The 57,671-nt window shown below is 37.1% G+C and carries 52 protein-coding genes and 3 tRNA genes (2 of these 55 running past the window's edge); 30 read left to right on the top strand and 25 right to left on the bottom strand.

Going from position 1 to position 57,671, the window contains the following annotated elements; translation table 11 throughout:
* Positions 1 to 27, top strand: partial view of a bifunctional metallophosphatase/5'-nucleotidase gene (locus P7V56_RS08235; protein WP_171223119.1) — the final stretch only. 888 nt of this gene lie to the left of the window's left edge; the window shows 27 of its 915 coding nt (coding positions 889-915); its start codon lies beyond the left edge, outside the window; the stop codon is at positions 25 to 27.
* On the opposite strand, the gene P7V56_RS08230 is transcribed toward P7V56_RS08235, so the two are convergent.
* From P7V56_RS08230 to rpsF, 6 genes are all read right to left on the bottom strand, one after another.
* Positions 13 to 696: a hypothetical protein gene (locus tag P7V56_RS08230; RefSeq protein WP_171223120.1), complete on the bottom strand. Its 684-nt coding sequence runs from the start codon at positions 694 to 696 to the stop codon at positions 13 to 15. The genes P7V56_RS08235 and P7V56_RS08230 overlap by 15 nt on opposite strands.
* Positions 697 to 775: 79 nt before the next feature.
* Entirely contained in the window at positions 776 to 2,773 is a 1,998-nt protein-coding gene (ligA, locus tag P7V56_RS08225) for an NAD-dependent DNA ligase LigA (protein WP_171223121.1), read from the bottom strand.
* Positions 2,774 to 2,848: 75 nt separating this feature from the next.
* A complete protein-coding gene (locus tag P7V56_RS08220) occupies positions 2,849 to 3,322 on the bottom strand; it encodes a DUF6495 family protein (protein ID WP_171223122.1) in 474 nt (157 codons plus the stop codon).
* Positions 3,323 to 3,388: 66 nt separating this feature from the next.
* Entirely contained in the window at positions 3,389 to 3,829 is a 441-nt protein-coding gene (gene rplI, locus P7V56_RS08215) for a 50S ribosomal protein L9 (RefSeq protein WP_171223123.1), read from the bottom strand.
* A gap of 64 nt (positions 3,830 to 3,893) precedes the next feature.
* Positions 3,894 to 4,190 carry a 30S ribosomal protein S18 gene (rpsR, locus tag P7V56_RS08210; RefSeq protein ID WP_131476582.1) on the bottom strand — a complete coding sequence of 99 codons (297 nt, stop codon included), beginning with the start codon at positions 4,188 to 4,190 and terminating at the stop codon, positions 3,894 to 3,896.
* 5 nt (positions 4,191 to 4,195) lie between these two features.
* On the bottom strand, positions 4,196 to 4,540 hold the full coding sequence (gene rpsF, locus P7V56_RS08205; RefSeq protein WP_171223124.1) for a 30S ribosomal protein S6: 345 nt from the start codon (positions 4,538 to 4,540) through the stop codon (positions 4,196 to 4,198).
* Between the two features lie 188 nt (positions 4,541 to 4,728).
* Between rpsF and P7V56_RS08200 the strand changes: the two genes are divergently transcribed.
* On the top strand, positions 4,729 to 5,424 hold the full coding sequence (locus tag P7V56_RS08200) for a LytR/AlgR family response regulator transcription factor (protein ID WP_171223125.1): 696 nt from the start codon (positions 4,729 to 4,731) through the stop codon (positions 5,422 to 5,424).
* A 6-nt stretch (positions 5,425 to 5,430) separates the two neighbouring features.
* On the opposite strand, the gene priA is transcribed toward P7V56_RS08200, so the two are convergent.
* From priA to nadC, 3 genes are all read right to left on the bottom strand, one after another.
* A complete protein-coding gene (gene priA, locus P7V56_RS08195) occupies positions 5,431 to 7,881 on the bottom strand; it encodes a replication restart helicase PriA (RefSeq protein WP_171223126.1) in 2,451 nt (816 codons plus the stop codon).
* 76 nt (positions 7,882 to 7,957) lie between these two features.
* Complete coding sequence (locus P7V56_RS08190; protein WP_171223127.1) at positions 7,958 to 8,905, bottom strand: YihY/virulence factor BrkB family protein; 948 nt, start codon at positions 8,903 to 8,905, stop codon at positions 7,958 to 7,960.
* A gap of 2 nt (positions 8,906 to 8,907) precedes the next feature.
* Positions 8,908 to 9,765, bottom strand: a complete 858-nt coding sequence (gene nadC, locus P7V56_RS08185) for a carboxylating nicotinate-nucleotide diphosphorylase (protein ID WP_171223128.1) — start codon at positions 9,763 to 9,765, stop codon at positions 8,908 to 8,910.
* 227 nt (positions 9,766 to 9,992) lie between these two features.
* On the opposite strand from nadC, the gene P7V56_RS08180 reads away from it, so the two are divergent.
* From P7V56_RS08180 to guaB, 3 genes are all read left to right on the top strand, one after another.
* Positions 9,993 to 11,015, top strand: a complete 1,023-nt coding sequence (locus tag P7V56_RS08180; protein WP_171223129.1) for a quinone-dependent dihydroorotate dehydrogenase — start codon at positions 9,993 to 9,995, stop codon at positions 11,013 to 11,015.
* A 24-nt stretch (positions 11,016 to 11,039) separates the two neighbouring features.
* Positions 11,040 to 11,903: a hydroxymethylglutaryl-CoA lyase gene (locus P7V56_RS08175; protein ID WP_171223130.1), complete on the top strand. Its 864-nt coding sequence runs from the start codon at positions 11,040 to 11,042 to the stop codon at positions 11,901 to 11,903.
* Between the two features lie 89 nt (positions 11,904 to 11,992).
* Entirely contained in the window at positions 11,993 to 13,465 is a 1,473-nt protein-coding gene (guaB, locus tag P7V56_RS08170; RefSeq protein WP_171223131.1) for an IMP dehydrogenase, read from the top strand.
* A 74-nt stretch (positions 13,466 to 13,539) separates the two neighbouring features.
* Here the strand turns inward: guaB and purB are convergent, their stop codons facing one another.
* Together purB and P7V56_RS08160 are read right to left on the bottom strand one after the other, a co-directional pair.
* On the bottom strand, positions 13,540 to 14,883 hold the full coding sequence (gene purB, locus P7V56_RS08165) for an adenylosuccinate lyase (protein WP_171223132.1): 1,344 nt from the start codon (positions 14,881 to 14,883) through the stop codon (positions 13,540 to 13,542).
* Between the two features lie 74 nt (positions 14,884 to 14,957).
* On the bottom strand, positions 14,958 to 15,650 hold the full coding sequence (locus P7V56_RS08160; RefSeq protein ID WP_171223133.1) for an SIR2 family NAD-dependent protein deacylase: 693 nt from the start codon (positions 15,648 to 15,650) through the stop codon (positions 14,958 to 14,960).
* Positions 15,651 to 15,830: 180 nt separating this feature from the next.
* Here P7V56_RS08160 and P7V56_RS08155 point away from each other — a divergent pair, with 180 nt between their 5' ends.
* Positions 15,831 to 17,102 carry a hypothetical protein gene (locus P7V56_RS08155; protein WP_171223134.1) on the top strand — a complete coding sequence of 424 codons (1,272 nt, stop codon included), beginning with the start codon at positions 15,831 to 15,833 and terminating at the stop codon, positions 17,100 to 17,102.
* Positions 17,103 to 17,148: 46 nt separating this feature from the next.
* Entirely contained in the window at positions 17,149 to 17,805 is a 657-nt protein-coding gene (locus P7V56_RS08150) for a TrmH family RNA methyltransferase (protein WP_171223135.1), read from the top strand.
* Here the strand turns inward: P7V56_RS08150 and P7V56_RS08145 are convergent, their stop codons facing one another.
* From P7V56_RS08145 to P7V56_RS08135, 3 genes are all read right to left on the bottom strand, one after another.
* Positions 17,806 to 18,594, bottom strand: a complete 789-nt coding sequence (locus P7V56_RS08145) for a carboxypeptidase-like regulatory domain-containing protein (protein WP_171223136.1) — start codon at positions 18,592 to 18,594, stop codon at positions 17,806 to 17,808.
* Positions 18,595 to 18,835: 241 nt separating this feature from the next.
* Positions 18,836 to 20,779, bottom strand: a complete 1,944-nt coding sequence (locus P7V56_RS08140) for a DEAD/DEAH box helicase (RefSeq protein WP_171223137.1) — start codon at positions 20,777 to 20,779, stop codon at positions 18,836 to 18,838.
* 302 nt (positions 20,780 to 21,081) lie between these two features.
* Entirely contained in the window at positions 21,082 to 21,654 is a 573-nt protein-coding gene (locus P7V56_RS08135) for a non-canonical purine NTP diphosphatase (protein WP_171223138.1), read from the bottom strand.
* 235 nt (positions 21,655 to 21,889) lie between these two features.
* Between P7V56_RS08135 and P7V56_RS08130 the strand changes: the two genes are divergently transcribed.
* On the top strand, positions 21,890 to 24,271 hold the full coding sequence (locus P7V56_RS08130; protein ID WP_171223139.1) for a hybrid sensor histidine kinase/response regulator: 2,382 nt from the start codon (positions 21,890 to 21,892) through the stop codon (positions 24,269 to 24,271).
* Positions 24,272 to 24,344: 73 nt separating this feature from the next.
* Positions 24,345 to 25,604 (top strand): cysteate-C-fatty acyltransferase, encoded by a 1,260-nt coding sequence (gene capB / locus P7V56_RS08125; RefSeq protein ID WP_171223140.1) that lies wholly within the window; start codon positions 24,345 to 24,347, stop codon positions 25,602 to 25,604.
* 48 nt (positions 25,605 to 25,652) lie between these two features.
* Here the strand turns inward: capB and sigZ are convergent, their stop codons facing one another.
* Positions 25,653 to 26,222 carry an RNA polymerase sigma factor SigZ gene (sigZ, locus tag P7V56_RS08120; protein ID WP_171223141.1) on the bottom strand — a complete coding sequence of 190 codons (570 nt, stop codon included), beginning with the start codon at positions 26,220 to 26,222 and terminating at the stop codon, positions 25,653 to 25,655.
* A 310-nt stretch (positions 26,223 to 26,532) separates the two neighbouring features.
* Positions 26,533 to 27,090, bottom strand: coding sequence for a hypothetical protein (locus P7V56_RS08115; RefSeq protein WP_240976697.1), 558 nt, complete (start codon positions 27,088 to 27,090; stop codon positions 26,533 to 26,535).
* Positions 27,091 to 27,177: 87 nt separating this feature from the next.
* Here P7V56_RS08115 and P7V56_RS08110 point away from each other — a divergent pair, with 87 nt between their 5' ends.
* On the top strand, positions 27,178 to 27,324 hold the full coding sequence (locus tag P7V56_RS08110) for a hypothetical protein (protein WP_171223142.1): 147 nt from the start codon (positions 27,178 to 27,180) through the stop codon (positions 27,322 to 27,324).
* A gap of 47 nt (positions 27,325 to 27,371) precedes the next feature.
* Here P7V56_RS08110 and P7V56_RS08105 read toward each other — a convergent pair whose 3' ends face one another.
* Positions 27,372 to 30,797 carry a methylmalonyl-CoA mutase family protein gene (locus P7V56_RS08105; RefSeq protein WP_171223143.1) on the bottom strand — a complete coding sequence of 1,142 codons (3,426 nt, stop codon included), beginning with the start codon at positions 30,795 to 30,797 and terminating at the stop codon, positions 27,372 to 27,374.
* A 175-nt stretch (positions 30,798 to 30,972) separates the two neighbouring features.
* On the opposite strand from P7V56_RS08105, the gene P7V56_RS08100 reads away from it, so the two are divergent.
* A complete protein-coding gene (locus P7V56_RS08100) occupies positions 30,973 to 31,707 on the top strand; it encodes a DUF4197 domain-containing protein (RefSeq protein ID WP_171223144.1) in 735 nt (244 codons plus the stop codon).
* Positions 31,708 to 31,874: 167 nt separating this feature from the next.
* On the opposite strand, the gene P7V56_RS08095 is transcribed toward P7V56_RS08100, so the two are convergent.
* Together P7V56_RS08095 and pyrF are read right to left on the bottom strand one after the other, a co-directional pair.
* Positions 31,875 to 32,684: an ABC transporter substrate-binding protein gene (locus tag P7V56_RS08095; protein WP_205959397.1), complete on the bottom strand. Its 810-nt coding sequence runs from the start codon at positions 32,682 to 32,684 to the stop codon at positions 31,875 to 31,877.
* A gap of 6 nt (positions 32,685 to 32,690) precedes the next feature.
* Entirely contained in the window at positions 32,691 to 33,506 is an 816-nt protein-coding gene (gene pyrF, locus P7V56_RS08090; RefSeq protein WP_171223145.1) for an orotidine-5'-phosphate decarboxylase, read from the bottom strand.
* A gap of 256 nt (positions 33,507 to 33,762) precedes the next feature.
* Between pyrF and P7V56_RS08085 the strand changes: the two genes are divergently transcribed.
* The 5 genes from P7V56_RS08085 (at position 33,763) to P7V56_RS08065 (ending at position 37,483) form a co-directional block, all read left to right on the top strand.
* Positions 33,763 to 34,320, top strand: coding sequence for a helix-turn-helix domain-containing protein (locus tag P7V56_RS08085; RefSeq protein WP_171223146.1), 558 nt, complete (start codon positions 33,763 to 33,765; stop codon positions 34,318 to 34,320).
* A 3-nt stretch (positions 34,321 to 34,323) separates the two neighbouring features.
* Positions 34,324 to 34,770 carry a response regulator gene (locus P7V56_RS08080; RefSeq protein ID WP_171223147.1) on the top strand — a complete coding sequence of 149 codons (447 nt, stop codon included), beginning with the start codon at positions 34,324 to 34,326 and terminating at the stop codon, positions 34,768 to 34,770.
* Between the two features lie 10 nt (positions 34,771 to 34,780).
* Positions 34,781 to 36,571 (top strand): sensor histidine kinase, encoded by a 1,791-nt coding sequence (locus P7V56_RS08075; RefSeq protein ID WP_171223148.1) that lies wholly within the window; start codon positions 34,781 to 34,783, stop codon positions 36,569 to 36,571.
* Positions 36,572 to 36,749: 178 nt separating this feature from the next.
* Positions 36,750 to 36,902 carry a lmo0937 family membrane protein gene (locus tag P7V56_RS08070; RefSeq protein WP_171223149.1) on the top strand — a complete coding sequence of 51 codons (153 nt, stop codon included), beginning with the start codon at positions 36,750 to 36,752 and terminating at the stop codon, positions 36,900 to 36,902.
* A gap of 38 nt (positions 36,903 to 36,940) precedes the next feature.
* Entirely contained in the window at positions 36,941 to 37,483 is a 543-nt protein-coding gene (locus tag P7V56_RS08065) for a hypothetical protein (RefSeq protein ID WP_240976699.1), read from the top strand.
* Positions 37,484 to 37,528: 45 nt separating this feature from the next.
* On the opposite strand, the gene prfA is transcribed toward P7V56_RS08065, so the two are convergent.
* Positions 37,529 to 38,602, bottom strand: coding sequence for a peptide chain release factor 1 (prfA, locus tag P7V56_RS08060; RefSeq protein ID WP_171223150.1), 1,074 nt, complete (start codon positions 38,600 to 38,602; stop codon positions 37,529 to 37,531).
* 148 nt (positions 38,603 to 38,750) lie between these two features.
* Between prfA and P7V56_RS08055 the strand changes: the two genes are divergently transcribed.
* The 6 genes from P7V56_RS08055 (at position 38,751) to P7V56_RS08030 (ending at position 47,094) form a co-directional block, all read left to right on the top strand.
* Positions 38,751 to 40,013 carry a chloride channel protein gene (locus P7V56_RS08055; protein WP_171223151.1) on the top strand — a complete coding sequence of 421 codons (1,263 nt, stop codon included), beginning with the start codon at positions 38,751 to 38,753 and terminating at the stop codon, positions 40,011 to 40,013.
* An 8-nt stretch (positions 40,014 to 40,021) separates the two neighbouring features.
* Entirely contained in the window at positions 40,022 to 40,630 is a 609-nt protein-coding gene (locus P7V56_RS08050) for an HPP family protein (protein ID WP_171223152.1), read from the top strand.
* 70 nt (positions 40,631 to 40,700) lie between these two features.
* Positions 40,701 to 41,186 carry a DUF6265 family protein gene (locus P7V56_RS08045; RefSeq protein ID WP_171223153.1) on the top strand — a complete coding sequence of 162 codons (486 nt, stop codon included), beginning with the start codon at positions 40,701 to 40,703 and terminating at the stop codon, positions 41,184 to 41,186.
* Positions 41,187 to 41,364: 178 nt separating this feature from the next.
* Complete coding sequence (locus P7V56_RS08040) at positions 41,365 to 43,515, top strand: TonB-dependent siderophore receptor (RefSeq protein WP_262887780.1); 2,151 nt, start codon at positions 41,365 to 41,367, stop codon at positions 43,513 to 43,515.
* Positions 43,516 to 43,587: 72 nt separating this feature from the next.
* Entirely contained in the window at positions 43,588 to 44,733 is a 1,146-nt protein-coding gene (locus tag P7V56_RS08035; RefSeq protein ID WP_171223154.1) for a PepSY-associated TM helix domain-containing protein, read from the top strand.
* Positions 44,734 to 44,883: 150 nt separating this feature from the next.
* Positions 44,884 to 47,094 (top strand): TonB-dependent receptor family protein, encoded by a 2,211-nt coding sequence (locus tag P7V56_RS08030; RefSeq protein WP_171223155.1) that lies wholly within the window; start codon positions 44,884 to 44,886, stop codon positions 47,092 to 47,094.
* A gap of 56 nt (positions 47,095 to 47,150) precedes the next feature.
* Here P7V56_RS08030 and P7V56_RS08025 read toward each other — a convergent pair whose 3' ends face one another.
* Positions 47,151 to 47,513, bottom strand: coding sequence for a DUF983 domain-containing protein (locus P7V56_RS08025; protein WP_171223156.1), 363 nt, complete (start codon positions 47,511 to 47,513; stop codon positions 47,151 to 47,153).
* Between the two features lie 83 nt (positions 47,514 to 47,596).
* On the opposite strand from P7V56_RS08025, the gene P7V56_RS08020 reads away from it, so the two are divergent.
* On the top strand, positions 47,597 to 48,460 hold the full coding sequence (locus P7V56_RS08020; RefSeq protein WP_171223157.1) for an AraC family transcriptional regulator: 864 nt from the start codon (positions 47,597 to 47,599) through the stop codon (positions 48,458 to 48,460).
* 49 nt (positions 48,461 to 48,509) lie between these two features.
* On the opposite strand, the gene P7V56_RS08015 is transcribed toward P7V56_RS08020, so the two are convergent.
* On the bottom strand, positions 48,510 to 49,973 hold the full coding sequence (locus tag P7V56_RS08015) for an aminoacyl-histidine dipeptidase (RefSeq protein WP_171223158.1): 1,464 nt from the start codon (positions 49,971 to 49,973) through the stop codon (positions 48,510 to 48,512).
* A 287-nt stretch (positions 49,974 to 50,260) separates the two neighbouring features.
* Here P7V56_RS08015 and P7V56_RS08010 point away from each other — a divergent pair, with 287 nt between their 5' ends.
* Positions 50,261 to 51,211, top strand: coding sequence for a DUF3810 domain-containing protein (locus tag P7V56_RS08010; protein WP_370529621.1), 951 nt, complete (start codon positions 50,261 to 50,263; stop codon positions 51,209 to 51,211).
* 329 nt (positions 51,212 to 51,540) lie between these two features.
* Here the strand turns inward: P7V56_RS08010 and P7V56_RS08005 are convergent.
* From P7V56_RS08005 to P7V56_RS07995, 3 genes are all read right to left on the bottom strand, one after another.
* Positions 51,541 to 51,614: transfer RNA gene (locus P7V56_RS08005), tRNA-Arg, on the bottom strand.
* Positions 51,615 to 51,640: 26 nt separating this feature from the next.
* Positions 51,641 to 51,715 (bottom strand) — tRNA-Pro (locus P7V56_RS08000).
* A gap of 4 nt (positions 51,716 to 51,719) precedes the next feature.
* A tRNA-Ser gene (locus P7V56_RS07995) sits at positions 51,720 to 51,803 on the bottom strand.
* A 239-nt stretch (positions 51,804 to 52,042) separates the two neighbouring features.
* Between P7V56_RS07995 and P7V56_RS07990 the strand changes: the two genes are divergently transcribed.
* From P7V56_RS07990 to P7V56_RS07965, 6 genes are all read left to right on the top strand, one after another.
* Positions 52,043 to 53,221: an acetyl-CoA C-acyltransferase gene (locus P7V56_RS07990; protein ID WP_171223160.1), complete on the top strand. Its 1,179-nt coding sequence runs from the start codon at positions 52,043 to 52,045 to the stop codon at positions 53,219 to 53,221.
* 78 nt (positions 53,222 to 53,299) lie between these two features.
* Entirely contained in the window at positions 53,300 to 54,061 is a 762-nt protein-coding gene (locus tag P7V56_RS07985; RefSeq protein ID WP_171223161.1) for a C40 family peptidase, read from the top strand.
* 54 nt (positions 54,062 to 54,115) lie between these two features.
* Positions 54,116 to 55,501, top strand: a complete 1,386-nt coding sequence (locus P7V56_RS07980) for an alpha-amylase family glycosyl hydrolase (RefSeq protein ID WP_171223162.1) — start codon at positions 54,116 to 54,118, stop codon at positions 55,499 to 55,501.
* A gap of 129 nt (positions 55,502 to 55,630) precedes the next feature.
* Positions 55,631 to 56,410 (top strand): MlaE family ABC transporter permease, encoded by a 780-nt coding sequence (locus P7V56_RS07975; protein ID WP_171223163.1) that lies wholly within the window; start codon positions 55,631 to 55,633, stop codon positions 56,408 to 56,410.
* Positions 56,411 to 56,413: 3 nt separating this feature from the next.
* A complete protein-coding gene (locus P7V56_RS07970) occupies positions 56,414 to 57,151 on the top strand; it encodes an ABC transporter ATP-binding protein (RefSeq protein WP_171223164.1) in 738 nt (245 codons plus the stop codon).
* An 8-nt stretch (positions 57,152 to 57,159) separates the two neighbouring features.
* Positions 57,160 to 57,671, top strand: partial view of an MlaD family protein gene (locus P7V56_RS07965; protein ID WP_171223165.1) — the 5' portion only. It continues 469 nt past the right edge of the window; the window shows 512 of its 981 coding nt (coding positions 1-512); it begins with the start codon at positions 57,160 to 57,162; the stop codon falls past the right edge of the window.

Here is a 57,671-nt window from a genome sequence, read left to right as displayed (position 1 = left end):
GTCAATGGAAAATCAATTGTGGTTTGATTTCTCGGCTATAATTACGTATTTGTAGAAAGAAAAGAAAGCCAGAGTATTAAAAGTCATGGCCAAAGGTCTGAATAACATTTGAAATTCATTGACTAAGAAATACTTCTCAATAAAGACCGTAAACTGCAACATCACAAAAAGCAATACTGATATCAATAACACTGAGTTTTGTTTGTTATCATTCATCACATAACTGGAAAGCGCAATACCGGCGAACAATGAGATCAGTATATTTTGTAAAATCAATAAGTAAAAACTATTGGACGGGATTTCATTGGTTTCAATAAATAAATAGAAGAAAATCAATAGAAAAGGCACCGTAGCAATAACAATCGGGATAAAGTCTTTTACTTTTTGCAGGGAAAAAATCAGGTATATAATTACAATTCGATGAATGGTAAAGATGATTAAAGCATAATAAAGACAAGCAGGCGTATTGGGAATAAACAATATATTGACCACCATAGAAAGCAATAAAACAATCACAAACACAGGATTCTTTTGGGTAGAGCTAGTAAGATATATCACTACTAAAAGTAGCGGAATCAAAGGTTTTAATGAACAAATAAATGGAGTATACGCTAAGTATTCTGAAACAATTTCAAAAAAAGCTACGATAAAAAAGCAAAAAGTTAATGCCTTTACGATACTGTCCTTTTTAAACATAAAAATCATTTTTGATAATTAAAATTAACACAAAAAATAATACCAAATGATTTAAAGTCAATAAAATACGTTTTAACAGCTAAGAAATCATAGTTAAAAAGTCGTCTTCTGAAATAATCGGGACTTTTAGTTGGTTGGCTTTTTCCAATTTGGCCGGACCCATATTATCACCCGCAACCACAAAATCAGTTTTAGCCGAAATAGAACTGCCGACTTTTCCGCCGTTATCTTCAATGGCTTTTTTCAAATCGTCACGTGAGAATTTTTCAAATACACCGGAAACAACAAAGATTTTACCAACTAATTTATCTGTAGCATTCGGATTGTGGACTTCAATCATTTCCATTTGAACGCCATATTGTTTTAAACGCTCAATGATGCGAACATTTTCTTCATTCTCAAAGAATTCAATGACACTTTGGGCAATCTTCTCTCCTATTTCATCCACTAAGATTAAATCCATCAAAGAAGCACTTCGGATGGCATCAATGGTCTTGTAATATTTGGCTAATTTCTTAGCTACGGTTTCTCCAACATAACGAATTCCTATCGCATACAACACTCTTTCAAACGGTACTTCTTTTGATTTCAGAACACCATTGACTAAATTCTCAGCCGATTTCTGCGCCATACGATCTAAAGGCAAAATTTGCTCCACCGTTAGTTCGTATAAATCAGCATAATCTTTTACTAAACCATTGTTGTAAAGTAAAGCGACAGTTTCTCCACCCAAACCTTCAATATCCATGGCTTTACGAGAAATAAAATGCTGAATTCTACCTATAATTTGTGGTGGACAACCATAAAAGTTGGGGCAATAATGATTGGCTTCGCCTTCCAATCTGACCAGTTCCGAATTACATTCCGGACAATGAGAAATGTATTGCGTTCTTTCTGATGCCGGATTTCTTTTGGATAAATCAACGGCAATAATCTTCGGAATGATTTCGCCTCCTTTTTCAACAAATACGGTATCGCCTAATCTGATGTCGAGTTTTTCAATTTGATCAGCATTGTGCAAAGAAGCCCTTTTGACAATAGTTCCGGCCAATTGAACCGGCTCTAAATTAGCCACAGGAGTAATCGAACCGGTTCGGCCGACTTGATACGAAATCGAATTGAGTTTGGTAGAAACTTGTTCGGCTTTGAATTTATAAGCCATGGCCCAACGCGGTGATTTAGCCGTATAACCCAATTCATCCTGATGTTGGAAACTATTCACCTTAATTACAACACCATCGGTTTCGTAAGGCAAGTGGTGTCGGTGTTCGTCCCAATAATTGATGTATTCGAAAACTTCGGCCAAACTATTGGCTAATTTGGCTTCTTTCGGGACTTTGAAACCCCAACTTCTGGCGGCTTCTAAACCTTCAAATTGGGTTTTGATGTTGAGATTATTCCCTACAATAAAGTACAGCAAACATTCTAAAGGTCTTTTAGCTACTTCACTGCTGTCTTGTAATTTCAAACTACCGGAAGCAGTATTTCTTGGATTGGAATAGGGTGTTTCGCCTATTTCAATCAGCTCTTGGTTCATTTTTTCGAATCCTTCAAAAGGGAGAATGATTTCTCCGCGAATGTCGAAACGTTCCGGGAAACTTCCTTTTAATTGAAGCGGAATCGATTTAATCGTTTTGATATTATTGGTCACATCATCGCCTTGAAAACCGTCACCACGAGTCACGGCGCGTAAGAGTTTTCCGTTTTCATAGGTAATAGAAATCGAAGCACCGTCGTATTTTAATTCACAAGTATATTGTAATGGCACATTGCCTAAAACTTTCTGGATTCGGGTTTCCCAATCGATTAAATCTTCTTTGGAATAGGAATTGTCCAACGAATACATGCGATAGTCGTGCACGACTGTTTGGAAGTTTTTGGTAATCGTACCGCCCACTCGTTGCGTTGGAGAGTTTTCATCAAAGCATTCCGGATGTTGATTTTCTAACTCTTGAAGTTGTTTTAGTTTTTGGTCAAATTCAAAGTCGGAAATTGTTGGTTGGTCCAACACATAATAATTGTGGTTGTGTTGGTTGAGTTCGTCGCGTAAATCCTGAATGATTTTGGGAATATCCATAAAAAGAAATTGGCTATACTAGTTGCAAATTGTGTGCACTAAAATAGCCAATATTTTTGAAAAAGGAATAAACTTTTACGCTTGAATTATTCCGTTGATTTGCAAGTACAATTGTCCGTCACTCAAGATAGCGCCTTGGGTAATCAAATCAAAAATCGCGGTATTTCGCTCTTGGTCATATTCTTTTTTACCCAAATGGATTTCTACAGTGTCGGTAAACAAATTATCGCTTAGCCATTGCAAGCCTTCTTTTTCCATAAAATTCACTTCCGGTTCCAAAGCTTTCAAAACGATAGACTGGATTAATTTTTCCTGACAGTGAAAAAGGAATATGTGATTTTTGGAGAAATGCTCTAAATATTGGGCATTGGTCAAAACGCCTTCCCAGATTAGATCAGAGAAAACGTCTAATTCTTGTTCGGCCACTTCGGGCTTATGGATTTTAATGGAATCCCATTCTGTTTTATCTATAGATTGCGTGGCCAAGAAGTTACTGAACTCTTGGTGTAAAGCTTCGAATTGTTCTTTGGTGAGTCTTTTGTATTTCATTCTAAAAAATTTATTAAAAAAAAATCCCGACTTACATCGGGACTTTTCATACTGTATATCGAAATATTATTTCTCAGCTACAATTTCGTATGGTAATTCGATTACTACTTCTCTGTGTAATCTCACAGTAGCAGCATATTTACCGGTACGTTTTACCACACCTGAAGTGATAAATTTTCTGTCGATTGGTTGACCGGCAGCTTCTAAAGCAGCAGCAATGTCAATGTTAGTAATCGAACCGAATAATTTTTCACCACCGGCTTTGGCAGTAATTTTAATTTCTAAAGCTTTTAAGGCTTCAGCTAATTTTTTAGCGTCATCAACAATTTTAGCTTCTTTGAAAGCTCTTTGTTTTAAGTTTTCAGCTAAAACTTTTTTGGCAGAAGGTGTTGCCAATTGAGCAAACCCTTGCGGGATTAAATAATTACGACCGTAACCGTTTTTTACTGTTACTACGTCATCTTTAAATCCTAAATTTTGAACGTCTTGTTTTAAGATCAATTCCATGTTGTTGTCCTTTATTAGAGAAGTTAGGTTTCTGTTACGAAAACCAACAACTATTGTTTAATTATTATTTTAATAAATCGGCCACGTATGGCATTAAAGCTAAGTGACGTGCTCTTTTCACAGCTACAGACACTTTTCTTTGGTACTTTAATGAAGTTCCGGTTAAACGTCTTGGTAAAATTTTACCTTGCTCGTTTACGAATTTCAATAAGAAGTCAGGATCTTTGTAGTCTACATATTTGATTCCTGATTTTTTGAAACGACAATACTTTTTAGTTTTGTTGGTTTCGATGTTTAAAGGCGTTAAATATCTGATATCTCCGTCTTTTTTTCCTGAAGCTGATTGTTGCAAATTTGCCATAATGATTAAGCTTTAGAGGTTTCTTTTAATTTAGCTCTTCTTCTTTCCGCCCAAGAGATTGCGTGTTTGTCTAAACTCACCGTTAAGAAACGCATTACTCTTTCGTCACGTCTGAACTCAGTTTCAAAAGCAATTAATACTTCCGGTGTTACTTGGAATTCAAATAAATGGTAAAAACCACTTTTTTTGTTTTGGATTTCGTAAGCTAATTTTTTTAAGCCCCAATCCTCTTTAGATACCATCTTTGCTCCTCTTGACGTAAGAAAATCTTCAAATTTGCTTACTGTTTCCTTTACCTGAACTTCAGATAAAACGGGATTTAAGATGAAAACAGTTTCGTAATGATTCATAATAAATTTTGTTAAATTTTAAATTGGGCGCGAAGATATAAAATACTTTTCAATAAACAATCGCGACGCCTCTGAAATCGTCTAAAAGTAAAAAATATCGTTTAAAAGCAAAAAAAATCGACGAAATGTTAGGTGGATTAAAAAAAAGTATCTATTTTTACATCACCAAATCTATAATAAATAATATTATGAAACTAAATTGTGTTGTTGTCGATGATAGTTCTATCCAAAGGATGATCATTGCAAAGTTAGTAAATAATCACCCGAATTTACATTTAGTAGGTGATTTTTCTAATGCAATTGAAGCAAAAAATTGCATGTCGGTTCACACCGTTGATTTAATTTTTCTCGATATAGAGATGCCGGTTATCAGTGGTTTTGATTTCTTAGACGGATTAAAAGTAAAACCCCAAATTATTTTTATCACGTCAAAAGCAGAATACGCTATGAAAGCGTTCGATTATGATGCTACGGACTACCTACAAAAACCGATAGCTTTAGATCGTTTCAATGCTTCTGTTAGAAGAGCAATGGATTTTCATATGCTTAAGAAAGAAAATCAAGAAGAAGAAGGAGAACATATCTTCATTAAAAGTAATCTTAAAAAACTTAAAGTTTACACTAATAAAATTAAGTGGATTGAAGCCTACGGAGATTATGTAAAAGTTGTCACCGAAGACGACAGTAACTTGGTGCTTTCTACCATGAAATCTTTTGAACAAGATTTATCAAAAGAGAAATTTATCAGAGTTCACAAATCTTATATCATTAATATTGATAAAGTAGAACGTTTCAATAGTAAGTTTGCGGAAATTGGGGTTACTAAAATTCCGTTGAGCCGTAACAAAAAAGAAGATTTGATTAAAGCTTTAGCTATTGCTTAAATTTACTCAATAAAAATCGACATTTACAGTAACCTTAATGGCCCTGTATTGCGATACCATCTCAAAACTATTCAGTACTTTCTGGATAGTTTTTTTTGTGCCTTGTAATGGCGTTTCGCTTGGGATTTTTATCATAATCGTACGAATGTATTCATTGCGAATGCGACTAATAGCAGGTTCTTCCGGACCGAGAACAGGAATCGACAAGTTTTGTTGCAAGACTTGGTACAACCACATCGAACCTTCTTTTAATTTATCAAAATCCCGATGCTTCAACGTAAGCTTTATTAAGCGATAAAACGGCGGATAGTAATAAATCTTACGTTCGTACAATTGCTCTTTGTACATGCCTTGATAATCATTATGGGTGACTTGCTGTATAATGTTATGCAACGGATTGTAGGTTTGAATAACCACTTTTCCTCTTTTCTCACTTCGACCGGAACGACCGGCTACTTGGGTCATCATTTGATAACTTCTTTCAAACGCTCTGAAATCCGGATGATATAACATGTTGTCTGCGTTCATGATACCAACTAAAGATACATTGTCAAAATCCAACCCTTTAGCCAACATTTGTGTACCAACCAAAACATCAATTTCTCTATTCTTAAATCCGTCGATGATTTTTTCAAAACTGTATTTACCGCGCGTAGTGTCTTGGTCCATGCGTTTGATGTTCTTGTTCGGAAAGAGTTCGGCCAATTCCAATTCGATTTGCTCGGTGCCGAATCCTTTGGTTTCCAAATCCACACTGGAGCAAGCATGACAATTTGAGGGTTTTGCCATATTATATCCGCAGTAATGACAACGCAATTGGTTCTTGTATTTGTGATAAGTTAAACTCACATCACATTGCGGACATTGCGGCACATGACCACAAGTCATACACTCTAAAACCGGTGAAAAACCACGGCGATTTTGAAATAATATTACTTGTTCGTTATTAGCAAATGCTTCTGTGATTTGTTCGATTAAAGTCAAGCTGAAATGTCCTTTCATTCTTTTTCGGAAATAGCTGTCTTTTAAATCTACCAATTCTATTTCGGGCATTTGGACTTTCCCAAAGCGTTCTTTCAAAGTCACCAAACCAAATTTCCCTGAAGTTGCATTGTAATAGGTTTCGATACTTGGCGTAGCCGAACCCAACAAAACCTTGGATTGATGCGCATGCGCCAAAACTATCGCAGCATCACGAGCATGATATCGCGGTGCCGGATCTTGTTGCTTGAAGGTTGGCTCGTGTTCTTCATCTACTATAATCAACCCTAAATTTGAAAACGGCAAAAACAAGGCTGAACGCGCGCCAATGACAATTTGCGCTTTCTCTGATTGTTGTAAAACATGGTTCCATACTTCTACCCTTTCATTGTTGCTGTATTTAGAATGAAAAACCGCTACTTTATTACCGAAATGTTGCGTCAAGCGCGAAACCAATTGGGTAGTCAAAGCGATTTCGGGCAACAAATACAAGACTTGCTTTCCGACAGCGATGTACTGTTCTATGAGTTTGGTGTAAATTTCTGTTTTGCCGCTGGAAGTTACACCATGTAATAAACAAACCTCTTTTTCTGTAAATACATGCTCAATTTCATCGTGTGCTTTTTGCTGTGCTTCGCTTAAGGTTAATTGGTTTTCCGTTTTATTTTTATCAAAATTGACTCGGTCTTCCTGGATATAATATTCTTCAAAAATACCTTTCTCAATCAATGCTTTTATAATGGCTGCGGATGTTTGAGCAGTTTCGGTTAGTTGTCTGACTGAAATAGGTTTGCGCTCTTTTGCTTGTAATTGAAAATACTGCAGCACCAGATTTTTTCTTTTGTCCGATTTTAAATTGTCTAAAAGCGCAATCAAACTTTCTTCCGATTGATATTGTTGATGCAAACGAATATACCGAATGAGTTTAGGTTTATACACTTCCTGAATTTCTTCTTCTAAAGTGATAATTTTTTTATGAATTAACTTTTGAATGACCGGTAGAACCGTTTTTTTGTTTAGGATGTCCATTATATTTTGAACCTTCAACGAGCTTTGGTGTTGCAAGGCTTCATAAATCAGGAATTCATCATCAGACAATTCGGTTTCATTGACGACGGTGTCTTTTTGTTGGGAAATGATGGTTTCACTTTCCAATAACAAAGCGGAAGGCAAAGCGCCACGATAAACATCGCCAATATTACACATATAATAGGAAGCAATCCAAAACCAATGGTTGATTTGCCACTCATTGACAATAGGCTTATCATCGAGGATTTGATGGATTTCTTTGGCTTCGTAGAGCGTGGGCGCGTTTTGATGCAAATCGATGGCCAGCGCAGTGTAAATTTTGTTTTTACCAAAGGGAACTGCAATTCGCATTCCTTTAGTAATAAAATTATATTCGGTTTCCGAAACCTTGTAAGTAAAGGTTTTAGGTAAGGAAAGCGGAATGATAACTTCAACAAAAAAAGACATTATATATGATTTAAAAAATGCGAATAGTTTGAGTGTTTAACCCCGATGGCACAGCGGGAATTACCTTTAAAAAACGCTATGGATTGGTTTCTAATTCTTTTTCTTTTTGACGCTTTATTTTATTAATCGAAGCATTCAAATCGAAGCCTAAAAGCAAAATCATACAGTTGATCCAAATGTAAAACATGATAACCAAAAGCGTCCCGATAGAGCCGTAAAGTTCGTTGTATTTGGAGAATTTCACTACCCAGATTCCGAAAGTATAAGAAGAAAGAATAATCAAAATGGTGGTAAACACAGAACCGATGGAAATAAACGAACGTCTCGAATCGCGCTTGATACCAAATTTAAAAAGCAACGAAGTGGAAAGCAAAATCATGAGAATCACAAAGGCATATCGTCCCATTTCTATGAGCGGAATTTTATCGGAAAGCACGTCTTGGATTTTTGTTTTTTGAATGGAAACTTCAAAGATTACAATGGCTGCCACGGTGATAATGAGCAATAATGCCAGCAAGATAGAAAGTGCCAAAGACACTAAGTACTGACGAACAAACTTGCGCTTGTGTGAAAAATCGATGTGGTGTGAACTTTCAAAACCGCCTAAAATAGCGTTCACTCCGTTGGTCATTAAGAGAATGGCCATGAAAAATCCGGTTGAAATTAAGCCCGAGTTACTGTTGTGCAAAATGTCATTGATGATTTTATAAATAGCGTCGTAAGTGGTTGGCGGCACACTTTGTTGCACAAATCCGAGAAAATCTTCTTGAAATCCTTCAATCGGAATGTACGGAATGAGGTTTAAAATAAAAAGTGCGAATGGAAACAGCGACATGAAGAAACTCCAGGCAATGGCTGCGGCTCGGTAAGAAATGGCACCTTCGACTATACCTATGAAATAATGTTCAATCAAATCATAGAACGACAAACCATGCAACCAAGGCAGCGGTATTTTTTGCAACAGCAAAACGAGTGTTCTGACTACCGGTATTTTTTTAAGTTTATCTTCTATCTCAATACTCATCTTTAAAAGGCTTTTAAGCTTAAATCCATATTGTAAACCGAATGGGTTAAAGCGCCTGACGAAATATAATCGACACCACATTCCGCATATTGTCGAATGGTTTTTTCATTGATGTTTCCGGATGATTCGGTCAAACAGCGATCCCCAATAAGCACCACGGCTTTTTCGGTATCTTCAAAGTTAAAGTTATCTATCAGGATTCTGAAAACGCCGTCGTTTTGGAGAATTTCTTCAATTTCGGCCAAATTTCTGGCTTCGACTACAATTTTTAAATCGAGCTTATGGTGCTTTAAAAAGGCTTTGGTTTTGGTAATGGCATGGGTAATTCCGCCCGCAAAATCATTATGGTTATCTTTCAACATAATCATGTCGTACAACGCAAAACGATGGTTTTCACCGCCGCCAATTTTCACAGCCCATTTTTCACAAGCTCGGAAACCGGGCGTGGTTTTTCGGGTGTCGAGAATTTTGGTTTTGGTGCCTTCTAAAAGCTGGACGTAACTATTGGTTTTAGTGGCTATAGCCGACATTCTTTGCATGGAATTCAGGACCAAGCGTTCCGCTTTCAAAATAGATTGTGAACTGCCCGAAACGTGAAAAACGACATCGCCGTGTTTAACCGGTTTTCCATCCTCTATAAACACTTCGACTTGTAAAGTCGGGTCGACATTTTCAAAGATCATTTGGGCAAATTCGACTCCGGCTATGATACCATTGTCTTTCACTAAAAGTTTGGCTTTCCCTTTAGCATCATTGGGTATACAAGCCAGCGAGCTGTAATCGCCAAGACCAATATCTTCGCGAATGCCGTTTTGAATAATTATATCAAGCTCTTTTTGAAACTGTTGCTCTGAAATCATTGGGTATGGATTGTTTGGCTAAAATAGTAAATATGTTGATTTGGTAATTCGGTTATTCGGTAATTTGTAAATTTAAAATTCTAAAAATATTATTTTTAAGATTCGAAGCCTAGGTTAATTTATAAGTAGTTAGAATTCAATTATAAACAGATGAATCGAATTACCAAATAACCGAATTACCAAATAAACAACAAAAAAACTATCTTTGCAGCACAACAACACAACCCATGTACAAACTACTCATTCGTCCAATTCTTTTTTGGTTTGATCCCGAAGAAGTGCATTATTTCACTTTCTCTTTGGTAAAATTCATTTCCAAAATTCCTTTTGTTCCCAACCTTTTAAAATTGATTTATGAAGTTGAAGACCAACGATTAGAGCGTGAAGTTTTTGGCTTAAAGTTTAAAAATCCGGTGGGTTTGGCTGCTGGTTTTGATAAAGATGCCAAGTTGTATAATGAGTTATCTAATTTTGGTTTCGGGTTTATTGAAATCGGAACTTTGACCCCTAAACCACAAGACGGCAATCCTAAAAAACGTTTATTCCGATTAAAAGAAGACAGCGCTATCATTAACCGAATGGGTTTTAACAACGGCGGTGTAGAGTCTGCTGTACTTCGATTAAAACAAAACAAAGGTGTTTTGATTGGCGGCAATATTGGTAAAAACAAAGTTACTCCGAATGAGAATGCCACTTCAGATTACTTACTTTGTTTTGATGCCTTATTCAATTATGTAGATTATTTTGTGGTGAATGTGAGTTCGCCGAATACGCCTAACCTAAGAGAATTACAGGAAAAAAAGCCTTTGACGGAACTTTTGAATACGCTGCAATCACATAATTTATTGCATAAAAATCCAAAACCTATTCTGTTAAAAATTGCGCCCGATTTGACCAACGAGCAACTATTGGATATTATTGATATAGTAAATGATTCTAAAATAGCCGGGGTTATTGCCACGAACACTACCATTTCTCGTGAAGGTTTGTTGTCTGAAAACAAAACTGAAATCGGTGGATTATCGGGTAAACCTTTGACCGAACGCTCTACAGAAGTGATTCGTTTTCTTTCCGAAAAAAGCAACAATGCCTTTCCCATCATTGGCGTTGGCGGTATTCATTCAGCCCAAGATGCGATTGAAAAATTGGAAGCGGGAGCAAGTTTGGTGCAATTGTACACCGGATTTATCTATGAAGGTCCGGCTTTAATCAAAGAAATCAATCAGGCGATTTTGAGAAAATCTTCCTAACTTAGCCTCAACAAAACGAAACAATTGAAGCCCATCAAAATTATAGAATGTCCACGAGATGCCATGCAAGGCATTAAAACCTTTATTCCGACTGAGAAGAAAGTGGATTATATTCAGGCTTTGCTTCGTGTGGGTTTTGATACGATTGATTTTGGCAGTTTTGTTTCTCCCAAAGCGATTCCGCAAATGCAGGATACTGCCGAAGTGTTGGCTCAATTAGATTTATCTCAAACCCAAAGTAAACTATTGGCTATTATTGCCAATACCCAAGGCGCTCAATTGGCTTCAGTTCATAAAGAGATTCAATATTTAGGTTTTCCTTTTTCGATTTCAGAAAACTTTCAGATGCGTAATACGCACAAGACTATAGCTGAAAGCTTGATTACCTTGCAAGAGATTTTAGACATTGCGAATGCTTCTGATAAAGAAGTTGTAGCTTATCTTTCTATGGGATTCGGCAATCCGTACGGCGATCCTTGGAATGTGGAAATTGTAGGCGAATGGACAGAAAAGTTAGCCAATAGAGGCGTAAAAATCTTATCGCTTTCCGATACGATTGGTAGTTCTACTCCGGAAGTCATTGATTATTTGTTTTCGAATTTGATTCCGAAATACCCTAACATCGAATTTGGTGCCCACTTACATACCACTCCCGATAAATGGCATGAAAAAGTGGATGCGGCCTACAAAGCCGGTTGTCGTAGATTTGATGGAGCCATTCAAGGTTTTGGCGGATGCCCTATGGCTAAAGACGATTTGACCGGAAATATGCCTACTGAAAAACTTCTATCCTATTTCACCGCTCAAAGGGAAAATACCAACACTAGTCCAATGAGTTTTGAAAGCGCTTATAATGAGGCTTCTAAAATTTTCAATGCTTATCATTAAAAAAGTTAAAAACTTCGTAATTCGTTCTTCGTACTTCTAACTTTTAACGTATATTTGCACGCAATTTAACTACAACTACAAATTGCAACATGAAAGCACACGCCACTAAAATCGTTGGTGAAGGTCTTACCTACGACGATGTACTGCTAATCCCTAATTATTCTGAAGTTTTACCGCGCGAAGTCAGCATACAATCGAAGTTTTCGAAAAATATCACTTTAAATGTTCCCATCGTTTCAGCCGCTATGGATACTGTAACCGAGAGCGCTATGGCAATAGCTATGGCTCAAGAAGGCGGCATTGGCGTATTACACAAGAATATGACTATTGAGCAACAAGCCGCTAAAGTCAGAAAAGTAAAACGTGCCGAAGCCGGAATGATACTCGATCCGGTAACGTTGCCGTTGACGGCTACTGTAGGAGATGCTAAAATGGCCATGAAAGAGTTTGGCATAGGCGGTATTCCCGTAGTGGATGAAAACGGCGTATTGAAAGGAATTGCCACCAACCGAGATTTGCGATTTGAAAAAATAAATGCCCGACCAATAACTGAGGTAATGACTTCTAAAAATTTAGTCACAGCTGCGGTTGGCACTACCTTACAAGAAGCAGAAGGCATTTTACAACAAAACAAAATTGAAAAACTACCGGTAGTGGATACCAACTATAAATTGGTCGGTTTAATTACCTTCAGAGATATTACTAAGCTTACCCAAAAACCTATTGCTAATAAAGACAAGTTTGGCCGTTTAAGAGTAGCCGCTGCATTGGGCGTTACAGCGGATGCGTTGGAAAGAGCAACCGCATTAGTAAATGCCGGTGTAGATGCTGTAATTATTGATACCGCTCACGGTCATACCAAAGGCGTAGTCAGTGTTTTAAAAGAAGTCAAAGCCAAGTTTCCCGAATTGGACGTGGTCGTTGGAAATATTGCCACACCGGAAGCGGCTTTGTATTTAGTTGAAAATGGTGCCGATGCGGTAAAAGTGGGTATTGGACCGGGTTCAATTTGTACCACTCGAGTGGTTGCCGGCGTTGGATTTCCGCAATTTTCAGCTGTGTTAGAAGTTGCCGCGGCTTTGAGAGGCACAGGAGTTCCGGTAATTGCTGATGGTGGCATTCGTTACACAGGCGATATTCCGAAAGCGATTGCTGCCGGTGCGGACAGTGTAATGCTTGGTTCGTTATTAGCAGGAACCAAAGAATCTCCGGGGGAAACCATCATTTTTGAAGGAAGAAAATTCAAGTCTTATCGCGGTATGGGTTCTGTGGAAGCCATGCAAGAAGGTTCAAAAGACCGTTACTTCCAAGATGTGGAAGACGATATTAAAAAATTAGTGCCGGAAGGAATTGTTGGCCGAGTACCTTACAAAGGTGAGTTAAACGAAAGCATGCAACAATTCATTGGCGGTTTACGGGCCGGAATGGGATATTGCGGTGCCAAAGATATTCCAACCTTACAAGAAAACGGAAGATTCGTTAGAATCACCGCAAGCGGAATCGGCGAAAGTCATCCGCATAATGTGACGATTACTAAAGAAGCTCCGAATTATTCGAGATAATTTAGCCATTAGGCAAAAGTAAAAAGGCATAAGTTAATTTCTTATGCCTTTTTGTTTTATATAAAATTTGAAATTTAAATCCCCAAATAATTACTTGGTGATATCGCTAACAATTCGGCTTTGATATCCTCAGAAACATTCAATGTTCCGATAAAAGCGTGAATGGATTCTTTGTTCATCACTTCGTTAGTTCTGGTCAATCCTTTTAAGGCTTCATATGGATTCGGATAACCTTCACGACGCAAAATGGTTTGAATGGCTTCGGCTACAACGGCCCAATTTTTTTCTAAGTCTTCGGCAAATTTGGATTCGTTCAACAACAATTTATTCAAGCCTTTTAAAGTCGCTTCAAAAGCAATGATAGTGTGCCCGAAAGGAACGCCAACATTTCTCAAAACCGTACTATCGGTTAAATCGCGTTGCAATCTCGAAATCGGTAACTTGGCTGACAAATGTTCGAATATGGCATTGGCAATCCCTAAGTTTCCTTCAGAGTTCTCAAAATCAATTGGGTTTACTTTGTGTGGCATTGCTGAAGAACCAATCTCTCCGGCTTTGATTTTTTGCTTGAAATAATCCATCGAAACATAGGTCCAAATATCTCGGTCTAAATCGATAATGATAGTATTGATTCTTTTCAACGCATCAAAAAAGGCAGCAAAATGATCATAATGTTCAATTTGCGTGGTTGGGAAAGAATGTTGTAATCCTAATGTTTCCTCAACAAAAGTGGTTCCGAATTGCTTCCAATCCATATTCGGATAAGCCACATGATGCGCATTGAAATTTCCGGTCGCACCACCAAATTTAGCCGCAAACGGAATGTTAAACAACAAACGCATTTGTTCTTCTAAACGCTCTACGAAAACTAAAATTTCTTTTCCTAAACGTGTTGGAGAAGCAGGCTGTCCGTGCGTTCTGGCCAACATCGGAATATCCTTCCACTCCATGCTTAACTCTTTCAACTTAGCAATCAGAGCAATCAGGCTTGGCATATATACTTTTTCAAAAGCTTCTTTTGTTGAAAGCGGAATCGCCGTATTATTAATGTCTTGTGAAGTCAATCCGAAATGAATAAACTCTTTGTAGTCACTCAATCCTAAAGCTTCGAATTTATCTTTGATAAAATACTCTACCGCTTTCACATCGTGATTGGTTGTTTTCTCAGTTTCCTTAATAACCAAAGCATCTTCAGTAGTAAAGTTACTATAGATATTTCTCAGAGATTCAAAACTGTTTCTATTAACTCCTTTCAATTGAGGTAAATCACTTTCGCATAACGCAATAAAATATTCAACCTCAACCAGAACTCTATATTTTATTAATGCTTCTTCAGAGAAAAAAGCGGCTAAAGATTTGGTAGCTTTACGGTATCTTCCGTCAATGGGTGAAATGGCATTTAAAGTTGTTAGTGACATGTGTTGTGTGTTGTTGTTTTGAGGTGCAAAAATAAGGAATAGTGTTCAGTGTTCAGTGCTCAGTGCTCAGTTTTTTATTTTAAATGGAGTAATTTCTGCTTTAAAACAGGGATACCTTTCGTGGCAGTCATTGAAATCACTTCCAGAGGATTTTGCAAATCATAGATTGTAGCCGGATTTGGATCGATATAAAACAAAGGAATATTTTTGTTGGCATAATGCATCAAACCAGCTGCGGGATATACTTGAAGTGACGTACCAACGACTGCCAAAAAATCGGCTGTTTCCACAATATCTATTGCTTCTTCAATCGCAGGAACGGCTTCGCCAAACCAAACGATATGTGGTCGCAGTTGGTTTCCTGCTGAATCAACATCGCCTATATTTAGATCAGAAGTCCAATCTAAAACTTCAAATTGAGGATGATCACTTCGCACTTTTAATAATTCACCATGCAGATGCAAAACCTTACTGCTTCCGGCTTGCTCGTGAAGATTGTCTACATTTTGGGTGATAATGTGAATGTCAAAATCCTGCTCTAATTCGGCCAATACAATATGCCCAAGATTGGGTTTTACCTCATGTAATTGTCTTCTTCTTTGATTGTAAAAATCTAAAACCAAAGCTTTATTTCTGAGCCAACCATCATAAGAAGCGACTTCCATGACATCATGTCCTTCCCATAAACCATCGGCATCGCGAAAGGTTCTGATACCGCTTTCTGCAGATATTCCGGCTCCGGTTAAAACGACTAGTTTCCTTTTCATAAAATGGCTGTTTAAAAAGCGAAAGTTCGTATAAATTGAAACAATAAACAAACCTAACCTCTATAAGCAAAATATTGTTAATAATTTTTTTAGTACCTGTAAAAAGAGTTTTCCGAATTTAATAATTTTAGCTATCCGAGCTAATTATCACTATAAACTATTCAATAACAAACAAGTAACATGAAAAAAACAATCTTTAGATTTTTCTTTATCTACTTCATACTGTCTACGGCACTTTGGCAAATTTTTGAATTCATTCCCGGTCTTAGTGCTATAACTTATTTTATCAATGATGCCTTTGTTCCTGTAGTGACATTTTTTAATGATCATATTTTTCATGTAAAAGACAAGCTGAATATTGATGGTGGTGGTAGCGGAGATACTTCTTATGCTTGGGCCTATTTTTACAACTCAATACTTTTAGCCACTTTAGGAACCATTCTTTGGACATTATTAGAGCGCAAACCAAAAGATTATAGTAAACTGGATTGGTGGTTAAAAAATACCTTGCGATATTATCTTATCATTATTGCCTTTTTATACGGAACCATCAAATTGTTTGCCATGCAAATGCCTGAGCCAAATTTGAGTGAATTGGCCACACCTTTGGGAGATTATTTACCCATGCGATTGAGTTGGATGTTTTTCGGGTATTCTTCTCCTTATCAAATCTTCAGCGGGGTAATGGAAATTATGGTGGCCATTCTACTACTCTATCGCAGAACAATTACCATGGGATTGTTGCTGGGCTTTGGTGTGTTTTTGAATGTATTTATTCTTAATCTATGCTTTGATATTCCCGTAAAAATATTTTCTATGCATTTGGTGATTTATTGTCTGTATTTGATAATATCAGATGCTAATCACTTTGTCAACTTCTTTTGGAGAAACATACCGTCAGGAAAATTGAATTCCTACTATTTTTCTACCACTAACAAATACTTTAAAATATTCAGAATTGTTGTCAAAACTCTCATTATCTTGGTATTCGGGGTGTTTTCAACTTATCAAAGTTGGGAATACAAACAAGAATTTTCAAAATCCAAAATTCAAAAACCAATAGAACCCGGAGTATATTATACAACAAGTTTTAAAAAGAATAATGTAGAGATTCCTATTTCCTTATCAGATGACAAACTTTGGAAAGACTTTATTTTTCAAGATGACAGTCGCGGTAGCATTTTAACTTCAGACACGTTATTCAGACAGGCTTACAACAGAGGTTATTTTTCCTACCAAGTAAAACCCAAAGAAAATAAATTAATCTTTACCAAACTGAGAAATGATAAAGAGATTCTTTTTGAATCTCAATACAAAGTTATAAATCCAAAGTCTATCCAAATTAGTACGAAAATCAAAAATGACAGTTTGGTTTTCACCTTGGAAAAATCGAATCGCAATTTCCAATTGATGGAAAAACAATTCCATTGGATATCAGAAGCCAATCGGTAAGTAATCGTCAATCTAAATTAGTATTTTTGCTCCTAAATTTAGGAGCATGATTGATTTAGACTATTTAAGTTATCTCGAAGGATTTTTAACCGACAACCGCAAGGAACGTTTTAGAAACGTTTTGGAGAATCGCACCAATCATTTTACCATTGCCGTTGAAGACGTGTATCAATTTCACAATACCAGTGCGGTAATGCGTAGTTGCGAGGTTTTTGGCATTCAGGAAATCAACATAGTAGAGCAACGCTTCGGCAAAAATATCGATAAGGAAATTGCGATGGGCGCTCAAAAATGGGTTGATATCAATAAGTTTGACAATATCTCCAATTGCATTCATACCTTGAAAGACAAAGGTTATCAAATCATTGCTACAACGCCGCACAATGATTCTTGTTTGCTGCATGAATTTGACATAACTAAAAAAAGTGCATTGTTTTTCGGTACTGAAAAAGAAGGCCTTTCCGAGGAAGTAATGCGCCAAGCCGATGGCTACTTGAAAATTCCTATGGTTGGTTTTACTGAAAGCTTAAATATCTCTGTGTCGGCGGCAATCATCATTCAGGATATTACTACTCGCCTACGGCAATCTAATGTAAAGTGGAAACTTTCCGAAAATGAAATAATGGAAAAACGTTTGGCTTGGGCCAAAAATTCGATTAAAGATATTGAGCGGATTGAAGAACGCTACTATGCCGGGCAATAATTACTCTTTGATGTACTTTTCGTGCTTTTTGGTCAGCACTTTGTATTGCTCATAACATTCACTGATGGCATCCATGATTTGCAAATCGTTAGCCGTTTGAATAAAAGATTCTGAGTAATTACAACGTTGCAGGATTTCAGCGATTTCTTTTTTATCAACCCCTAACAATACCGAAATCATCTCTCGGTCGAACTTAGATTCCAAAAGATTGCGAACTGTATCGTCTTTTTTCATTTGCTTTAATTTCTTGAGTTCTTTAGGTTTGTTACCAAAGAAATTATACAACATATCGGCCGGATTGAAAATGGAACCTAACACTCGGGTAAAAGCATTAGGTGAGCTTTCCCCAGCTTCATAAGCCTGAGGCAAACCTGAGATACTGTAACGGAAGTTTTCTTTTTCGGGAATCAATTTAGAATCGACTTCCAAATAACCGGTTAAGTCGTATTTTTTTACAATCACTTCTTCTAACGCGATTGCCTTTTCGGTCATTAAAATTTTGGCTGTGCCATTTTTCAACCAATCATTAGTCACTCTGATACGCAACGATTGGTAACCCAATATAGAAATGTGCAAAGTATCGCTCACGCTGACTTCCATTTCAAAATAACCACTCGCATTGGTTACAACGCCTTTTACTTTGTTGATGTTAATTACATTAGCATTAGCAATAGGCAACAAATTATTATCATTCACAATGGTTCCGCTAACTTTTTGACCGGTTGGATTGTCTTGCGCCAAAGCACTTAATGAAAATAAAAAAAGAAATAATAGGGTAAAATATCTCATAGCTGGTTTTGATGGTTTAAAAGTATGAAACTCTTTTAAGATATTTTAGTGTTTGCCGGCAGAATTAGAACAAAATTAACAAAAGGTCAAATTAATAATTACGAATTAGTAATTACGAATTACGAATTAGGGGTATGTAGAAAAAAAGAATCTCCGTTCTTACCTTAGTAAAAACGGAGTTCTATTATATTCGAATTATAAATTTCGCAATTACTAATTCGTAATTCGTAATTAAAAAGCCTTAGCTTTTTCTCGGTCTTCTGCTTTTAGCCGCTTCAAATGAGCGTCCGGCCGGTCTGTCATTGCTTTCAGAACGTCTTGGTGCTCTTTCTTCTCTTTGAAAAGAACCCGGTTCGCGTCTTGAAGTTCCGCCTTCTCTTCTTGGTCGGTCTGAACTTCTTTCACTTCTGAAACCACCTTCTCTTGGAGCTGAGCTTCTCTCACTTCTGAATCCGCCTTCTTTTCTTGGGCCGAAACTTCCACCGCCACTTCTGCGCTCTCCGCCCGAATTTCTATCGCCTCTGAAACCTCCCGAACTTCTGCCGTTGTGGTCACGTCTGTCGCGACTTCCGCCTTCGTTTTTGGAAATTTCAACATTGATTCTTCTTCCGTTAAGGTCAAATCCGTTTAGAATCGACATTACTTTATCAGTATGTTCTCCGTCGGTGTTAAAGAACGAGAAACCTTCTTTTACATCTACTTTGAATACATCATCACGACCTAAATCAAGTGTTTCTTTCAAGAAATCTTTCAATTGCATCCAATCAAAATCATCACGAGCACCAATGTTTACGAAATAACGAACAGGATCTCCGGCTCTGATTTCTCTCGGCTCTGAGCTTCTCTCGCTTCTTTCTCCTTTTTCACCCGATAAATCGCGTTTCTTTTTGTAGTAATTGATGAATCGATTGAATTCAACCGAAACCATTTTCTTGATTAATTCTTCTTTAGACAAACCATCAAGAACATCATTAATGGCCGGAAGATAACTGTCTATCTCATGGTCAACCTCAGTATCTTTGATTTTATTGGCTAAGTGCAATAATTGGATTTCACAGATTTCAATTCCGCTGGGAATGGTTTTCTCTTCAAACTTTTGTTGGATGATTCTTTCAATAGACGAAATTTTACGCAATTCACTTTTGGTAATAATTACGATTGAAGTCCCCAATTTTCCGGCACGACCTGTACGACCTGAACGGTGATTGTAGGTTTCAATTTCATCCGGCAACTGATAATTTACTACGTGTGTAATATTATCAACGTCAATTCCACGAGCCGCAACGTCTGTCGCTACCAACATTTGAATTTGACGACCACGGAAAGCTTTCATTACGCCATCACGTTGTGCTTGCGACAAATCTCCGTGTAAGGCTGCAGCATTGTAACCATCTTCTATTAGCTTTTCAGCCACCGCTTGTGTATCGCGTTTGGTTCTACAAAAAACCACCGAGAAGATATCCGGATTAGCATCGGCCAATCTTTTCAGAGCTTCATAACGATCACGAGCGTTTACTACATAAAATTCGTGTGAAACGGTTTTAGAACCTGAGTTTTTGTGACCCACGGTAATTTCAACCGGTTCTGACATAAACTTTTTAGCAATTCTGGCAACCTCAGCAGGCATAGTCGCTGAAAACAACCAAGTGTTTTTCTCATCTGGAGTGTCAGACAATATCGAAACGATATCTTCATAAAACCCCATGTTCAACATCTCATCTGCTTCATCAAGAATACAGTAATTGATGTTTTTAATGTTCACAAGACCACGATTAATCATGTCTTGCATTCTACCGGGTGTAGCCACAATAATTTGTGCGCCACGCTTTACCTCTCGGGCTTGTTCAGTTATGCTTGCACCACCATAAACTGCCACTGTATGTAAACCCTTTACATATTTTGAGTATTGTTTAATCTCGTTGGTGATTTGTAAGCAAAGCTCACGCGTTGGTGATAAAATTAACGCTTGCGTACTTCTGTCTTCGGCATCAATTTTTTGAATAAGCGGAAAACCAAAAGCGGCGGTTTTTCCTGTTCCTGTTTGCGCTAAGGCAACCAAGTCTGTGTTTTGTTCCAATAGTGCCGGAATCGCTTTTTCCTGGACTTCTGACGGATTCTCAAATCCTAGATCTTTGATCGCCAGCAGTAACGATTCATTCAGACCTAATTGTTCAAATTTATTCATATAAAGTTTTAAAATTTGGTGCAAAGGTAAGTTTTAAAAACCATATACGCTAATTTGTTATTGACTGAATATTAATAAGTTAACTTTTGATTAACAAAGTGACTGAGTAACTCAGTAGCTGAGTGACTGAGTTTAGACTTCGCTTTAAACAAAAAAATTGTGGTAAAATGAGGTTTTTCAGGAGCAGCACATTTAGCTTCTCTTACACTTACGCTCCCGCTATCCGCGCTACATGGTAGCCAGCTGCTATCGGGGCTAACCAGAACTTATTTCTTTTCTCAGCCACACAGGAACTTAGGAACTCAACTACTTAAAAAACCAACCAACTGCTTAACAGCCAATCCACGATGACTAATCACTGATTTTTCTTCTAATGTCAACTCTGCAAAAGTTTTATTATAACCATCAGCCACAAAAATCGGATCGTAACCAAACCCGTTGGTTCCTATCTTCTCTTCTATAATTTTGCCATTGATAATTCCGGTAAAAAGATGTTGTTCGCCATTCAGGTTCAGGCAAATAACGGTTTTGAAATTGGCTTTTCTGTTTAATTGACCTTTGAGATTGGCCAGTAATTTATCCATATTATCATTCGCATCCTTCTGTTCTCCTGCATATCTGGCTGAATAAACGCCGGGTTCACCGTTCAAAGCTTCCACTTCCAAACCGGTGTCATCGGCAAAACAATGGTACCCGAATTTCTCGGTTACATAATTAGCCTTGAGAATAGCATTGCCTTCAATGGTTGCAGCTGTCTCAGGAATATCTTCTAAACAGCCGATATCTTCCAAACTTAAAATTTCAATATTCTGAGGAAGTAATAACTGAATTTCTTTGATTTTGTTTTTATTATTGGAAGCGAAAACTAATTTCATTTTTTAATTGATTTATTTTATGCATACAAATATGCAAAGAATATCGGGATTACTATTGGCAAAACATCAAAATGAGAATCGTAGTAAACTTCGCTAAAAACAAATCATCCCATTTGATAAACAAAGTAAATTACTACTTATAAAAACCATTTTCTTTCTTTTTTTAAATTTTAAGAATTGTTCAATCCCAAAGCAACTTATATTCGTAAGTAACTCCAATACCACTAAACTCCTTATGAAAAGAAATACTATCCGGTATGGTAATAGTTTATTATGTCTTGTTGGCCTTTTTCTATTATATTTTCTGAATACCTCAGCACAATCGGCTTCAAAAAAAGAGGTTGTTTTCGAAAAAATCTCCATTCACAACAAATCCGAGTACGTCGATGTTGGTCAAAGCAACTTGACATTGGAACAAGTCATGGCTTCAAAAGACTTGAAGTTTCAACCGATGTTGAATGAAAATACCGACTTTGGGTTTACAACGCATCATTTTTGGATTCGATTCCAATTAAAAAACACTACAAAAGAAACGCAAAATTACTTTTTTGAAACTGCGCGACCTATTACTGATGTGGCGGAACTCTATGTCATAAATCAGGAAAATAAAGTCTCCAAATTAGTAAGTGGCGATGCAATTCCGTATACACAAAGAAGTTTTGATCACAGAAAAACTATTTTCAATATATCACTAAACCCGGGTGAACAACAGCAATTTTATCTGCATGTTAAAAGTGATGGCGAAATGCTTTCCATGCCGATGATACTTTACCGCTTGGAGTCGTTAATACAAATGACTTCTTTTGAACAATTTGTTTTTGGATTCTTTTATGGTATTTTAATTATTGCCGCCATATTGTACCTGTTCTTTTTCTTTGGTATGCGTGATAAGACTTTCTTTTATTACAGCATGTATGTGGTGTTTATTGGCTTACTGCAATTTGCCATTGACGGCTATTTTTACCAATTTATCACACCGCAATCGGGTTGGTTTTCACTGCATGCAGTTGTTTTATTTGCTTGTGTTGCCAATTTCTTCTTGGGCCGATACGCACAAGTATTTTTAAAAATAAAAGACTATAACAAGTTTATTAACTATGCTTTCTATGCATTATACATTCTTAATGCAGGTTTGCTTTTATCCTTATTATTAATTCCCAAAGTTTTAGAATATTCCTATCCTATTGCTAATGGATTAGGGCTAATTGTTTTGTCGTTAATCATTGCTTCACAGATTTCCATTTACAGAAAAGCCCAAAGACTAGATCGATTTTTTGCTATTGGGGTATTCTTTCTAATTTGTGGTTTTGTGGTTTTTATTCTGAAAAACTTCAGTCTTTTGCCATTGACATTTTGGACCGAAAACGGCTCCAAACTCGGCACCGGTATGGAAGTTATTTTCCTTTCGCTTTCGATGGCCAACTTGATTCGGAACCTAAAAAACGAACGAGAAGAATTGCAAAACTTAGCACTCCAACGTTCGGAAGAAATGAACGAATTGAAGTCTTACTTCTTATCCAACATAAGTCACGAGTTACGCACACCGTTGAATGCCATATTGAATACCGCAAAATCTATGGCGAAAGACAGCAATGACAAACAGATTCAAGACGGCAGCCAAATTATAAAGTACTCTACTTACAGCTTATTGAGCTCCATTAATGATATTTTAGACTTTTCAAAAATTGAGAAAAACGAAATCAAATTAGAGCTTTCCGATTTTGATTTGGTCAGAACTGTAGAACACATTGCCAACAATTTTGCACGAGAAGCGAGCGATAAAGGACTTGATTTCACCTTCCATAAAGGAGATGATTTGCCTGAAATGGTCAATGGCGATTCGGTTAGACTCAATCAAATTTTGCATAACATTTTGAGTAATGCACTCAAATTCACTCATGAAGGATTTGTTAAATTTAAGATTGAAGCCAAAAAAACAAAAGACAACAAAGTTCAAATAATCTTCACCGTTAGTGATACGGGAGTTGGAATTTCCAAAGAAAAAATCAACAGCATTTATGACTCTTTTTCACAAGAAGGCATTAATAATAAAAGGAAATTTGGCGGCTTAGGTCTCGGATTGTACATTGTTAAGCATTTGGTTGATTTACACAAAGGAAAGATTAAAATAGACAGCACTGTTGATTTAGGTACCGTTTGCGAAATACAATTAACCTATGAAAAAGTAGAAGTCATAAAACCAATGGAGACAGTTGTTGAAGCTACAGCGGAATACGATTTGAAAGGAAAAGCCATTTTGGTGGTTGAAGACAATGCGATGAATCAAATGGTGATTAAAATGATTACCAAAAAATGGTTAAATACTACAGTTGATTTTGCTAATAACGGCGAAGAAGGCGTGAAAAAGCTAACCGAAAATCATTATGACATTATCTTGATGGATTTGCAAATGCCTATTATGGATGGTTATGAAGCTACAATTGCCATCAGAAACGGTGAAGCCGGAGAAAACAAAAAATCGATTCCAATAATCGCTTTAACCGCAGATGTTATGGAAACAACTAAATCAAGAGTAATAGAAATCGGAATGAACAAATATTTATCGAAACCGGTTGATAAAGATTTACTTTTTGAAATCATTAAACTATTAGTGTAACTATTTGGCGGTAACCATTAGGAGTAAACTAAATTTATATTTACTTTTGCCTCGTTTTTAAATACACTTTACAATGGTAAAAGATTTATTCGAAAGAATACAAAACAATAAAGGTCCTTTAGGTAAATGGGCTTCTCAGGCTGAAGGTTATTATGTATTTCCAAAATTGGAAGGCGAATTAGGACCAAGAATGCAATTCCACGGAAAAGATATTTTGAACTGGAGTTTGAACGACTATTTAGGTTTAGCCAATCATCCTGAAGTGCGTCAAGCCGACACAGATGCTGCCATAAAATATGGTGCAGCCTATCCGATGGGAGCTCGTATGATGAGCGGACACACTGATGCTCACGAACAATTAGAAAAAGAGTTGGCGGCTTTTGTTCAAAAAGAATCCGCTTATTTACTCAACTTCGGTTATCAAGGTATTATGTCTTGCATTGATGCCTTAGTGACTAAAAACGATATTATTGTATACGATGTTGATGCCCATGCCTGTATTATTGACGGTGTGCGTTTGCATATGGGAAAACGATTTACCTACAAACACAACGACCTGGAAAGCATGGAGAAAAATCTTCAACGTGCGACCAAAATGGCAACTGAAACCGGAGGTGGCATTTTATTCATTACTGAAGGCGTTTTCGGAATGCGTGGTCAACAAGGAAAGTTGAAAGAGATTGTAGCAATGAAGAAAAAATACAATTTCCGTTTGTTAGTCGATGACGCTCACGGATTTGGAACACTTGGTAAAACAGGAGCCGGAGCCGGAGAAGAGCAAGGTTGTCAAGACGGAATTGATGTATATTTCTCAACATTTGCCAAATCTATGGCTAGTATCGGAGCTTTCTTGGCTGCAGATAAAGACATTATTGATTATTTAAAATACAATTTGCGTTCGCAAATGTTTGCCAAAGCTTTACCAATGATTCAAACCGTTGGTGCTTTGAAAAGATTACAGTTGTTGAGAGACAATCCGGGATTAAAAGACAAGCTTTGGGAAAACGTAAATGCGTTACAAAACGGTTTAAAAGCGAAAGGATTTAATATTGGTGATACCAATACTTGTGTTACTCCTGTTTATCTTGAAGGTTCTATTCCGGAAGCGATGGTAATGGTAAACGACCTAAGAGAAAACTATGGCATATTCTTATCGATTGTAGTATATCCTGTTATTCCTAAGGGAATTATCTTATTGAGAATGATTCCAACGGCTTCTCACACTTTAGCAGATATCGAAGAAACCCTTACTGCTTTTGATGCTATACGTGAAAAATTAGTCAATGGAACTTATAAAAAGATTGCAGAAGCCACAACAGTTGATGTTTCTTAAATAAACATTAGATTATAATAAAAAAACCATCCTTCTCAGGATGGTTTTTTATTTACACATTTTACAATCTGCTTTATCTTGGTGTTCACCTACTAAAAAACCATCTTCATTTAATTTATAATGACAACAATCCATAAAACCTTGTTGCAATAATTTTCGCCCGCGTTGGATTCTCGATTTGGCACCGGAAAGTGAAATTCCTAACAAATCAGCAACTTCAGCTTGTTTCTTGCCTTTAATTTCGCTTAACAGCAAAGGTTCTCTGTATTTATCGGGAAGGTTTTTAATTAGTGGTAACAAACAACTTTTGGCGGAGTGAACTTCTTCTTCTGTCGAAAAGTCATCCGTAACTTCACCAATGGCGAACGGCACCGATTTCTTATTTAAAAAATTCATCAAAGTATTGTGAGCAATGGTAAAAACCCAAGACTTGACGCTTTCTTTTTTTTGCAAAGCATCAATGTTAAGATGGATTTTGATGAATATTTCCTGAAGCACATCATTAGTTGTGTCTTCGTCTTTAATCTGACTGAAAACATAGCGCTTCAAATCTTGGGAATAGCTTTCCCATAAAAACTCAGAAGTAAATGGAGTTGGCAAAATAGTGTCTTTCTTCATAATCATTTAAAAATAACAACCTTGCTACTCAAGAGTAACAAGGTTGTTGGTTATTTAACAAGAACAGTTGGTACAAGTACAATTTTCGCAGGTACAACCGGTACAATTACATTCTTGACATGAAGCACATTGACAGGTGCATGTTTCGTTCGTTTTCATGATACTATGATTTTAATGTTATACCCATTAGACCCAAAAGACATTAAAAGGACGCAAAACAAAATCACTTTTTTTTAAATTATATCAAAGTTACAACATAAAACCATAAAAAAAGCGGACTCATGTCCGCTTCAATTCTTGTGCATTTAATTTATTTTACTTTGATAATTTTGCTTTCATCAATGTTGAATGCTTTTACCACAGCCTTGTAATCCTTTAAGTTTACTCCGGTGGTCTTGTTTCCAAAATAAGCCGGGATTACCACCACTCTAAATACTTGATTTAATCTGTAACTTGAACTTACTCCGGCCAAATCAAAACCTTCCATGAAAACTTGTGCGTCAAATCGGGTGAAGTCGAAATCATAGCGTAAGTCTAAAGTTCCGTCTCCGAAATAATAAGTTTCCGGTAGTGGTTTCCAAACATCTTCGCCTTGAAAAGTACCTGACAATCGGTAAACCAAAACCATATCAGAGTTATAAATTGAATGAGGAAAAACCAATACTGAAGTATAGTCATTCGGTAAAAAATTTACATTTCCATATTCAAAAACTTCACTGATAGTGTCATTGTCTATTCCATTTCCGTTGTCTTCATTAACAGTACAACTTTGAAGCGTTATCATCCCGATAAAAGCTAAAATAAGGGTAATTTTTTTACTCATGGTAGAAAAATTGTTTTTTTGGTATTCGTGAATCTTCGATTTCATGGTTTATAATTTTAAATGATTGATATTTTGGGCAGTTCAATATTGATGCCAAACTTTCTTTTTAACAAAAATTTGTACTTTTGACGAATGGGAAGAAATAATCCGAAAAACATCAAAGCGCACAACGATAAACTTCACAAGGCGCAAGATAAGGAAAAAGCTAAGAAAGCCGCTCGTGCCGAACTGTTAAAAACAATGGTAAGGAAATTTAATGAGCATAAAGATGAAAAATAAAAAAACCTCACAATAATGTGAGGTTTTTTTATACCTAAAATCGTTATTTACATATTGCGTCGATACTGACCGCCAACTTCAAACAAAGCAGAAGTAATTTGGCCTAATGAACAATATTTCGTGGCTTCCATCAATCTTTCAAATAAGTTTTTGTTGTTAATAGCGGCATCTTGAAGCATCTCCAATTGTTCTTCTTCTAAACCTGAGTTCGCATTGTGTAAAGTTTCCAAAGTTTTGATTTGGAATTGTTTCTCTTCCTCGGTGGCTCGAATCACTTCTGCCGGAACAACCGTCGGCGAACCTTTGGAACTCAAAAAAGTATTTACACCGATGATTGGGAATTCCCCGGTATGTTTCAAGGTTTCGTAATACAAACTTTCTTCCTGAATTTTGCTTCTTTGGTACATGGTTTCCATAGCACCTAAAACACCGCCACGTTCTGTAATGCGGTCGAATTCTTGTAACACGGCTTCTTCTACCAAATCGGTTAATTCTTCTATAATAAACGAACCTTGTATTGGATTTTCGTTTTTAGCCAATCCTAATTCCTTATTGATAATCAACTGAATCGCCATTGCTCTGCGCACTGATTCTTCCGTTGGCGTAGTAATCGCTTCGTCATACGCATTAGTGTGCAATGAATTACAGTTGTCATAAATCGCATATAACGCTTGTAAAGTGGTACGAATGTCGTTGAAGTCAATTTCTTGAGCGTGTAATGAACGTCCCGAAGTTTGGATGTGGTATTTCAACATCTGCGCTCTTTCATTGGCTCCGTATTTATTTTTCATGGCTTTCGCCCAAATTTTACGCGCTACTCTTCCGATAACCGCATATTCAGGGTCGATTCCGTTTGAGAAGAAGAACGATAAGTTTGGCCCAAAATCGTTGATGTTCATCCCGCGACTTAAATAGTATTCTACATAAGTGAAACCATTCGCCAACGTAAAGGCCAATTGCGTAATCGGGTTCGCTCCTGCTTCGGCTATATGGTAACCCGAAATCGAAACCGAATAGAAATTACGCACATTCTTTTGGATAAAATATTCCTGAACATCACCCATCAATCGCAAGGCAAATTCCGTCGAGAAAATACAAGTGTTTTGCGCTTGGTCTTCTTTTAAAATGTCAGCTTGAACTGTTCCTCGGACTTGGGTAAGCGTTTTGATTTTAATATCGTCATAGATTTCTTTGGGCAAAACTTGGTCACCGGTTACGCCCAAAAGCATTAAGCCAAGTCCATTGTTCCCTTTGGGTAATTCGCCGTTGTATCTTGGTCGTGCTACTTTCTTGGCTTTATAGATTTCGTTGATTTTCTCTTCAATTTCAACCTGAAGATTGTTCTCAATAATATACTTTTCACAGTTTTGGTCGATGGCGGCATTCATAAAGAATCCCAATAACATCGGCGCCGGACCATTAATGGTCATAGAAACCGAAGTCATGGCGTGACTCAAATCGAAACCGGAATACAACTTCTTCGCATCATCTAAACAACAAATAGAAACTCCGGCATTACCGATTTTACCGTAAATATCCGGACGCAAATCGGGATCATTTCCGTATAAAGTAACAGAGTCAAAAGCTGTTGACAAACGTTTAGCAGGCATTCCGAGGGAAACGTAATGAAAACGACGGTTGGTTCTTTCCGGTCCGCCTTCTCCGGCAAACATACGCGTTGGATCTTCGCCTTCTCTTTTGAATGGATACAAGCCTGAAGCAAACGGGAATTCACCCGGTACATTCTCTTGTAAATTCCATTTCAAAATATCGCCCCAAGCTTGGTATTTGGGCAAGGCTACTTTTGGAATTTGTGAGTGAGATAAACTTTCGGTATGCGTTTCAATTTTGATTTCTTTGTCGCGGACTTTAAAGCTGTATACCGGATTTTTGTATTTGTTGACTTTGTCGTTCCATGTCAGGATTATTTCCCAATTGAATGGATCAAGGTTCATTTTTACCCTATCAAATTCTTTAACCAATAGATTTAAGAAGTCCTTGTTATCGTCATTGAAATTCAAACTGTTAACTTCAATTCCGGCTTTGTCGATATTCACTTGTTTTTTGCTAACAGATTCTATTGTTTTATAGATTCCGTAAAGCTTTTGAGCCACTTCCACTTGGGTTAAAACCGTCTCGTCATACTTGCGGTTGTTCTCAGCAATCTCAGATAAATAACGGGTTCTGTGTGGTGGAATTACGAATATCTTCTCACTCATTTCACGGGTGATTTCGAAAGTCGATTTTAAATCGGCTCCGGTTTTTTCAACAATCTTATCCATGATTTTTTTGTAGAGTGTATTCATGCCCGGATCATTAAACTGCGAAGCAATCGTCCCGATTACCGGCATATCATCCGGATTAGTATCCCAAAGATTGTGATTGCGTTGGTATTGCTTTTTTACATCGCGAATCGCATCCAGCGCCCCGCGTTTGTCAAATTTATTAATCGCTACCAAATCGGCAAAATCAAGCATGTCGATTTTCTCTAATTGCGTTGCGGCACCAAATTCAGGTGTCATTACATATAGCGACACATCCGAATGTTCTAAAATTTCGGTATCGCTTTGTCCGATACCCGAAGTTTCTAAGATGATGATATCATATTTCGCGGCTTTCAAGACCTGAATCGCTTCGTTTACATATTTCGATAGAGCCAAATTAGATTGTCTTGTTGCCAATGAACGCATGTAAACTCTTGGATTATTGATGGCATTCATTCGAATTCTGTCTCCCAATAATGCTCCTCCGGTTTTTCTCTTGGAAGGATCGACTGAAATCAATCCGATGGTTTTTCCCGGGAAGTCGATTAAAAATCGGCGCACCAATTCATCTACTAAAGACGATTTTCCGGCACCACCCGTTCCGGTAATTCCCAAAACAGGAATGTGAGTCGTTTCATTTTTTTTATGGATGGTGTCGAGTGTTTCTTTGGCTACTTCTGGGAAATTTTCTGCCGAAGAAATTATACGGGCAATCGCCGTTGGATTCTTTTCCTCTAAGTGATTGATTTCGCCATTAAGTTCATTGCCCACCGGAAAATCGGCTTGTTTTACCAAATCGTTAATCATCCCTTGCAATCCCATAGCGCGACCATCATCCGGTGAATAGATTCGGGTAATGCCGTATTCGTGCAATTCTGAAATCTCAGTTGGCAAAATTACACCACCGCCACCACCGAAAATTTTGATATGACCGGCTCCTTTTTCCTTCAATAAATCGAACATATATTTGAAATACTCATTGTGTCCGCCTTGGTAGGAAGTCATAGCTATGGCATTCGCATCTTCTTGTATGGCTGTATTTACTACTTCTTCTACGCTTCGATCGTGACCCAAGTGAATTACTTCCACTCCAGTCGCTTGGATAATACGTCGCATAATGTTGATGGCGGCATCGTGACCGTCAAAAAGGGAAGCTGCAGTAACAATTCTTACTTTATTTTTAGGAATATAGGGCTGTTCTTGAACCATTGTTAAATAAGTGTCTGTTTTGAGGGTGCAATTTACAGAATTATTAAAAAACTCCCATTTAAAATCTGAAAAATAAAATCAAAACTCAGTTTTAGAAAGAATGATTAAATTAAGAATAACCCAGCTTTTTTCGGCATGAAGATTGCTTACTTTTGAAAAACAAAAGAATACGACTATGAAAACAAAAATCGCTTTACTCCTTTTAATCCCTACAGTAGGTTTTTCACAAATTAAAATTTTAGACGAAATTAAAAAAGCCGTTCCTTCCAAAACAACTTCAACCGGTTTGGGTTCGTTGAGCAATGTGGATATCTCTCAAGGATTGAAAGAAGCTTTAAACAAAGGCATTGAAAAACAAGTAACCAAATTGACGGCTGTTGACGGATTCTACAAAAATGAAATGGTCAAAATTTTATTGCCCGAGGAACTTCAAAAAGTAGATAAAACCTTGCGTAAAATGGGCATGAGCTCTTTGGCAGACAAAGGTATTTTAATGCTGAATCGAGCGGCTGAAGATGCAGTGAAAGAATCGACGCCTATTTTTATAGATGCCGTAAAAAACATGAGTTTTACCGATGCTAAAAATATACTGATGGGTAACGAAAATGCGGCAACCTCTTATTTGCAAACCGAAACAACCAATCCGTTGTACGCCAAATTCAATCCGGTTATTCAAAATTCGTTTGCTAAAGTTGGCGCAGATAAAGTTTGGGCCAACATTATTAAAAAGTATAACAGTTTACCATTGGTTACCAAAGTCAATCCCGATTTAACCGATTATACCACCAACAAAGCTTTAGAAGGCGTCTTTAAAATGATAGCTGTAGAAGAAAAAGACATTCGAACCAATCTAAATGCTAGAAGTACTGATTTACTAAAAAAAGTATTTGCCAAACAAGACAAAAAGTAGTTAATCGTTTTATTAAAATTTTAGAAATCAATAACATAAGTATAACAAAACCTTAACATAAGAACTTAAAAACACGACTTATCTTTGTAGTGTAATAAATTGGTTTTTTATTATTTGGTTAGGTTAGTTAAAAGATTGCCGGTGCTTGGGAAAGCATCGGTTTTTTTTTAGGCTATTTTTTCATGAAGCATTTTAAAATAACCAAAGGCTTTAACAATACGACTTCCGTACCAGGAAAACATTTCACCATCTACAAAAACCGTCTTCGCGTGATGGGTAAATCGTCCTAATTCAAAGGCATGCTCATCGGTAAACGGAAAAGGTTCTGAAGACAATAAAACCAAATCGGGATCGCCTTGGATGCGCATTTTCTGGATAATCACTTCAGGATACCTTCCTTCGTATTTGGGATGATTATCATAAATATTTTCGAATTTATTCAGCTTCAACATTTCATTGATAAAAGTATCACCGCCGGCAACCATATAAGGATTGGCCCAAATAAAATAAGCGACTTTATTCAAGGGTTTGTCTTTAATAAACTGTTGAAAATCGGTGTGTGCAAAATTGATTTTGTCTGTCCATTTCTTTGCTTCGGTTCTTTTGTTAAAAAGTGTACCGAAATCGGCTATCATTTTCAGATTGTCATCTAAGGTAACAATTTCAGTAACCCAAACCGGACAGATTCTAGACAACTCATCTACAATTTCAATTGTATTTTCTTCTTTATTGGCAATGATGATATCAGGCTGTAATAACCTGATTTTTTCAAAATGGACTTTCTTGGTGCCGCCGATAATTTTTTTGGTCGATTTAAAATGAAACGGATGAACGCAGAATTTGGTAATGCCAACAATACTTTCCTCTAAACCCAAATCATATAATAACTCCGTTTGCGAAGGAACCAAAGAAACGATTCGCTTTGGTGTTTTTTCAAAACTGTGATGGCTTCCGAGTTGGTCAGTAAATGTGTTCAAAATGGCTTATAATTTCAAAATTGACTCCATTTCAAGTTGCAGTTTTAGGGCTTCTTCCCTAGCCTTTTGGGCAAAGTCAGTTCCTTTTGAAGCATAAATAATTGCTCGCGAGGAGTTGATTAACAAACCGACTTCTTCATTCATTCCGTATTGGCAAACTTCTGAAAGACTTCCGCCTTGCGCGCCAACACCGGGTACTAATAAGAAACTATTGGGTACTATTTTACGAATTTCCGTGAAATATTCTGCTTTGGTAGCGCCCACAACATACATTAAATTTTGGCTGTTTTTCCAAGTTTTGGATGTTTTGATAACGGTTTTATACAATTCTTCACCATCAATACTTTTGGTTTGAAAATCAAAAGCGCCTTCGTTTGATGTTAAAGCCAACATGATAGTGTGTTTGTTTTCAAAAGCCAAAAAAGGTTCCACCGAATCTTTACCCATATAAGGCGCAACAGTAACAGAATCAAAGTTTAAATCTTCCAGAAAAGCTTTAGCATACATCGAAGAAGTATTGCCAATATCGCCGCGTTTTGCATCGGCTATGGTAAAAATTTCGGAATGCTTTTCATTTAAATAAGTAATCGTTTTTTGAAGCGATTGCCAACCTTTTAAACCATAAGCTTCATAGAAAGCTGTATTGGGTTTATAGGAAACACACAAATCGTGTGTAGCATCGATAATGGCTTTGTTGAATTCAAAAATCGGATCTTCCAGTGCCAATAAATGCTGTGGGATTTTGTTTAAATCAACATCCAAACCTATACAGAGAAAGGATTTTTTTTGGCGGATTTGTTGAACGAGTTGTGTTGTTGTCATTTTCTAGTAGTTGTGCGGCAAAGTTACTAATTGAAATGTGAAAAGTGAAAATTTTATAACATAAGCTGAAAATTATATAACGCCTAACTTTTATTGCTGAAATATCTTTGTGAAGCTAATAATAAGTAATGCCTTAATTATTGTTGGCAACAATAAAAGTTGGGGTTAGAGAGAGAAAAAAAGCCGTATTCATTTACGGCTTTTTTGATGGAAATATTTTGTTACTTTTATAAACAATAATAATCCGAATTCATTTATGAAAATTTTCATCAAATTTGACTTTAATACTGTTTGCCGTAAGGTTTTAGAAGAAAAACTTATCAAGCACAATATCAAACATCGAATTTTGGGATTCGGTGAGGTCGAAATTCTTGATAAACCCAACACCAAAATATTCCGAGAATTCACCGATGAACTCCATGAATACGGTATTGACATCATAGAAAACCAAAAAACCGTTTTGGTTCAAAAAATGAAAGACACCATCATAGAGATGATTCACAGCCCTGAATTAGTAAATATCAAAAGCTCTGTTTATCTTGCAGAGAAATTGAGTCACAGTTATGGCTATCTGTCCAATTTGTTTTCAGATGTAACCTTTACTTCAATAGAAAATTACATCATTATGCAAAAAATAGAATATGCCAAACAACTCATGGTCAGCGGACAACTAAGTTTAACCGAAATTGCTTTTAAACTTAATTACTCCAGTGTTGCCCATTTGAGTACTCAATTTAAGAATGTTACTGGGATTACTCCTTCAGCATTTCAGCGAATCATAAACAAGAGAAGAGAAATGGCAAACAAAAGATAATTTATGGAAAAGGAATATATACATATTATTTTGGCAGATGATGATGAAGATGATCGACTGTTTTTTACCGATGCTTTTGAGGAATTAAAAATTAACACCAAAGTGAATACGTTTAATGACGGTGTTGAATTGATGAACTATTTGAACCAACCCGACGCCGTTTTACCCAATGTGCTGTTTCTTGATTTAAACATGCCCAGAAAAAATGGTTTTGAATGTTTGGATGAAATAAAAAAAGACAATCGCTTTGATGACATTGCGATAGCCATATTTTCCACATCCTCTTCGGAAGAGCACGTGGAAGAAACGTTTATCAGAGGTGCCAATATTTATATCAAAAAACCCAGTGACTTTTCGACTTTGAAAAAAGTACTATCAGATGTGGTGACGATTAATTGGCAATACCATACTTCGGGATTGAACAAGGATAATTTTTTATTAAAAATATAATGCCTCAACCATGAAACTAAATGCCTTTTACAAATCGCCTATTTTTCTTAAAAGCATTTTTGTAGTTTCAATTTTTGCTATTTTTTTTATTTCCGCCGTTACTTTTAAGCACATCAATTTGTTGAACAATTCCTCCAAATGGGTGAATCATTCTTATGATGTCAACCTGGAACTGGAGCGTTTATTTTCTTATTTAAAAGATTCCGAAACCGGTCAACGCGGTTTTTTGATTACCAAAGATTCAACTTTTTTAGAACCCTATGTCAACGCTAAAGAAAGAATTGACAAATCGCTTGATATCATAAAAAGTTATTCTCAAAACGATCCGGCTCAGGAAAATAACTTGAGAAAATTAGAATTCTACATCAATAAAAGACAAAATTACCTTTCGGCAGCATTACATCTTTCCTTCAAAAAATCTCTAAATGACAAGGAGTTAAAAGAAAAACTTTTGGTAGGTAAAGGAACCATGGACAGTGTTCGCAATCAAATCAACGTCATGATTCTTTTGGAGAAAAAAAACCTCAAATCAAGAGAATTAAGCTATAAAGACACTATCAAAGTCACTCCTATATTCATCTACATCACCTTGCTTATTACCTTAGTACTGATTTCCATTTCTTACATCAGAATCAATCGCGATTTAGAAAAAATGCAAGTGGCCAATAACCGTTTGACCGTGCTCAACGAATCGAGCAGTTTGGCAGAAATAGTTGGTAATTTCGGGAGTTGGCAACTCAATATTGACACTGATGACTATACCTTTTCCGATAATATTTATCGCTTGTTAGGTTGCGAACCTCAATCGTTTAAAAACGGCCAAGCCGATTTTCTTAAATATGTTCATCCAGAAGACAAATCCTATTTTGAAGGAATAAATTCAAAAGAACTTGAAAACGATAATCTTCCTTCTTTTACCTACAGAATTATCAGAAAAGATAAGAAACTGCGCTATTTCAGAACTACCGGAAGAATTGTAACCAACAAATCAGGGCATAAACTTTTGATAGGAACAACTAGTGATGTAACTGAAGAAGTTTTGGCTTCCTTGTCCTTGGAACAACAAAATATCGAATTGGAAGCGAGCAATAAAGAACTTTTGGCTTTTAACTATGTGGCAAGTCACGATTTACAAGAACCTTTGCGCAAAATTCAAACCTTTATTTCCCGCCTTTCCGACAAAGAGTATGACAAACTCTCTGAAAACGGAAAAGAATACATTACCCGAATTCATTCCTCAGTAGACAGAATGAGAATTCTTATTGATGATTTGTTACAATACTCCAGAGCCAACAAAACAGAAAAAGTTTTTGAAAAAGTTAGTTTAAATGAATTGCTGGAGAATGCCAAATTTGATTTGGCCCAATCTATTGAAGAAAAAAATGCAGTAATTCAAAACGAAGAGTTACCAAAAATGACGGTCATTCCGTTTCAAATACAACAGTTATTTATCAATTTAATAGGAAACTCACTCAAATATAGCAGAGAAAATGTGGTGCCGAAAATTAAAATATCTTGTAAACGAGTATCCGCTTTTGAAGAACCGCAGCTTCCCAAAAACACCAAAGCCAAATTTTATAAAATCACTTTTGAAGATAACGGTATTGGCTTTGAACAAGAATATGCCGAGAAAATATTTATTCTTTTCAATCGTCTACACAACAAAAATGAATATGCCGGAACCGGTATAGGATTGGCAATTTGTAAAAAAATTGTCGAAAACCACAAAGGCTTCATCTTTGCCGAGGGTAAACCAAATGAGGGTTCAATCTTTACCATCTATCTCTCTGAAGACTGCTAAAACATTAGATACTAAAAATCTGAATCCTGTTTTTACGCAGGATTTTTTTGTCTCTAATGGAAATTTTATAACAATTTAAAAAATTGTTGTAACACAAAAACAGCCAAACGATTGCAACTTTGTAGCATCGGTAAAGCCTTATTGGCAAACCAAATTTTTAATTCATAAACACATCACCATGCAAAATTTATTATATACCATAGCGGTAGTTTTAGTGATACTTTGGTTTTTGGGTTTCCTGGTTTATAATGTAGGTTCCATCATCCATATCCTATTGGTCATTGCAGTAATTGCTATCTTACTAAGAATCATAAAAGGAAAAGAGATATAGGTAGAAAACGACGCAAACATTTATTTAAATTCAATACCATGAAATCTATTGTTAGAAATTCCGTGAATTTTGTTGTAGCGTTGTGTCTTTTTGGAACGTTTACAACCTTTGCCCAAGAAGCACCAACCAAAAACTATGACCAAGGTTTCCGTTTGGGTTTTGGTCTAAACGGCGGTCTTCCGTTACAAGATCCTTATGATTATAATCTTGGTGCCGATGTCAGACTTCAATACGATTTGTCTAAAAGATACTCATTAACCTTAACTACAGGTTTCAGTAACTTTTTCGTCAGCGGAAAAAACAATGACTTGGGTTACATTCCTTTGAAAGGCGGATTTAAAGCTTTTGTCTTAAAAGACAAACTGTATTTATTAGGGGAAGTCGGAGCTGCTTTTGCGGTTACTAATGGTTATGACAAAACCTCATTATTGGTAAGTCCGGGTATTGGTTATGCAACAGAAACCATTGACTTAAGTTTGCGTTACGATTACCACAGTGATTTTCCGATTATAGAAAACAATACTGAAGACAAAGGCTTGGGGTTAATTGCTTTGAGAATTGCCTATGGATTTAGGTTGTAAATAATATAAAAAAAAGGCTAACGAAATGTTAGCCTTTTTTTATTATTAGAAAACTTCACTTTCTTTTAATTTTTCAGTATTGGCAACCAATTGAAGTTCGTCAATCATTTTTTGAAGGTTACCATTCATAAAGCCGTCTAGGTCAAAAATACTCAACCCAATTCTGTGGTCGGTAATTCTACCTTGCGCATAATTGTAGGTGCGGATTTTGGCCGAACGGTCACCACTACTTACTTGAGAGTTACGCTTTTTAGCATCTTCCTCTTGCTTTTTGGCCAATTCCATTTCGTACAAACGCGAACGCAATACGGTTAAAGCTTTGTCTTTGTTTTTATGTTGTGATTTTTCGTCCTGACATTGGGCTACCAATCCGGTAGGAATATGCGTCATACGCACGGCCGATTTGGTAGTATTTACCGATTGTCCGCCCGGTCCTGAGGAACAGAAAAAGTCGATACGCACATCGTTCATGTCGATTTGCACGTCGAATTCTTCGGCTTCCGGCAACACCATAACGGTGGCTGCTGAAGTATGAACTCTTCCTTGGGTTTCCGTTTGCGGTACGCGTTGCACGCGGTGAACACCGGCTTCGAATTTCAAGGTTCCGTAAACGTCTTCTCCGGTCACTTCAAAAATCACCTCTTTAAAACCGCCGGAAGTTCCTTCGTTCATGTCGACCACCGAAGTTCTCCAACCGCGACCTTCACAGTATTTGGTGTACATACGGTACAAGTCACCCGCAAAAATGGAAGCTTCATCACCACCGGTACCGGCACGAATTTCCACCATCACGTTCTTGGCGTCTTCCGGATCTTTCGGGATAAGCATGAACTTGATTTCTTCTTCCAATTGCGGCAAACGCTCTTTGGCTTCATCCAACTGCATTTTAGCCATTTCTACCATTTCGGCATCCGAGCCATCGGCTATAATTTCGTTGGCTTCATCTATATTTCCGGTCACGTTGATCAGCTCCTCACGTTTATCCATAAGGGCTTTCAAGGTTTTGTATTCCTGATTTAACTGTACGTAACGCTTTTGATCGGCAATTACATCGGGCTGAATAATCAAATCCGAAATCTCGTCGAAGCGCTGTTTTACATATTGTAATCTCTCTAACATTGGATTGTCTTTCTGTTTTGGAATGCAAAAATAGTAAAAACCGTTTGATTTTTTTCTTTTACTATTTCGATTTTTAGGATAGTCTTAAGACTACGGTTACAGAAATTGTCCTTGTGCTTAGTTATCTTTGCGAAATACACTTTTTCGGATGAATTCATTTTCAAAAACCAAAGCAAACTTTACCCTTATTATCATCAGCAAACTATTAATAGCTGCCCTTTTAATTGGATTGCTCTCTTCCTTTTTAGCGATTTCCTTAAAACAATCTACCGAGTATTTTGAAAAAGCCTTCTTTTTGAAAGCGGAGGGAAATTGGATATACTTGTTATTCTTTCCAACTATCGGTCTGACACTTATCTATTTCCTACGTCAGTATTTGTTTAAGCAAAAAGCTAATAAAGGCATTACTGAAATTTTTGATGTTACCCAATCAAAATCCAAAAATTTACCGTTGTATAAAATCCCTTCTCATTTTATAAACGGACTGTTGACGGTTGTCTTTGGTGGTTCTACAGGAATAGAAGTTTCTACGGTTGTAGCCACGGCTGCGATTGGCAATACAGCCCAACGCAAAGAAAAAGTTTTAAGCCGATACAAAACCGAACTCATTTGTGCCGGAATTACCGCCGGTATTACGATTCTTTTCGGCAGTCCGATAGCCGGCCTCTTATTTTCTGCGGAAGTGATTACCAAAAAGATCAATCGGGTTTTCATTACAACAAATGGAATTGCTTTGATGGTTGCCTTGGCTATTTTATCGATACTGGATGAAAAACCTTTATTTCACGTAGCCATCACCACTTGGCATTTGAAAGCGATTCCGTATTTTATTGTATTGGGATTATTGGCCGGTTTGCATTCGGTGTATTTAACCAAATCGGTATTGTTTTTTAAATCGCTATTCCGTCAACAATCGCATTGGCAAAAAATACTTTTCGGCGGTGTTATACTCAGTATCTGTTTAATACTTTATCCGGAATTGTATGGCGATGGTTATCATGCGATAGAATCAATTTTTTCAGAATCCGGTCAGGTCATTACTTCGACACTAACATTAATTGGCATTATCCTTTTAAAACCGTTAATTACATCAGCCACATTAGTGGCCGGAGGCGACGGCGGCGTATTTGCACCTAGTTTATTTATAGGTGCCTTTTTGGGATTTTTAACCGCAACCCTTTTGAACACTTTTTTCGCTACTGATGTCATTGTGATTAATTTTGTGATTTTGGGAATGTCTGCTGTACTGAGTGCCAGTATCCATGCGCCTTTTACGGCTTTATTTTTGGTGTGCGGCATGATTGCTGATTACACCTTGTTTTTTCCCTTATTGCTGGTTTGTTTTGTAGCAAAATACGCGGCCAAGATGGTTTTTCCTTACAATGTTTATAATTATTCCGCTACTCAATAATTAAAGTTATGCCGATAAAAAAGATTAGAAGAAGTTATCGAAAAACACGTTATATTCTGTACCGAGAAACACTAATAGATGCCAAAGAACATTTTTGGGCTTTTATCGGTTCGTTTATCGGAATTGGTATCATTGCTTATTTGCAATCCCAAACCTTACCCGACAGTGATGTTGTTTATCTGATTGGTTCTTTTGGCGCCTCAAGTGTTTTGGTTTATGGCTTAATAAACAGTCCGCTGGCTCAACCGCGCAATTTGATTGGCGGTCATTTAGTTTCGGCTCTTATTGGAGTAACTGTACAAAAATTAGCCCCCGACGTTTTGTGGATTACAGCGCCTTTAGCAGTGTCGTTATCCATTGTTATGATGCAAATCACCAAAACATTACATCCGCCCGGTGGTGCTACAGCCCTGATTGCAGTAACCGGTTCGGCTGAACTTAAAAACTTGGGCTATTGGTATGTATTATCACCGGTATTCATAGGTACTTTAATTCTGATATTTGTGGCTTTATTTTTTAACAACATCACTTCAAACAGAAGGTATCCTACAGATAAGCGTTTCAATGCTATCAGGAATAAAATTCCCTTTTTTCCCAGTTATGACGATAAAAACTAGTCCGGTTTAAATTTATTTTCTGTTGGTTTAAATGTATTTTAATTACTTTTATACCCTAAAGAAAAAACGAATGAAAGTTATAAAACCATTTTTATTGATAGCCTCTTTAACCCTATTGGTGAGTTGCCAAAACAAATCCGACAAACAATTTGAAAAACTCGAAAAAATGAATTGGCTTATTGGCCAATGGGAAAATACAACTCCGGAAGGTTATTTAACCGAAACTTGGAGCAAAACTAATGACAGTACTTTTTTGGGTCAAACCTATTTTATCATCAATAAAAAAGACACAGTACACAACGAAAGTATAGTGTTGACCCAAGTTAATGATGACTTGATTTATCGCCCAACTGTAAAAGGACAAAACAACGACGAGCCGGTAGATTTCAAACTCACTTCAGAAGTTGAAAATGTTTTCTCCTTCGAAAATCCGAAACACGATTATCCTCAAAAAATTGTGTATAAAAAAGTAAACGATAAATCGTTAATCGCCACTATTACCGGAAAACAACAAGGTAAAACCAGTACTGAAAGCTATCCTATGCAAAAAAAATAACCCAATTATTCTTAATAAAACACCCAAAATCTCGCCTAATCCGCGAGATTTTTTTATGCTTAAAACCAAGTAAATCAAACGGATAAAAATTATTATTTATATTTAGTCTAAATAAGTTTTGTTGTTTGTTTTCAACTTTATAGATTTGCAATATTATTTTAATTTAATCTAAATAAGAATGAAAGAGATAACAATCCTAGCTACTGCTTTTTTAGTGTCGATGGCATCTTTTGGACAAGAAACCAAAAAAGATACCATCAATGCTTTAAAAGAAGTTGAAATCAACACCAACAAATACAAGTACAAGAGAGAGAAAAGCACAACAGTCTCCAAAATGCCTCTCAACAACATCGAGAATCCGCAAGTGTACAATACCGTTACGAGCGAATTGCTGAAAGAACAAGTAGTCACCAACTTTAACGACGCTTTGAAAAATGCCACCGGAGTAACTCGTCTTTGGGAATCCACCGGTCGTGGCGGCGATGGTGCCGAATTTTACACCTTGAGAGGATTTTCGGTACAGCCTACTATGGTGAACGGATTGCCGGGCATCAATAATGGAAGCATCGACCCGATTAATGTCGACAATATCGAAATCATCAAAGGTCCGTCGGGAACTTTATTTGGCAGCAGTTTAATTTCTTACGGTGGTTTAATCAATATCGTAACTAAAAAACCGCACCAAAACTTCACCGGTGAAATCGGCTACAATGCCGGAACTTACGGTATGGACCGCATTACAGCCGATGTCAATGTGCCTCTGAATAAAGATGTTGCAGTGCGCATTACTTCGGCTTACCAAAACGAAAACTCTTTTCAAGATGCCGGATTTTCTAAATCCATTTTCGTAGCGCCATCATTAAGCTATAAGGTAAACGATAAGCTATCATTTTTAATTAATACGGAATTCACCAACAGAACTTCGGCCAATGCACCCATGATTTTCTTGAGTCGTTACTCACCTCTATCATTCAGTTCAATCGACTTATTCGAACAGAATTATAAAAAATCATACACTTCAAACGAATTGACAATCAGCAATCCGACCTTCAATTTACAAGCGCAAATGCTTTACAAATTGTCGGACAACTGGACTTCGCAAACCGTTTTATCCAGAAGCAACAGCAAAACCGATGGGTATTACTCCTATTTATGGGATTCGGCCAACGGTGATGAATTTACCCGATATATTTCTAAAAGAAACGGGCAAACCTTAGGCACCGACATTCAGCAAAATTTTATTGGTGATTTCAAAATTGGCGGTTTGAGAAACCGAATGGTTATTGGTGTGGATTTTTACGCTCAAAATATTCTAAACGCCAGTAATAACTGGGTAGGCGCCGGAACGATTTCTTTGGTCAACCAAACTGATTCGGGTGCAGCCAATTTGACTCAAGCCGGTATCGACAACTTATTGGCCGGAAGTTTTGAACCTAATTCGGATACCGAATCGCAAGTGGTGAGTGCTTATGTATCAGATGTTATCAATATTACCAATAAACTATCGGTAATGGCGAGTTTGCGTGTGGATGAATTCAGAGGTAAAACTTCAGCTTATGCAGCTGAGGAAGTGAAAAGTCAGATTGCAGTTTCACCCAAATTCGGAGCCGTGTATCAAATTATTGAAAACAAAGTGTCGGTTTTCGGGAATTACATGAATGGTTTTAAAAATATCGAACCCGGACAAAGAGCTGACGGACCAACCAATACTGTAGCCACTACTTTCGATCCGGAACAAGCCAACCAATACGAATTCGGTTTGAAAACCAATTTGTACAAAGAAATTATTTCCGCTTCCCTAAGCTATTACGACATCAACGTTAAAAATCGACTAATGGCCGATGCTACTAATCCGAATGCTTCTGTACAAGGTGGTGAAGTAGAAAGTAAAGGAGTAGAATTGAGTGTAACGGTAAACCCAATTAAAGGTTTCAACATTATCGGTGGTTACAGTTACAATGACAGCGAAGTAACTAAAGACAATACCGATAGCGGCTATTTAGGCTTACGTCCGGAAGAAGCCGGTCCGAAAACCTTAGTAAATTTGTGGGCCAATTACTTCTTTACTGAAGGAAAATTGAAAGGTTTTGGTTTGGGAATCGGCGGGAACCATGCGAGCGAGCACAAAACTTTGAACAGATCCAATATCGGGACTTTTGCCTTACCGGATTACACTATCTTGAACTCGGCGCTATCCTATAACAACGATAAATTCAACATTACTTTAAAAGTGAACAATTTGTTCAACGAAAAATATTATACCGGTTGGTCAACCGTTACACCGCAACGTTTGAGAAGTTTAACCGCCGGATTAACGTATAAATTTTAATCCTTATTAAAATTTGGTTTTTGTTTGTTTAATGAACTCCTCATTTCGGTGAGGAGTTTTTAATCTTAGTCAATGAAAAAAGTAGGCTTTAAAAAAATCATCAGAAATATCCATCTTTGGTTGGGATTGGCTTCCGGCAGTATTGTTTTTATCATCGCCATAACCGGCTGTTTGTATGCCTTTCAGGAAGAAATTCAGAACATCACCGAGAAGTATCGCTTTGTGGAAAAACAAAACAAGGCGTTCCTCCTACCGTCTGAGTTAGAAAAAATAGCCCGTGCCGAATTGCCGCAGCAATCGCTCCACGCCATCAAATACAATGGTCAGAGTCAGTCGGCAGAAGCCATCTTTTTCAGTCACGACGACCAAAATAAACAAAACGATTATTACAACATCATTTACCTCAATCCGTACACCGGAGAAATTTTGGAAGTTGCCAATATGTATTCGGGCTTTTTTCGATGGGTTTTGGACGGTCATTTTTACCTTTGGTTGCCACATGAAATCGGGCAAACAGTAATTGCTTCGGCAACCTTAATCTTTCTGTTAATGTTAATTACAGGCTTGATTCTTTGGTATCCTAAAAACAAAAAAGCCGCCAAACAACGCTTTTGGTTTCGCTGGAAAGATGGGATAAAATGGAAGCGCAAAAACTACGATTTGCACAATATTACCGGATTTTACGTGATGGCTATCGCTTTGATATTCGCCATTACAGGATTGGTTTGGGGATTTCCGTGGTTTGCTTACAGCTATTATACTTTAATCGGCGGCGAAAAATCGCTAGTTTATGGAGATCCTATTTCTAAAAAAGAAATATCGATGACCGCAGTTGAGAAACCGCTGGATAAAGTGTGGTTCCTCATGCAAAAAGACTATCCCAATGCCCAATCGATTGAAGTGCATCCACCCGAAACCGATACCAGTTCGATTGCTGCTAACGCCAATTTAAACAAAGGCACTTACTGGAAAACAGACTATCGTTATTTTGACCAATATACTTTGCAGGAAAAAGAAGTGAATCACATTTACGGAAAATTAGCTAACGCTACAGCTTCAGACAAACTAATCCGTATGAACTATGACATCCACACCGGAGCTATAGTAGGTTTACCGGGAAAAGTTTTTGCCTTTTTGATTAGTTTGTTGATTGCGAGTTTGCCTATCACAGGCTTTCTAATTTGGCATGGAAAAAGAAATAAAAGACACCTAAATTAGTTTAGTAGTTTTTTTTTTAATGTTATAATTCAGTAAATCAAAGTTTTAAATTGAGGCTGTTGAAAATTATTTATATTTAATCTAAATAAACTTTTTTATTTGATTTCACGTATATATCTTTGCACTATTATTTTAAATTATTCTAAATAAATGTATAAATATATTTCCATTTTAGCCCTAACATTTACAGCATCTAACCTTAGTTTTGCACAAAAAACCCAAAAAGACACATTAAACTTAGACGAAATTGCCATTTCTACTGACGCATTAGTAGGAAGTAAATTTAAAGCCAAAAACAGAGCCGGTTCAACCTATTTTATATCACCGGCTGAGTTAAAAACTTTCAATTACGATGATGTTTCAAGAATCTTCAGAACCGTTCCGGGGGTTTCTATACAAGAAGAAGAAGGTTTTGGTTTGCGACCTAATATTGGAATGCGCGGGACCAGTCCGAATCGTACCGAAAAAATCACCGTTATGGAAGACGGTGTGTTGATTGCCCCGGCTCCTTATGCCGCTCCCGCTGCTTATTATTTTCCTACCGTAAATCGCATGCAATCTTTTGAAATCTTGAAAGGTGGTAGTCAAATTCAATACGGTCCTTACACTACAGGTGGTGCCGTTAACATGGTTTCATCTCAAATCCCAGGTAGACTTTCGGGAAACTTCATAGGAAGTGTTGGACAATTTAACACCAAAAAAACTTACGTTAATTTGGGTGATAGTTTTAAAAACTTTGGTTACTTAGTTGAATATAATAATAGAAATTCTGACGGATTTAAAACTATTGACAACAGTTCGAAAAAAACCGGCTTTAGTGGAAATGACTACGTGGCAAAATTCAAAATCAATTCAAATCCGGATGCTAAAATATACCAATCCTTAACCATGAAATTACAATTTTCAGAGGATTTGTCTAACGAAACATACTTAGGATTGACACAAAATGACTTTGAGGCAAATCCATACAGAAGATATGTTGGTTCTAATGAAGATTATATTGATACTGAGCACAAACAAATCATGCTAACACACTTAATCAAACCTTCAGCAGGTTTAAGTTTTACAACAAAAGCATACCGCAATGATTTCGCCAGAAACTGGTACAAACTGGATTATGTTCGTTTGGGTTCAACCAAAGTTTCAATCAATACTATTTTAGAAGACCCAAATACTTTTCAAGCGGAATACTTAGCCATAACCGGACAAAACAACACCGTAGACAACGCTTTGGGCGTAAAAGCCAACAATAGAAAATACGAAGCCAAAGGAATTCAAACAGTTGGGAATTACAAATTCAATTTAGGAAAAACTGCTAATGAACTGGATTTCGGAATTCGTTATCATGAAGATTTTGAAGATCGTTTCCAATGGGTTGACGGCTATGCCATTCAGAATGGAAGCTTAATCCAAACCGCTTTTGGTACACCGGGAACAGACGCCAATCGTATCGTAACTGCTAAAGCAACTGCGGCACATGCATTATGGAATTTAGCTTATGACAAATTTACTTTTAGTCCCGGTATTCGTTATGAAAACATTAAACTAATTTCTCAAAATTATGGCACCAACGATATTACAAGAAGCGGAGCCAATTTGGTTGAAACTGAAAACAAAACCGATGTATGGATTCCGGGGTTTGGTATTTTATATTCACACAATGATTCATATAATTTCTTCGCAAGTGCACACAAAGGTTTCTCACCTCCAGGTACAACTGTTGGAGAAGATGCAGAGAGCAGTTTCAACACTGAAATTGGTATTCGTGTTAATAAAAATCGTTTCTCAGGGGAGTTTATAGGTTACTATAACGGGTTTTCAAATTTACAAGGCTCAGATAATATGTCGGGGGGCGGTTCCGGGACCGGTGATTTATTCAATGCCGGAAAAGCAACCGTAAAAGGAATTGAGTTACTAGCTTCTTATCAATTACTAAAAAGCAAAAACGTTGAACTTCCACTGACTTTTTCTTATACTTTGACTGATACAAAACTTCAATCCAACTTCAACAGTCCAATTTGGGGAACAGTTACCAACGGCGATGAAATACCTTATATCGCAAGGAATCAATTTGCTTTATCTTTAGGCTTTAAATATAAAAAATGGGACGCTGCGCTCAGTGGTAAATATGTAGATGCGTTCAGGACATTGGCCGGTCAAGGAGAGATTGCTCCGAATGCCAAGGTTGACAGTAACTTTATCTTTGATGCTTCTGCTAAATACTTCTTAACAAAAAAAGTAGCTTTGATGAGCAATATTATCAACTTATTCGATAGTAAATATGCTGTTTCCAGAGTTCCTGCCGGCTTGCGTCCGGGACATCCTTTTGCTATCAATGCCGGAATAATGGCGCGATTCTAATTTGTTAAAAACATTTTTGCATACAAAAAAGCTCCCGATTTAGGAGCTTTTTTATTTTACATCGAATAATTCTTAAACATATAAATCCAAATCATCCGCGAAAGCCTAATATTAAAACAACTCAGCAAAATAATTACCGTTGCAATAATGGGGATGATTCTCAAATCGAAAGTCTTGTCAAAAAACGGACTCGCAATAAGATAAGTGATGATGCCTTGTCCAACTGTTAAAGCGTAATTGACAAACATGGCACCAAAAAAATAACCCGGTTCTTTTTCAAATTTAAAATTACAGTGACTACAGTGTTCATGCATTTTAGGAAACCCAAAGCTAAAAAAGAAACTCTTGTCGGCAAAGACTTTCCCTTTGTGACAATTGGGACATTCATTTCGAAAAATATGATACAAGCTATTTAACATGATTTATTTTTTTGACAAAGGTAAAGCAGAGATAGTTATCAATTGTTTGGTATCTTCGCTAATTATAGCACAATAAAGACATTTTGAAAAAACATCCGATTTACAATATTGATCATTTTAAAGCTGATTTGGGCAAAAAAGAGTTGTACATCAACACTTTTAAAAACCATTTGAAAGCACACAGTTTTATTGAAAAACCGCATCGGCACAACTTCTACCTGCTGGTTTTATTTACGAATGGTAACGGCACGCACGAAATTGATTTCACCCGATACGACATCAAACCCGGAAGTTTGTTTGTGCTCCAACCGGGACAAATCCATAATTGGCAATTGTCTGCAGATATTGAAGGATATATTTTCTTTTACTCACAGGAAGTTTACAACCTCTATTTTGGCAACAAAAAAATAGAAGATTATCCATTTTACCAATCAGTAATGAACCAACCGGAAATTGTTTTTGAAATAGAAGAATTGAAACTACTTCTGCCCTATTTTGATTTAATGGTTACCGAAAGCCAAAGTAATACTCAGAGAAAAGAAGAAAAATTATTGAACTTACTCGATTGCATCCACATCGAAATCTCCCGAAAATATCTTTCAACGGAGAATCATAAAACGCATTCTTACAACTACAAAATTCATCGGTTAGAACAGCTTTTGGAACAATACTTTCAAACCCAAAAATCGCCATCATTTTATGCTGATAAAATGAACATCACACTCAAGCATCTCAACCGAATTTGCAAAGATATCTTAAACCAAACCGTCACCGAATTGATAACAAACAGAGTCATTCTGGAAGCCAAAAGACTTTTAACCAATGCTTCAAAAACCGTAAATCAAGTCGCTGATAATTTGGGATTTGACAATTATTCTTATTTCACGCGGCTATTTAAAAAACAAACCGGAATAACCCCAAGTGAGTTCCGGAAAACCCTAAACTAAAAAACCTCGTCTATTGCTAAACGAGGTTCTTTTTCCTATAGTCTCTACTCTATTTTCTCTCCGGGATATTCGCCAAAATCTCCAAGAAAAACTTCCAAAATTTTTGAGAAGATTTAATCGAAGCTCTTTCGTCGGGACTGTGTGCTCCGTGAATGGTTGGTCCAAAAGAAATCATATCCATACCCGGATAATTCGTTCCTAAAATACCACATTCCAATCCGGCATGACAAGCCACTACATTGGGTTTGGCGCCGTTTTGTTTTTCGTAAATATTGACCAAAACGTCTAAGATTTCTGAATTCACATTTGGTGTCCAACCCGGATAACTGCCGCCAAATTCGACTTCGCAACCAAACAATTCATACGCCGAACGCAAACCATTGGCCAAATCCATTTTAGAAGTTTCCACTGAGGAACGCGTTAAATTTTGGATTGAAATATCGCCGTCTTTTACAATCACACGGGCAATATTATTGGAGGTTTCTACCAAATCTTCCATATCGGCACTCATACGATATACGCCGTTATGAGCAGCATAAATCGAACGCAACAAACCTTCCTGAACACCTAAATCCATTACTTTCGAAGGCAAATCGCTTTTTACAATTTCAATGGTCAAATTAGGTTCCGTCGTTTTGTATTCGGTTTTGATGTCATTGATGATTTCCTGCATATCAAACACAAATGCCTCATCATACATGCCGGCTACAATCACTTTGGCCACACTTTCACGCGGAATCGCATTGCGCAAACTACCACCATTAATCTCGGCTATTTGTAAACCAAAATTTTCAAATCCGTCAAACAACAAACGGTTCATAATTTTATTGGCATTCCCCAAACCTTTGTTGATATCCATTCCCGAATGTCCGCCATTCAACCCCTTTACAGTGATGGTGTAACCTACAGAACCTTCCGGTGTTTCTTCTTGGTTATACTTTCTGGTCGCCGTTACGTCAATACCGCCGGCACAACCGATGTCGATTTCGTCATCTTCTTCGGTATCTAAATTCAGTAAAATTTCTCCTTTTAAAATGCCGCCTTTCAAGTTCAAAGCACCGGTCATTCCGGTTTCTTCATCTATGGTAAACAAGGCGTCAATGGCAGGATGCGGAATGTCTTTGCTTTCCAAAATAGCCATAATCGCGGCTACACCCAAACCGTTGTCAGCACCTAAAGTAGTTCCTTTGGCACGAACCCAATCGCCATCCACATACATATCGATACCTTGCGTTAAAAAGTCGAAATTGGTATCGTTATTTTTTTGATGAACCATATCTAAATGCCCTTGCAATACAACGGTTTTGCGGTTTTCCATACCCGGAGTTGCCGGCTTACGGATAATTACATTTCGGATATCATCTTCAAAAGTTTCTAATCCTAAACTGTTTCCGAAGTTTTTCATGAATTCAATTACACGCTCTTCTTTTTTGGATGGACGCGGTACCGCATTTAAATCGGCAAACTTGTTCCAAAGGGCTTTGGGTTCCAGGTTTCTGATGTCTTGGCTCATATTATTTTTTAAGTTGCTAAGTTATTGAGTTACTAAGTAGCTGAGTTTTGTCTCGTCATTAGCCGATAAATAACTTAGTTACTCAGCGACTCAGCGACTCAGTCACTCAGCTTGGCAAAGTTACAAAGTTTAACTACTTTAGAAATTGAATTGTGATTATATTTACATTTTAAAAAGATACTTTGAAACGCAAACATATTCTTCCTTTATTTTTATTGATTCAGATAGTACTGCTTAAACTTCTCGCTTTTTTTCCTGAAACGGTTGAGCGCTTTTACAGTAATAGCTTGTATGTTTGGATTTCACATTTTTCACGTACACTGTTGGGAAAAATTCCTTTTTCGGTTGGCGATATTCTTTATGGAATAGTGATTTTTTATTGTATATACTGGCTTTTCAAGTATCGAAAGAAACCCTGGAAAGACAAAGTTTGGACAATTTTGAGTTTTATCTCTGTAGCCTATTTTTTGTTTCACTTTTTATGGGCATTCAATTATTATCGCGTGCCGTTATTTGAAAAAATGACCATCAAACGAGAATATACGGAAGCAGCGTTAGTCTCTTTTACCGAAAAACTCATTATTAAAACCAATGCCGTTCAATTTGCCATAACCAAAGACAGCTTAAAAAAAGTCAACAATCCGTACACCCAAGACAGTATTTTTAAATTGACTCAAAACGGCTACGATAATTTGGCCAAACAATACCCAATGTTCACTTACGAAATCCCAAGTCGGAAGAAATCTTTAATGAGTTTACCTCTGACTTATATGGGATTTGGTGGCTATCTCAATCCGTTTTCAAATGAAGCTCAAGTCAATGACAAGTTGCCTATGTACGGTTTTCCAAATGTGGTTTGTCACGAAATGGCACACCAAATAGGTTATGGCAGTGAAAGCGAATGTAATTTTATCGGTTTCTTAGCCGGACTCAAAAATAATGATTTGTATTGTCAGTACTCGGCTTTATCCAGTGCTCTGCGTTATTGTATGTCGAACATAGGAATGAAAAACGAAAAAGAATTCAATCGTTTGAAGCAACAAATAAATCCAGGAATTCTCAAAAATTATCAGGAGAGCGAAGCCTTTTGGAAACAATATGATACCTTCATTGACAAAGCTTTTCACACTTTTTACGACCAATACTTAAAGTCAAATCAACAAGAAGACGGTATTGACAGTTACAGTAAGTTTGTGGATTTGTTGGTGAATTATTACAAAGGAAAGGAAATAAAGTAACTTCATTTTGTAAATTAAGAATAGGATTTTGCTGCGCAACATCCTTCAAAGCTCCGCTTTGAAAAACAAAAAACCAGAATAAAAAACTCAAGTGAACTTGGATATTAACTAGAAACCGAATAGGATTTTGCTGCGCAACATCCTTCAAAGCTCCGCTTTGAAAAACAAAAAACCAGAATAAAAAACTCAAGTGAACTTGGATAATAACTAGAAACCGAATAGGATTTTGCTGCGCAACATCCTTCAAAGCTCCGCTTTGAAAAACAAAAAACCCGAATAAAAAACTCAAGTGAACTTGGATTTTTTATTCTGGTTTTTTGTTTTATTCGTGATCTCAGAAGGATTCGAACCTTCGACCTACTGCTTAGAAGGCAGTTGCTCTATCCAGCTGAGCTATGAGACCATGCAAAGAAAATGTCTTGAAAATTGTCGGGGTGGCAGGATTCGAACCTGCGACCTCCTGGTCCCAAACCAGGCGCGATAACCGGGCTACGCTACACCCCGAGAGCGGAGAGACAGGGACTCGAACCCTGGCGACGGTTACCCGTCGACAGATTAGCAATCTGCTCCGTTACCACTCCGGCACCTCTCCTAAATTTTCAATACTGTAAAAGAACATTTTCTTTAAGCGGTTGCAAATGTAATTTATCATTCTATAATTTACAACTATTTCATTTCTTTTTTTAAATTTTAATTAAAACCGCTTCTCTTTCAATCAAGTAGGAAATAACATTTTCCCATTTATCTTCAAATCAACATTTATTATGACACAAATTCATTAATTTTCCAAGAAAAGATTAGTTTTGCAATACAAACAAACAACAGAATATCATGAGTAAAAAAGTAGTTATCGTATCAGCTGTAAGAACACCTATAGGAAGTTTCATGGGGAGTTTATCTACTGTTACTGCAACACAATTAGGTGCCGCTGCCATTAAAGGTGCTTTGAATAAAATTAATCTAGATCCCAATCTAGTAGATGAAGTATTAATGGGTAACGTAGTACAAGCCGGCGTTGGTCAGGCACCTGCTACCCAAGCTGCCATTTTTGCCGGATTACCGAATACCGTTCCAACGACAACCGTAAATAAAGTATGTGCTTCCGGTATGAAAGCCGTAATGCAAGGAGCTCAAGCCATTATGACCGGTGATGCCGAAATTGTAGTAGCCGGAGGGATGGAAAACATGAGTTTGATTCCGCATTATGTTCATTTGAGAAACGGAGTGAAATTTGGCCCAACCACTATGGTCGACGGCATGCAAAAAGATGGTTTAACCGATGCTTATGACGGAAACGCCATGGGTGTTTGTGCCGATTTATGTGCTTCAGAATACGGAATCAGCCGTGAAGAACAAGATGCTTTTGCTATTCAATCTTACGAGCGCTCGGCTAAAGCTTGGTCTGAAGGCAAGTTTGACAACGAAGTCGTTCCGGTAGAAATTCCGCAACGTCGAGGTGAACCGATTGTTTTTTCTAAAGATGAAGAATTTACTAATGTAAAATTAGATAAAATCCCGGCTTTAAACCCTGTCTTTACTAAAGACGGAACGGTAACTGCTGCCAATGCTTCAACCATCAACGATGGTGCTGCTGCTTTGGTCTTAATGAGTGAAGAGAAAGCACAAACTTTAGGATTAAAACCATTAGCTTACATCAAATCATACGCGGATGCCGCTCAAGAACCAAAATGGTTTACCACTGCACCGGCCAAAGCTTTACCAAAAGCCTTAGACAAAGCCGGAATTTCTGTAGCTGATGTAGACTATTTCGAATTCAACGAAGCCTTTGCAGTAGTTGGTTTGGCTAACGCAAAAATCTTAGGCTTAGACAACAATAAAATTAATGTAAATGGTGGAGCGGTTTCTTTAGGACATCCGCTAGGCTGTTCGGGAGCGAGAATCATCGTAACTTTGATTAACGTTTTGGAACAAAACAATGCTAAAATCGGAGCTGCAGCTATCTGTAACGGTGGCGGTGGCGCTTCAGCCATAGTAATAGAAAGAATTTAAAAAAATTACGAATTATGAATTATGAATTACGGTTTGATTAATTCATAATTCATGATTTATAATTCATAATTGACTTAGATGTTTGCCATTTGTAACCTTGCCATAATTCCTCTCAGAGCCGAACCGAGTGATCGAAGCGAAATCGTTTCACAAGTCTTGTTTGGCGAGCATTTTGAAATTTTGGAAAGACAAAACCAATGGGCCAAAATCAAACTCCAATACGACGATTATGAAGGATGGGTTGATTCTAAACAATACCAAGTCATTTCCGAAAAAAACTTCAACGATTTATCCAAAGAAGCTATTATTTTGAATGCGGATTTGGTAGAATATGTAACCAATGCCAAAAATATGCTTTTGCCTATTCCGCTTGGCGCATCGTTATCTTTTCTGAATCACAGCGAAATCAATACGGAAGGCTTTGAGTTTGAAGGCTTGAAAACCAGCGGTGTTAAATCTAAATCCGATTTAATTACCACTGCTTATCAATACTTAAACGCACCCTATCTTTGGGGCGGTAAAACACCGTTTGGAATAGATTGCTCAGGATTTACCCAAATGGTTTACAAACTAAACGGATATCATTTGCTGCGCGATGCATCTCAACAATCTACCCAAGGCGATGCTTTGAGTTTTATTGAAGAAAGTGAACCCGGAGATTTAGCTTTCTTTGACAACGATGAAGGCAAGATTATACACGTTGGTATCATGATGGAAAACAATTACATCATTCACGCTAGTGGTAAAGTCAGAATTGACCGCTTAGACCATTTAGGGATTTACAATGCGGAACAAAACCGACATACCCATCGACTGCGAGTAATCAAGAAAATTATATAAACCAAAACAAAGTTTTGGTTTTTTTTATTACATTAGTTTTCTAAACCCTTGCAAATGAAATCAATTCATAAAATTTCAATTCTTGTCCTCAGTTTACTTTTAGTAAGTTGTTTAAAAGAAAAAAATGATGAAACCACTGAAGAACGTTACCAACCCAAAGAATTCGTTGAAATTAAACATCCTGAGTGGAGTAAAAATGCAACGATTTATGAAGCCAACATTCGACAGTTTACACCCGAAGGTACTTTCAAAGCTTTTGAAGCTCATTTGCCCAGAATAAAAAAAATGGGAATCGACATTATTTGGCTCATGCCTATCCATCCGATAGGCGTTGAAAAAAGAAAAGGTACTTTGGGAAGCTATTATTCGGTGAAAGATTATTACGGCATCAATCCGGAGTTTGGCACCAAAGCCGATTTCAAACACTTGGTTGACAAAATCCACAGTATGGGCATGTATGTCATTGTAGATTGGGTAGCCAATCACTCTTCTTGGGACAATCCGTTGGCCAAAGAACATCCGGATTGGTACACCAAAACCGAAGAAGGAAATTTTCAACCCACGCCTTGGTATGATTGGGATGATGTAATCGACTTTGATTATGACAATCCCGGCATTCGTAAATATATGACCGAAGCCTTAGTGTATTGGGTGAAAGATTTCAATATCGACGGTTATCGCTGTGATACAGCCGGTTTTATTCCTACCGATTTTTGGAACAATGCTCGAGCCGAAATGGATGCTGTAAAACCCGTTTTCATGTTGGCTGAATGGGAATCAAGAGACTTGCATCAGAAAGCTTTTGACATGACTTACTCCTGGACTTTTTGGGATAAAATGGCAGCGGTTACCCGCGACAAAAAAAGCATTGGCGGTTTAGTAGAATACATGGCGCACGATGTAAGCACTTTTCCGCGTGACGGTTACCGCATGCTTTTTACCGACAACCATGACATGAATTCTTGGAATAAAAACATGGTCTTTAATTTTGGCAACGGCTTAGAAGCTTCCATAGTTTTAACCGGAACCGTTAACGGAATGTCATTGGTTTACGGCGGACAAGAAGCCGGTTTAGATCGCTCGCTTGCCTTTTTCGAAAAAGATTTAATAGATTGGAGTAAAATGCCTTATGAAGGTTTGTTCCGAAAACTATTCGATTTAAAACACCGCAATCATGCCTTGTGGAATGGTAAAGAAGGTGGCGTTATGGTTAGGGTTTACAACGATAAAATGGAACAAGTCATTTCCTTTTCACGAACCAAAGACAAAGACAGAGTAATTCCAATAATTAATTATAGTGATCAACCGGTAACGGTAAAATTGAACTCAAAATATTTAAAAGGCGATTACACCGAAGTTTTTTCAGGTAAAAAAATCTCCTTAAAAGGTGATGATGTGTTTACACTCAAACCTTGGCAATATTTGATTCTAGAAAAATAACCTCTTTTTTCAACAACAAAACAAATCCACTTTATCTTATTGACAGAGTGGATTTTTTGTGGGTAAAAAAGTAGTCATTCTCAGTATAATTCCTTATATTTGATAAGGATTTTTGCTTAATTTCAATCTATGGAAAACGATTCCAAAGTGGTAACTTCATTTAAGAATTTTTTAATTGAAATTGGTGAACTCTCCTATTTCACCGCTCGTTTTTTCAAAGAACTTTTCAATCCTCCTTTCGAACTCAAAGAATTTTTGCGACAATGCTACAATATGGGCAATCGTTCGCTTTTACTGGTGAGCGTAACTGGATTTATCATCGGATTGGTTTTTACTTTACAATCTCGTCCAACCTTGGAAGAATTTGGAGCCGTTTCTTGGATGCCGTCTATGGTGAGTATTTCTATCATTAGGGAAATCGGACCGATAATCACTGCGTTAATTTGCGCCGGAAGAATCGGTTCGGGCATTGGTGCCGAATTGGGTTCAATGCGTGTTACCGAACAAATCGACGCCATGGAAGTATCGGGCACCAATCCTTTTAAATATTTGGTTGTAACCCGAATTTTAGCCACAACCATGATGCTGCCGATTTTGGTTTTCTTTGGCGATGCTATAGCCATATTTGGTTCGGCTATGGTGGAAAATATGAAGGGAAATGTCTCCTATTTACTTTACTTCAATCAGGTTTTTGATAGTTTACAATTCAGTGATTTGATTCCCACCACGTTCAAGACTTTCTTTTTTGGTTTTGCCATTGGATTGGTAGGTTGCTACAAAGGTTACAATTGCAAAAAAGGAACTGCCGGCGTAGGCTTGGCCGCCAATTCTGCGGTAGTTTACACTTCCATGTTATTGTTTATTATAGATTTCATAGCCGTATTTGTTACTAATATTTTTTATGGTTAACCGATGAATCAAAAACCTATCATAGAAATCAAAAACCTGAGAAAAAGCTTTGGAGACAACCATGTCTTAGATGGCTTTAATATGGAATTATATGAAGGCGAAAACTTGGTCATCATGGGCAAATCGGGTTCCGGTAAATCAGTAATGATTAAATGCCTCATTGGTTTGGAAGAACCCGACAGCGGTACCATTACCGTTATGGGCAAAAACATTAACCAACTTGAACATTGGGAGTTGGATGAATTGCGCACTGAAATCGGTTTCTTGTTCCAAGGCAGCGCTTTGTATGATTCGATGTCGGTTCGGGAAAATTTAGAGTTTCCGTTGCGAAGACACACCAAAAAGTTCGGTGTTATTGAAGATACCACTCCTATGGTCATGGAAGCGCTCGAAAATGTAGGTTTGGCACACGCCATCGATTTAATGCCGAGTGAATTATCAGGTGGAATGAAACGCAGAATTGCTTTGGCACGAACTTTAATTCTGCAACCGAAAATTATCCTTTACGACGAACCTACAACCGGTTTAGACCCTATTACATCTAAAGAAATTATTTTATTGATGATGTCAATTCAGAAAAAATACAACACTTCATCCATCATCATTACTCACGATGTGGATTGTGCAAGAGTGATTGCCAACCGAATGATTTTACTGATTGATAACATCAATTATGCCGAAGGTACTTTCGAAAAACTTTCGGCTTCAGAAGATCCAAAAATCAAAGCCTTTTTTAAGTAAATTAGCCTATGGAAAAAACAGCCGCTCAAAAAATTCGCCTTGGCATCTTTGTCATTATCGGACTTACTTTTTTTGTCTTAGCCATTTATTTTATTGGCAACAAACAGCAAATGTTTGGTAAAACCGAGCATCTTACAGCCGTATTCAATAATGTAGGCGGACTACAATTGGGCAATAATGTTCGTTTTTCGGGAATTAATGTCGGTACTGTCAGAGGAATTGAAATTATCAATGATTCTACCATTAGTGTTGACATGCAAATTGACCAAGAAATATTTCCTCACATCAAAAAAGATGCAGTAGCCACTATTGGTTCAGATGGTTTGGTAGGCAGTGTCATAATCAATATCATTCCGGGGAAAGGAAATTTGGCTGCTGTTAGTCCGGGTGACACCATTCAATCCCAAAACAGAGTCCGTACAGACGATATGCTAACCACCTTAAATGTAACCAATCAAAATGCGGCCCAACTCACCGTAGATTTACTCAAAATCACCAATGAAATCAATCAAGGAAAAGG

This window comes from Flavobacterium sp. IMCC34852 (assembly GCF_030643905.1).
Lineage (GTDB): Bacteria > Bacteroidota > Bacteroidia > Flavobacteriales > Flavobacteriaceae > Flavobacterium > Flavobacterium rivulicola.
This window is presented reverse-complemented; position numbering and strand designations above follow the sequence as displayed.

Bases quoted from the DNA above. Each gene is read 5' to 3' on its own strand.
- P7V56_RS08230 (WP_171223120.1), bottom strand. From the start codon at position 696: ATGTTTAAAAAGGACAGTATCGTAAAGGCATTAACTTTTTGCTTTTTT.
- ligA (WP_171223121.1), bottom strand. From the start codon at position 2,773: ATGGATATTCCCAAAATCATTCAGGATTTACGCGACGAACTCAACCAA.
- P7V56_RS08220 (WP_171223122.1), bottom strand. From the start codon at position 3,322: ATGAAATACAAAAGACTCACCAAAGAACAATTCGAAGCTTTACACCAA.
- rplI (WP_171223123.1), bottom strand. From the start codon at position 3,829: ATGGAATTGATCTTAAAACAAGACGTTCAAAATTTAGGATTTAAAGAT.
- rpsR (WP_131476582.1), bottom strand. From the start codon at position 4,190: ATGGCAAATTTGCAACAATCAGCTTCAGGAAAAAAAGACGGAGATATC.
- rpsF (WP_171223124.1), bottom strand. From the start codon at position 4,540: ATGAATCATTACGAAACTGTTTTCATCTTAAATCCCGTTTTATCTGAA.
- P7V56_RS08200 (WP_171223125.1), top strand. From the start codon at position 4,729: ATGAAACTAAATTGTGTTGTTGTCGATGATAGTTCTATCCAAAGGATG.
- priA (WP_171223126.1), bottom strand. From the start codon at position 7,881: ATGTCTTTTTTTGTTGAAGTTATCATTCCGCTTTCCTTACCTAAAACC.
- P7V56_RS08190 (WP_171223127.1), bottom strand. From the start codon at position 8,905: ATGAGTATTGAGATAGAAGATAAACTTAAAAAAATACCGGTAGTCAGA.
- nadC (WP_171223128.1), bottom strand. From the start codon at position 9,765: ATGATTTCAGAGCAACAGTTTCAAAAAGAGCTTGATATAATTATTCAA.
- P7V56_RS08180 (WP_171223129.1), top strand. From the start codon at position 9,993: ATGTACAAACTACTCATTCGTCCAATTCTTTTTTGGTTTGATCCCGAA.
- guaB (WP_171223131.1), top strand. From the start codon at position 11,993: ATGAAAGCACACGCCACTAAAATCGTTGGTGAAGGTCTTACCTACGAC.
- purB (WP_171223132.1), bottom strand. From the start codon at position 14,883: ATGTCACTAACAACTTTAAATGCCATTTCACCCATTGACGGAAGATAC.
- P7V56_RS08160 (WP_171223133.1), bottom strand. From the start codon at position 15,650: ATGAAAAGGAAACTAGTCGTTTTAACCGGAGCCGGAATATCTGCAGAA.
- P7V56_RS08155 (WP_171223134.1), top strand. From the start codon at position 15,831: ATGAAAAAAACAATCTTTAGATTTTTCTTTATCTACTTCATACTGTCT.
- P7V56_RS08150 (WP_171223135.1), top strand. From the start codon at position 17,149: ATGATTGATTTAGACTATTTAAGTTATCTCGAAGGATTTTTAACCGAC.
- P7V56_RS08145 (WP_171223136.1), bottom strand. From the start codon at position 18,594: ATGAGATATTTTACCCTATTATTTCTTTTTTTATTTTCATTAAGTGCT.
- P7V56_RS08140 (WP_171223137.1), bottom strand. From the start codon at position 20,779: ATGAATAAATTTGAACAATTAGGTCTGAATGAATCGTTACTGCTGGCG.
- P7V56_RS08135 (WP_171223138.1), bottom strand. From the start codon at position 21,654: ATGAAATTAGTTTTCGCTTCCAATAATAAAAACAAAATCAAAGAAATT.
- P7V56_RS08130 (WP_171223139.1), top strand. From the start codon at position 21,890: ATGAAAAGAAATACTATCCGGTATGGTAATAGTTTATTATGTCTTGTT.
- capB (WP_171223140.1), top strand. From the start codon at position 24,345: ATGGTAAAAGATTTATTCGAAAGAATACAAAACAATAAAGGTCCTTTA.
- sigZ (WP_171223141.1), bottom strand. From the start codon at position 26,222: ATGAAGAAAGACACTATTTTGCCAACTCCATTTACTTCTGAGTTTTTA.
- P7V56_RS08115 (WP_240976697.1), bottom strand. From the start codon at position 27,090: ATGAAATCGAAGATTCACGAATACCAAAAAAACAATTTTTCTACCATG.
- P7V56_RS08110 (WP_171223142.1), top strand. From the start codon at position 27,178: ATGGGAAGAAATAATCCGAAAAACATCAAAGCGCACAACGATAAACTT.
- P7V56_RS08105 (WP_171223143.1), bottom strand. From the start codon at position 30,797: ATGGTTCAAGAACAGCCCTATATTCCTAAAAATAAAGTAAGAATTGTT.
- P7V56_RS08100 (WP_171223144.1), top strand. From the start codon at position 30,973: ATGAAAACAAAAATCGCTTTACTCCTTTTAATCCCTACAGTAGGTTTT.
- pyrF (WP_171223145.1), bottom strand. From the start codon at position 33,506: ATGACAACAACACAACTCGTTCAACAAATCCGCCAAAAAAAATCCTTT.
- P7V56_RS08085 (WP_171223146.1), top strand. From the start codon at position 33,763: ATGAAAATTTTCATCAAATTTGACTTTAATACTGTTTGCCGTAAGGTT.
- P7V56_RS08080 (WP_171223147.1), top strand. From the start codon at position 34,324: ATGGAAAAGGAATATATACATATTATTTTGGCAGATGATGATGAAGAT.
- P7V56_RS08075 (WP_171223148.1), top strand. From the start codon at position 34,781: ATGAAACTAAATGCCTTTTACAAATCGCCTATTTTTCTTAAAAGCATT.
- P7V56_RS08070 (WP_171223149.1), top strand. From the start codon at position 36,750: ATGCAAAATTTATTATATACCATAGCGGTAGTTTTAGTGATACTTTGG.
- P7V56_RS08065 (WP_240976699.1), top strand. From the start codon at position 36,941: ATGAAATCTATTGTTAGAAATTCCGTGAATTTTGTTGTAGCGTTGTGT.
- prfA (WP_171223150.1), bottom strand. From the start codon at position 38,602: ATGTTAGAGAGATTACAATATGTAAAACAGCGCTTCGACGAGATTTCG.
- P7V56_RS08055 (WP_171223151.1), top strand. From the start codon at position 38,751: ATGAATTCATTTTCAAAAACCAAAGCAAACTTTACCCTTATTATCATC.
- P7V56_RS08050 (WP_171223152.1), top strand. From the start codon at position 40,022: ATGCCGATAAAAAAGATTAGAAGAAGTTATCGAAAAACACGTTATATT.
- P7V56_RS08045 (WP_171223153.1), top strand. From the start codon at position 40,701: ATGAAAGTTATAAAACCATTTTTATTGATAGCCTCTTTAACCCTATTG.
- P7V56_RS08040 (WP_262887780.1), top strand. From the start codon at position 41,365: ATGAAAGAGATAACAATCCTAGCTACTGCTTTTTTAGTGTCGATGGCA.
- P7V56_RS08035 (WP_171223154.1), top strand. From the start codon at position 43,588: ATGAAAAAAGTAGGCTTTAAAAAAATCATCAGAAATATCCATCTTTGG.
- P7V56_RS08030 (WP_171223155.1), top strand. From the start codon at position 44,884: ATGTATAAATATATTTCCATTTTAGCCCTAACATTTACAGCATCTAAC.
- P7V56_RS08025 (WP_171223156.1), bottom strand. From the start codon at position 47,513: ATGTTAAATAGCTTGTATCATATTTTTCGAAATGAATGTCCCAATTGT.
- P7V56_RS08015 (WP_171223158.1), bottom strand. From the start codon at position 49,973: ATGAGCCAAGACATCAGAAACCTGGAACCCAAAGCCCTTTGGAACAAG.
- P7V56_RS07990 (WP_171223160.1), top strand. From the start codon at position 52,043: ATGAGTAAAAAAGTAGTTATCGTATCAGCTGTAAGAACACCTATAGGA.
- P7V56_RS07985 (WP_171223161.1), top strand. From the start codon at position 53,300: ATGTTTGCCATTTGTAACCTTGCCATAATTCCTCTCAGAGCCGAACCG.
- P7V56_RS07980 (WP_171223162.1), top strand. From the start codon at position 54,116: ATGAAATCAATTCATAAAATTTCAATTCTTGTCCTCAGTTTACTTTTA.
- P7V56_RS07975 (WP_171223163.1), top strand. From the start codon at position 55,631: ATGGAAAACGATTCCAAAGTGGTAACTTCATTTAAGAATTTTTTAATT.
- P7V56_RS07970 (WP_171223164.1), top strand. From the start codon at position 56,414: ATGAATCAAAAACCTATCATAGAAATCAAAAACCTGAGAAAAAGCTTT.